This is a genomic window from Paraburkholderia sp. GAS334 (assembly GCF_050436625.1).
Lineage (GTDB): Bacteria > Pseudomonadota > Gammaproteobacteria > Burkholderiales > Burkholderiaceae > Paraburkholderia.
Map to the genome: position 1 here is coordinate 1 of NZ_JBNDMO010000031.1, position 50,154 is coordinate 50,154.

At 56.9% G+C, this 50,154-nt stretch carries 35 protein-coding genes and 2 pseudogenes; 12 read left to right on the forward strand and 25 right to left on the reverse strand.

Going from position 1 to position 50,154, the window contains the following annotated elements:
• Positions 1-215 precede the first annotated feature (215 nt).
• The 3 genes from P3T21_RS32515 to P3T21_RS32525 form a co-directional block, all read right to left on the reverse strand.
• Entirely contained in the window at positions 216-551 is a 336-nt protein-coding gene (locus P3T21_RS32515; RefSeq protein WP_429260049.1) for a LysR substrate-binding domain-containing protein, read from the reverse strand.
• Complete coding sequence (locus tag P3T21_RS32520; protein WP_429260076.1) at positions 548-1,066, reverse strand: LysR substrate-binding domain-containing protein; 519 nt, start codon at positions 1,064-1,066, stop codon at positions 548-550. The genes P3T21_RS32515 and P3T21_RS32520 overlap by 4 nt, the downstream gene beginning before the upstream one ends.
• A 721-nt stretch (positions 1,067-1,787) precedes the next feature.
• Entirely contained in the window at positions 1,788-1,967 is a 180-nt protein-coding gene (locus tag P3T21_RS32525) for a hypothetical protein (protein WP_429260050.1), read from the reverse strand.
• Positions 1,968-2,093: 126 nt separating this feature from the next.
• Between P3T21_RS32525 and P3T21_RS32530 the strand changes: the two genes are divergently transcribed.
• The 3 genes from P3T21_RS32530 to P3T21_RS32540 all read left to right on the forward strand — a co-directional run bounded on the left by P3T21_RS32530 (position 2,094) and on the right by P3T21_RS32540 (position 6,344).
• Entirely contained in the window at positions 2,094-2,699 is a 606-nt protein-coding gene (locus tag P3T21_RS32530; protein WP_429260077.1) for an amidohydrolase family protein, read from the forward strand.
• A gap of 243 nt (positions 2,700-2,942) precedes the next feature.
• On the forward strand, positions 2,943-4,043 hold the full coding sequence (locus tag P3T21_RS32535; RefSeq protein WP_429260051.1) for an NAD(P)/FAD-dependent oxidoreductase: 1,101 nt from the start codon (positions 2,943-2,945) through the stop codon (positions 4,041-4,043).
• 978 nt (positions 4,044-5,021) lie between these two features.
• Positions 5,022-6,344, forward strand: a complete 1,323-nt coding sequence (locus P3T21_RS32540) for an IS5 family transposase (protein WP_429260078.1) — start codon at positions 5,022-5,024, stop codon at positions 6,342-6,344.
• Positions 6,345-6,689: 345 nt separating this feature from the next.
• On the opposite strand, the pseudogene P3T21_RS32545 reads toward P3T21_RS32540, so the two are convergent.
• A pseudogene (locus tag P3T21_RS32545) lies at positions 6,690-7,833 on the reverse strand (IS110 family transposase).
• 377 nt (positions 7,834-8,210) lie between these two features.
• On the opposite strand from P3T21_RS32545, the gene P3T21_RS32550 reads away from it, so the two are divergent.
• Complete coding sequence (locus P3T21_RS32550; RefSeq protein WP_429260079.1) at positions 8,211-8,402, forward strand: DUF3331 domain-containing protein; 192 nt, start codon at positions 8,211-8,213, stop codon at positions 8,400-8,402.
• A gap of 907 nt (positions 8,403-9,309) precedes the next feature.
• Here the strand turns inward: P3T21_RS32550 and P3T21_RS32555 are convergent.
• Both P3T21_RS32555 and P3T21_RS32560 read right to left on the reverse strand, forming a co-directional pair.
• The gene (locus P3T21_RS32555; protein WP_429260052.1) at positions 9,310-9,948 is read right to left on the reverse strand and encodes a glutathione S-transferase family protein; all 639 of its coding nucleotides are present in this window, start codon (positions 9,946-9,948) and stop codon (positions 9,310-9,312) included.
• 970 nt (positions 9,949-10,918) lie between these two features.
• Positions 10,919-11,080: a hypothetical protein gene (locus P3T21_RS32560; protein WP_429260053.1), complete on the reverse strand. Its 162-nt coding sequence runs from the start codon at positions 11,078-11,080 to the stop codon at positions 10,919-10,921.
• A gap of 324 nt (positions 11,081-11,404) precedes the next feature.
• On the opposite strand from P3T21_RS32560, the gene P3T21_RS32565 reads away from it, so the two are divergent.
• The 3 genes from P3T21_RS32565 to P3T21_RS32575 all read left to right on the forward strand — a co-directional run bounded on the left by P3T21_RS32565 (position 11,405) and on the right by P3T21_RS32575 (position 13,088).
• The gene (locus tag P3T21_RS32565; RefSeq protein ID WP_429260054.1) at positions 11,405-11,944 is read left to right on the forward strand and encodes a carboxymuconolactone decarboxylase family protein; all 540 of its coding nucleotides are present in this window, start codon (positions 11,405-11,407) and stop codon (positions 11,942-11,944) included.
• Between the two features lie 674 nt (positions 11,945-12,618).
• Positions 12,619-12,909, forward strand: a complete 291-nt coding sequence (locus P3T21_RS32570; RefSeq protein WP_429260055.1) for a carboxymuconolactone decarboxylase family protein — start codon at positions 12,619-12,621, stop codon at positions 12,907-12,909.
• Complete coding sequence (locus tag P3T21_RS32575; protein ID WP_429260083.1) at positions 12,906-13,088, forward strand: hypothetical protein; 183 nt, start codon at positions 12,906-12,908, stop codon at positions 13,086-13,088. The genes P3T21_RS32570 and P3T21_RS32575 overlap by 4 nt, the downstream gene beginning before the upstream one ends.
• 172 nt (positions 13,089-13,260) lie before the next feature.
• Here P3T21_RS32575 and P3T21_RS32580 read toward each other — a convergent pair.
• Positions 13,261-13,868: pseudogene (locus P3T21_RS32580) on the reverse strand (transposase); the annotation flags it as partial.
• A gap of 402 nt (positions 13,869-14,270) precedes the next feature.
• Positions 14,271-15,230 (reverse strand): LysR substrate-binding domain-containing protein, encoded by a 960-nt coding sequence (locus tag P3T21_RS32585; protein WP_429260056.1) that lies wholly within the window; start codon positions 15,228-15,230, stop codon positions 14,271-14,273.
• A 1,240-nt stretch (positions 15,231-16,470) separates the two neighbouring features.
• On the opposite strand from P3T21_RS32585, the gene P3T21_RS32590 reads away from it, so the two are divergent.
• Positions 16,471-17,640 carry a dihydrolipoyl dehydrogenase family protein gene (locus P3T21_RS32590; RefSeq protein ID WP_429260057.1) on the forward strand — a complete coding sequence of 390 codons (1,170 nt, stop codon included), beginning with the start codon at positions 16,471-16,473 and terminating at the stop codon, positions 17,638-17,640.
• Between the two features lie 1,065 nt (positions 17,641-18,705).
• Here the strand turns inward: P3T21_RS32590 and P3T21_RS32595 are convergent.
• A complete protein-coding gene (locus P3T21_RS32595) occupies positions 18,706-19,368 on the reverse strand; it encodes a response regulator transcription factor (protein WP_429260058.1) in 663 nt (220 codons plus the stop codon).
• A gap of 457 nt (positions 19,369-19,825) precedes the next feature.
• A complete protein-coding gene (locus P3T21_RS32600; RefSeq protein WP_429260059.1) occupies positions 19,826-25,339 on the reverse strand; it encodes a trifunctional serine/threonine-protein kinase/ATP-binding protein/sensor histidine kinase in 5,514 nt (1,837 codons plus the stop codon).
• Between the two features lie 564 nt (positions 25,340-25,903).
• Here P3T21_RS32600 and gcvH point away from each other — a divergent pair.
• Genes gcvH through P3T21_RS32615 form a run of 3 tightly spaced genes read left to right on the forward strand, consistent with a single transcriptional unit; the run spans position 25,904 to position 27,505 of the window.
• Entirely contained in the window at positions 25,904-26,284 is a 381-nt protein-coding gene (gene gcvH / locus P3T21_RS32605) for a glycine cleavage system protein GcvH (RefSeq protein ID WP_429260060.1), read from the forward strand.
• Positions 26,285-26,328: 44 nt separating this feature from the next.
• Entirely contained in the window at positions 26,329-27,291 is a 963-nt protein-coding gene (locus P3T21_RS32610) for a LysR substrate-binding domain-containing protein (RefSeq protein WP_429260061.1), read from the forward strand.
• A 55-nt stretch (positions 27,292-27,346) separates the two neighbouring features.
• The gene (locus P3T21_RS32615) at positions 27,347-27,505 is read left to right on the forward strand and encodes a hypothetical protein (RefSeq protein ID WP_429260080.1); all 159 of its coding nucleotides are present in this window, start codon (positions 27,347-27,349) and stop codon (positions 27,503-27,505) included.
• A 114-nt stretch (positions 27,506-27,619) separates the two neighbouring features.
• Here P3T21_RS32615 and P3T21_RS32620 read toward each other — a convergent pair whose 3' ends face one another.
• The 4 genes from P3T21_RS32620 to P3T21_RS32635 form a co-directional block, all read right to left on the reverse strand.
• Positions 27,620-28,369, reverse strand: a complete 750-nt coding sequence (locus tag P3T21_RS32620) for an SDR family NAD(P)-dependent oxidoreductase (RefSeq protein ID WP_429260062.1) — start codon at positions 28,367-28,369, stop codon at positions 27,620-27,622.
• A gap of 312 nt (positions 28,370-28,681) precedes the next feature.
• A complete protein-coding gene (locus P3T21_RS32625; protein ID WP_429260081.1) occupies positions 28,682-29,398 on the reverse strand; it encodes an SDR family oxidoreductase in 717 nt (238 codons plus the stop codon).
• Positions 29,399-29,458: 60 nt separating this feature from the next.
• Positions 29,459-30,127, reverse strand: a complete 669-nt coding sequence (locus tag P3T21_RS32630; RefSeq protein WP_429260063.1) for a peroxiredoxin-like family protein — start codon at positions 30,125-30,127, stop codon at positions 29,459-29,461.
• 286 nt (positions 30,128-30,413) lie between these two features.
• Positions 30,414-31,070 (reverse strand): gamma-glutamylcyclotransferase, encoded by a 657-nt coding sequence (locus tag P3T21_RS32635; RefSeq protein WP_429260082.1) that lies wholly within the window; start codon positions 31,068-31,070, stop codon positions 30,414-30,416.
• Between the two features lie 2,617 nt (positions 31,071-33,687).
• Here P3T21_RS32635 and P3T21_RS32640 point away from each other — a divergent pair.
• Complete coding sequence (locus tag P3T21_RS32640) at positions 33,688-34,011, forward strand: DUF4148 domain-containing protein (RefSeq protein WP_429260064.1); 324 nt, start codon at positions 33,688-33,690, stop codon at positions 34,009-34,011.
• Between the two features lie 452 nt (positions 34,012-34,463).
• Here the strand turns inward: P3T21_RS32640 and P3T21_RS32645 are convergent, their stop codons facing one another.
• The 11 genes from P3T21_RS32645 to P3T21_RS32695 form a co-directional block, all read right to left on the reverse strand.
• Positions 34,464-35,162, reverse strand: a complete 699-nt coding sequence (locus P3T21_RS32645) for a fumarylacetoacetate hydrolase family protein (protein WP_429260065.1) — start codon at positions 35,160-35,162, stop codon at positions 34,464-34,466.
• 124 nt (positions 35,163-35,286) lie between these two features.
• Positions 35,287-36,834 (reverse strand): methyl-accepting chemotaxis protein, encoded by a 1,548-nt coding sequence (locus P3T21_RS32650; protein WP_429260066.1) that lies wholly within the window; start codon positions 36,832-36,834, stop codon positions 35,287-35,289.
• Between the two features lie 284 nt (positions 36,835-37,118).
• A complete protein-coding gene (locus P3T21_RS32655; RefSeq protein WP_429260067.1) occupies positions 37,119-37,541 on the reverse strand; it encodes a GlcG/HbpS family heme-binding protein in 423 nt (140 codons plus the stop codon).
• A gap of 30 nt (positions 37,542-37,571) precedes the next feature.
• Complete coding sequence (locus P3T21_RS32660; RefSeq protein ID WP_429260068.1) at positions 37,572-38,591, reverse strand: porin; 1,020 nt, start codon at positions 38,589-38,591, stop codon at positions 37,572-37,574.
• A 62-nt stretch (positions 38,592-38,653) separates the two neighbouring features.
• The gene (locus P3T21_RS32665) at positions 38,654-39,643 is read right to left on the reverse strand and encodes a Gfo/Idh/MocA family protein (RefSeq protein ID WP_429260069.1); all 990 of its coding nucleotides are present in this window, start codon (positions 39,641-39,643) and stop codon (positions 38,654-38,656) included.
• Entirely contained in the window at positions 39,634-40,803 is a 1,170-nt protein-coding gene (locus P3T21_RS32670; protein WP_429260070.1) for an LVIVD repeat-containing protein, read from the reverse strand. The genes P3T21_RS32665 and P3T21_RS32670 overlap by 10 nt, the downstream gene beginning before the upstream one ends.
• Before the next feature lie 156 nt (positions 40,804-40,959).
• Positions 40,960-42,204, reverse strand: coding sequence for an FAD binding domain-containing protein (locus P3T21_RS32675; protein ID WP_429260071.1), 1,245 nt, complete (start codon positions 42,202-42,204; stop codon positions 40,960-40,962).
• 117 nt (positions 42,205-42,321) lie between these two features.
• Positions 42,322-43,569, reverse strand: a complete 1,248-nt coding sequence (locus P3T21_RS32680; RefSeq protein ID WP_429260072.1) for an MFS transporter — start codon at positions 43,567-43,569, stop codon at positions 42,322-42,324.
• Between the two features lie 161 nt (positions 43,570-43,730).
• Positions 43,731-44,678, reverse strand: a complete 948-nt coding sequence (locus tag P3T21_RS32685) for a dihydrodipicolinate synthase family protein (RefSeq protein WP_429260073.1) — start codon at positions 44,676-44,678, stop codon at positions 43,731-43,733.
• 45 nt (positions 44,679-44,723) lie between these two features.
• The gene (locus P3T21_RS32690; RefSeq protein WP_429260074.1) at positions 44,724-47,741 is read right to left on the reverse strand and encodes an FAD-binding and (Fe-S)-binding domain-containing protein; all 3,018 of its coding nucleotides are present in this window, start codon (positions 47,739-47,741) and stop codon (positions 44,724-44,726) included.
• A 28-nt stretch (positions 47,742-47,769) separates the two neighbouring features.
• A complete protein-coding gene (locus P3T21_RS32695) occupies positions 47,770-48,687 on the reverse strand; it encodes a haloalkane dehalogenase (RefSeq protein WP_429260075.1) in 918 nt (305 codons plus the stop codon).
• Positions 48,688-50,154 lie beyond the last annotated feature (1,467 nt).

Here is a 50,154-nt window from a genome sequence, read left to right on the forward strand (position 1 = left end):
GCTGACGGTGTTCACCAACACGTTCAACCGCATCAACGATACCGATCTGGATTTCCCTCCGGTGCGCTAAGCCACCGATGCGCGGATGCGTTTCGTCCGGCGTCCGCGCTTTCAGTAAAACGGTAAAACGGGCAATGAAGCACGTATGCATAGTGCCGCTCCTTCTTCAACGAGTTCCTAATATTCGCCCAGAGCGCGACGCGCTGACAGAGGTATCACAGACGCTGAACTTGCGGGATTTGGGTGGCGAGGAGGTGAGCCGAAGGCCAGATCTCGCAGGTGCTTGCCGGTATCGGAAGGAGCGGGTGGCGCTCGAAGAGTTCGGCGATCCATTCTGCGAATGCTTGTACTTGTGGCGAAAGGTGCCGGTGATACGGACAAACGATGGATGTCGTCGTGGCGGCCGGGCGGTAGCTCTCGATGATCTCGACGAGCTTGACAGTCCTAAGATAAGAAAGCGCGAGGATTCGTGGCACCTGGACGATGCCAAAACCTTTGAGTCCACCGCTGAGATTGGCGTCTGCGTTATTTGCTGCGAGCCCCGACTTCATCCCCACTGAGATGTTTTTGCTGCCGACGGCGAAATTAATCTTGGGGTCTGGCCACGGATTGCGGAGAGGAGTTTGACCGCGAAGTGATTGGACAGATCGTCGGTCGTCCGCAGTTCTCCGTAAGCTCGAAGATAGAGCTGGCTGGCTGCAGCGAGAAATTCAAAGAATCCGGTACGTCGAACGACCACGGAGGAGTCTTCGACCATGCCAATCTTGATCGCGCAATCGACCCCTTCCCCTACGGGGCTGACGGCGTTGTCGTTATCCCCGAGCATTAGTTGTATGTCTGAATATCGATTGTAAAATACGCCGAGTACGGGGACAACAAACAGGCGTCCGGCAGCGGTTGGTATTTCGACGCGTAGCTTGCCTCGTGGCGAAGCCGCGACACTCGACAGGGAGTGCTCTATATTTTCGATTTCGGCGGGTACGCGAGAACTACTTTCGTAGTATGCAGCACCCTCCGCCGTTAGTGAAAGCTTGCGTGTCGTGCGATTCAGTAGCTTGGTCTTCAGGCTCTTCTTGAGGCTTTAAACGATGGTAGTCACGGAGGCGCGAGACAGATCGACTTCGTTTGCCGTCCGGGAAAAGCTCTGGGTATCGACGACCTGGATGAACACCCTCGTTCAAGGAAACAGACATCGGTCCTGGAGTTCTCGACCCTCGACCGGCGCACCCTATCTATTAGACGCGGGGATCCGACGACAAAAACTATGGCAAGAACATATACGCTGACGTAAGTATTCGCAACGATACGCTCGTATATCGGTTCACGGACCATGCGGCAATATCAGCAAAGATGCTGCGCACAGCTATCCCGAGTCGGTTTTACCGATCGCCTCACGGCGGCGGGGCTTCCACCCTGCACACGCTCTTATCGGCGCGGTCGGAACTAATGCCTGACCGGAATTATTGTTATTCTCGTGACCTGCCAACTGAGCCCGATGATGCGTATGAAGTTTTCAGATAACATCAAGCTCATGGGATGTGGTCAACGAGTCAACACGTAAGCTAGGTTGTGATCCGTTAGCTGATAGAGTGGTAGTGCACACGCAAGTCTTCATCGGCGGCTTTTTCGGCGGCGACGTAGGAGCGTTACAACGCTAACTTACCGCATTGTCTGAGTCTGCGAATCCGCCAGTTTCAAAACGCGCCTCTGCTTGCGCATGATTGCCTTCTCGCATCTGCTGCACGCCACCGCACGGTCGAATCGTATCCTGATGAGGCGGCGCGTCATTACTGGCGAAAGTCCGCCAACACCGTGCTGAGAGAGACGATATCGCCTTCCCATTTGCTCGACGCCGCCGGAATCCGGGCAACGTGCTTTGACGAGAACGTAACGCCCACATCGCATGCTGTTTGCTTGATGCTGGCATTGCTCTTTCCACATGCTTCGAGGAGGCGTGATGTCATCATGTGCTAGTTCCTGTTCTCACCGTTGTGCGCCGCTCCGTTGCCCGGATTGACGCCGCGGTTTTAGTCGTTCCGAACGGTGTCGTCGATACGCACGCGCACGTAGTCGCAGCAAGCGCTGAATATTCGATGGTTCCCGAGTGCAGTCACATGCCCCCGCCAGCGCCCGAACAAGGGTATCTGGCGATACATGACAACACGAACATGTCTTTCGGCGTGCTCGTACAGATCGGCGTCTGTGGAACCGACAACCGGTACATGCTAAAAGTACTCCAGCGAGATCTACAAGGGCTGCGAGGCGTCAGAGTGGTTGCCTCAGATACTACTGATCGAAAACTTGAGGCGATGCTCGCGGCCGGTGTACGCGGTCTGCGCATCAACGTGCTATTCGGCGGAGGCATAGGCTTTGCTACGATGGAAACGCTCGCGCCCCGTATCAAGGACTTCGGCGGTCATATGCAGTTCCTGATGGGCGTGAAGACGTTGCTGGATTTGATGCTGCGCAGGACAAAGCCTGCCCTCACGCGCTTCGTCGATCGCATGGGCCATACGCCCGTTGATTCGGGGCTGACGTCTCCAGGGTTTGCCGCACTACCCGAACAGGTGATCGGGCGAGGCTACTTGGTCAAGTTGTCGGTTGCGTGCCGCATCAGTGAGCAAGGGGGAAGCCTGAGCCTGAGTGAACACACTGGTACCAGTCAGGAGTGGTCAGTTGCAACGTCAAATCCCGGGTGAAGTTGGGGGCGAGCGTCGATATTGCGAATGCAAAAATGTCGATAGAGCGGTTCGACGTAGCCTGCTTCGAGAGAAGGTATTTATGAGCGACGCGAGCGTGGCGACCGAAAAGGATCCGGGAGCAGCGACTTTTCAGAATCGTAGATTTAGCGTCACGCCGCATCTGCTCAACGGGCTGGACTGAGCGCGGCTACGCGCTCAAATCAGATTTGTACGACAAGGTTGGAAACAGGCGAGGAAGCGATGGAGCGGGTCGATTGCGTCGTAGTCGGCGCAGGTGTGGTGGGGCTAGCTGTGGCGCGAGCACTTGCGCTCAGTGGACGCGAAGTTGTCATCCTCGAGTCGGAGCGGGCTGTAGGAACAGGTACGAGTTCGCGCAACAGCGAGGTTGTCCACGCAGGAATCTACTATCGACCGGGCTCTGAAAAGGCGCGGCTCTGTGTGGAAGGAAAGCGCTTGCTGTACGAGTACTGCGCGTTGCATGGAGTCGAGCATCGTTGCAGCGGCAAGCTCATCGTAGCAGCCGACTCAAGCCAGGTCGCGGAGCTCGAGGCGATCCATCAGAATGCCACGGCGTGCGGTGTCGACGACCTGCAATGGCTCGACAAGAGCAGTGTCGCGCAGATTGAACCGGCGCTTAACGCGCACGCCGCGTTGTTATCACCGTCGACTGGCATTGTGGATAGCCACGGACTCATGCTCGCGTTGCAGGGAGACGCGGAAGACGCGGGCGCAATGATCGCGTTCGACGCGCGTGTAGTTCGCGGCGCCGTCGCAAACGACGGGCTTGAACTTGAAGTGATGACCGATGGACAGCCAATGTTGTTGCGCGCGAAGACCGTCGTCAATAGTGCCGGGCTCTTTGCTGCGGATGTGGCAGCTGGAATTGAGGGGCTGCTCCCTGAGCATGTGCCGCCGCGCTACTTTGCGAAAGGCAGCTATTTCACTTGCACAAGTCGGGTGCCTTTTTCCCATCTTGTCTATCCGGTACCGGAGCCAGGCGGCCTCGGCCTGCACCTGACGCTTGATCTAGCGGGGCAAGCACGGTTCGGGCCGAACGTCGAATGGATTGAGGCCATTGACTACGCGGTGGATCCGCGCGGCAGCGAGGCGTTCTACTCCGCCGTGCGCCGATACTGGCCGGGTTTGCCCGAAAATGCTCTGCAACCGGGCTATGCAGGGATCCGCCCCAAGATCGTAGGGCGAGGTGAGCCAGCGGCCGACTTTCGCATCGACGGAACGTCCACACACGGTGTACAGGGGCTAGTTAACCTGTTCGGCATCGAGTCGCCGGGACTGACCGCGTCGCTGGCTATCGCCGCGCGTGTGGTGGCGCTCGTTTAGCGCAGTTGGGGGGATCGTTTCGAAGCGCCCTTCACGCAAAGCGTAGCCCTTGACGGAATGCTTGTCGTTGGTGCTTTGGAGTACGCGCAGAACGGCTTTTGGTGCCCTCTTATGCATCGCCTTGTTGTCAATGGCGCGGCACATCAGTTTGCGGCTGCGGCAGACTCTGTCATTAACCAAACAAGTGTCGGGCGTCAGGTTGACTAGCGTGATCGTAAGAGACGATGAACGATACGGGGGGCATCTGGTCTCGCTGCTGCGGATTTTTTGGTTCACGCGAGAAAGTACCTGAAAACTGCAAGTATCCTTAATCACACGAGCTCGTTATCCGACACTCTGGCTCTGCTTTTCGTCTGCTCCTACCTCTGATGATCAACGTCGATTTAATTCACAAGGTCAGGCTAGCTCGGTCAGGCGAAACATCCTTCGTTGGCTGCGAGAGCCATCTATCTATTTCTCCATTCGGGATTCTCTACCTTCCCATGGCGTGTCAATCGGCATGATTCACGCCTGCACCGGGTTATCACTATCGACCGCGTCGACGCATCTGACGACTTTGCGACAGGACAGACTCGCGACAGCGAGGTATTTTGGTCAATGGAATTTGTTTGTGCAATGAGGACGTTATTCGCTCATTTGTGACATCTATCAACGAAGACCTCGGACAGACCGTCAGTTCGTTGCTGCTATCTATCCGAAATGCGAGTATTTAGCTAGCCTAATAGAGAGCGGAGGTGAGAATCTGTTTTCGTTCCGTTCTCGAACGAATGAGCCTGAGGCAGGGTTCCAGCACGGAAAGTCTTATAAGGAGTCGTTCGCGCATGTTGTTATGGTCTGTAGTTCCGAGATCTAAGTCGTCGCCCCTGAACAATCGGCGGAGGCTTGTACGGTGTGGCTTTGAGGCCGGAATGGTGTTGTGGGAATTGCAGGGACCTGGCATATTGATGCGTGAATCCTGCAATTCATGGTGAGGTGCAGATGGGTCCGAAGACACCTGTAACTGAGCAAGATTTCTTCCGACAACCGCTGCGCGAGCAGATCAATCTGAAGCATCCATTGGTGCGCCTGGCCGACCTGATCAACTGGGATCGGTTGGGTGTGTCGATGAGCGAGAGCTTCGCTTCGGACAAGGGGCGACCGGCAACGTCACCGCGCCTGATTGCCGGGCTGCTGTATTTGCAGCACGCGTTCGATCTGTCGGACGAAGAGGTCGTCTGGCAATGGGTGGAGAACCCGTATTGGCAAGTGTTCACGGGCGAAACCTATTTGCAGACCGAGCCACCGATCGATCCGTCGAGCCTGACGCGCTGGCGCAAGCGGCTGGGCGAAGCCGGCGTAGAAGAGTTGCTGGCCGAGACGATCGAAGCGGCCAAACGTGCCGGCGTGATCAAGGCCTCGAGCGTGAAGCGCGTGATTGTAGACACGACGGTCATGGAGAAGGCGGTTGCCCATCCAACCGATTCGCGATTGCTCGAGCGGTGTCGCGAACATTTGGTGAAGGCGGCCGCGCGGCATGGCCTGAAGCTGCGGCAGAACTACAACCGCGAGGCGCCGCGTCTGGGGCTTCAGATTGGCCGCTACGCTCACGCGAAGCAGTACAAGCGTATGAGAAAGGCACTGCGCACGCTGCGTTCGCGCGTTGGACGGGTGATGCGAGATGTGGAGCGACAGGTCGCCCACGTGGCTGACTCAGGTCGTGCTGCCCTGCTGGAGCTGATTGGCCGCACGAAGCGCATCCTGTCGCAGAAGCCGAAGGACAAGAACAAGCTTTATGCGCTGCATGCACCGGAAGTCGAGTGTCTGGCCAAGGGCAAGGCGCGCAAGCCGTACGAGTTCGGCGTGAAAGTGTCGATCACGACGACGCACAAGGAAGGACTGGTAGTTGGCATGCGCTCAATGCCGGGCAATCCGTACGATGGTCACACGCTGGCCGAAGCGCTGGAGCAGGCGGCGATTCTGAGCGACATGAAGCCGGAAGTCGCCGTCGTGGATCGCGGCTACAAGGGTATCGCCATCCACGGCGTGAAGATCTACCACCCGGGCTTGCGGCGCGGCATTACACGCGGACTACGCGCGATGATCAGGCGGCGAAGTGCAATCGAGCCGGCCATCGGTCACATGAAAGCAGACGGAAAACTCGATCGAAATTGGCTCAAAGGCACGCTCGGTGACGCGATGCACGCGGTGCTATGCGGCGCCGGCCACAACCTGCGGATGATCCTCAGAAAGCTGAGGCTTTTTTACGCCCTGGCCCTTATCGCTTTGCTCAACCGTACCGTGGCTGCCCTGCCAACAGCATGAGCTAGGCGGCCGACAAAACGAATTGTTCAGGGGCGACTTCTATGAGCAGTGAGTTGTCAAGCGCTGGTCAGCCATGTGTGGATGTTCAGGTCATAAATGACTCCTCGAGTCTGGGTCGGCACGATTCACGGGTTGGAGTTGACTGATGCGCACGTGAGACCCCAACGTCTCACCAACTTCTATCCGCCGGTGTTGTACCGGCCACATCCTTTATGCGCGTTGCGCCGGGCACTACGATCCGGGAGATGTGCCCCATCTAAGGATCGGTCGCGTTGAGCAACCCGTCGACCCTGCGGGCACATCGCACTCCAATCTTCAGAACGTCGGGCTATGTGGCAGATGGTTTCATGCCGGCTTGAACCGCGCGCCGTCGGGCATGATGCCGTCTTTCAGATAGCGCCACAATGCGATCGCGAGGCGCCGGGCGAGCGCGACGATCGCGATGCGTCGTGCGCGGCGATTCGGTCCGGTTCCTTGCGTGCGCTCGTTGAACCACTGCGCCAGCGCACTGCCGGGCTGGTATCGCAACCAGCACCAGGCCATCTCGACAAGCTGGGCCCGCACCCGTCGGTTTCCCTGCTTGCTGATGCCCTGATCGACACGGCTCTGGCCGCTGTCATACGGCTGCGGCACCAGTCCCACGCATGCACCAAGCTGGCGGCGGTTGTTGAACTGGCGCCAGAACAGTTCGAGCACGAGGCGTGTTGCGCCGATGTGACCGACACCCCTGAGGCGATTGAGATAAGTGATCCGCTCACGCACGGGGGCGGGCAGACGCTCCTGAAGCGTGCGCTCAAGCTCCGTGAGCTGCTGTTCGGCGAGCTCGAGGCGTGCGGTCTCGCGCAGTAGCCGTTCGCGCAACTCGTCGGGCAGAGGCGTGCCGTCATGACAGGCGAGTTCACCGCGTGCGAGTCGCCCGGCGAACGAGCGGTGGTCGACCTTGTCCCAGCAACCGAGCGTGACGAGCAGCTTGCGCATGCGGTTGCGGTGTTGCAGCACTTCCTTCTGTAGCTGTCCGCGATCGCGAATCAGGTGGCGCAAGGCTTCGTCCTGCGCGGAGGGCGCGCGGACCACGCGCATGCGGTCGCGCTCGCCATGAAGCCAGGCGCGCAGGTTGGTGACCAGCCTGATGGCATCAAGTCTGTCTGTCTTCGCGCGCCGCTTGTGGCGCTCCACAGGAATCGACCATATAACAATCGATGCCGCGGGAGCACAGCGCCCGAAGGATCCAGAATCCATCCTGCCCGGCCTCATAGCTGACGACCACGCGCACGTGCGAAGGCAGTGACCACTTATGCTTTTGCTGCTCGATCAGATCGAGAACCGCCTGCAGTCGCACGTCCGCCTGTGGTGCGCTGACCGTATGGACCGCCGGCTTCTCCCTGAATCCGTCGTGAAGCGCGACCTTCCACTGGGCGGCAGACAGTTCGAGCGACACCGCCAGGATGACCTCCTCAGCATAGGGTCCCGTAACGTGATTTGCGTCCATGACGCCCTCCATTGAGCAAGCGTTGACCCCGTCAATCTTACGACTCGGGCCTTGGCGACTCTCACGCTACATAGGATCTAAGTCCATTCAAGTAGGAGGCGGATAACGAACGCGATACAGGGACGGCGATGGCTCATGGCAGAAAACTGTAGAAGGACTGTTGGCCTTTTGGATAGTTCGCTTTGGCAGATTGTCGGCCGAGAAGATGGAGCGATAGACGTCGGGAGCGATTCAATTCGCAAGGTCCATAGCGAAGAATCAATTCGCTTGCGAGAAAGTGGCCGTCTTGGCGATGTGACGCAAACCGCGACGATACGGATAGTCGAACGCCCCGCGAATTCTATTGTAGTGATCTATTGGTGCGATGCTGGTAGGGCCTGTATGGCTACCAACCGTGGCGCCTCACCCATGCGTCTGTTGCGGGGCGATGCACCTTAAAGGGTGGGTCGATTCGTCGGGGCGATGAAATATATCAACCGTCCCGAGCACAGCCGAAGCAAACAAATCTCAATGCGGTGATTTTGGCGCCGACCATGTACTGGGAGCGCAAGTTTATAAGTTGGCAGTAGCGTCCGGAAACAGGACGGCAAACTACCTGCGATCGCAGCGCTGCGTGCGAGCCGAGATCGCTCGGAGGGACTTTGAGGTTCGTCGTGCGACCGCCGAGGATGATGGCGAACCGAAGTTCGCACCGAATCGTCGTCAGTCACACGAGTTGGCTTATTGCTGGGCTTGCGAGGTCGATATTACTTGTGCGACTTTCGGCCGGGAGTCCTCGGTTGCCTTTGCCGTACGCGTTTGCGCTTGCGCGGCCTGTTCGGCGACTACCGTTTGTGCACTTACACCACGTTGCGACGCGGGGGATCCTTCAAGTGGATGGTAAAAAGGCGCGGGGCCGTAACCACTAGCGAAAGCGGACGTGGAAAGTGCGGAAATCGTAGCAATCGTCAGAGTCAAAACACGGGTTCTAGTCATGGTAGTACTCCAGAAATAAATAAAGAAATACCTTCTCGGATCGTTGAGCGTCGTCATCCATTTGCAGCTCGTGACATCGAAGCGTTAGGAAAGCGAATATGGATATCGCTAGTCATTCGAAAGATTGCCGTACCGTACATCAGAATTTATTGTGCGTGTCGATATACGACAAGTTGCGCCGGCGGCCACTTGCTCAACCGCGCTAGGACGACCGACCAGTGTGATTTTGGTGAAGGCCGGTGAACCGGATCAGCGGGTGGCATCTGCTAGGGAGTCGATGTTGGTGGACGCCAGTCTACAAATGCCTTGGCTGATGGGCATGTTAGGCAGAGACGCGATCGCATCAGCGCTTTCGACCCCAACACCCACTGTAGATGGATAGCGAATCGATATCGCATCGGACTTGATGACCGACAGATGATGAGAGAGTTTCAGGGTATGCGAACGCCTGGTCAATGCCGCTCGTGACACATGCGATCAGAACTCCGGCACTGGAGACGGTTAGGCTACAGGCACCAGCGCGGTGACCCGTGCGATTGCCCTCTCGACAGTTGGGCGTGCTGCAACCGCGTCATACCACCGCTGGACGTTAGGGAACGCATCCAATTCGATGTCCGCAAACTGCCGTCTCCACAACCAACCGAAGTGAGAGACGTCGGCAATCGTGAATTCATTTCCAGCCGCAAACTCAGAACGCTCCAAAACCCCGTCAAATACCTTCATCACGCGTTGCGCTTCCGCGCCGAAGCGAGCGATGGCGGGTGGTACGGGCTCAGGCGCTTGCTTTAAGAAGTAGCCTAATTGGCCAAGAGCTGGACCAATTCCGGTGATTTGAAACGAGATCTGTTCAAACACCCTCGCACGAGCGCTGCCCTTGGCGGGGAGCAGCTTTCCCGACTTTTCCGCAAGATAGATCAGGATAGCAGTCGACTCGCTTAAGACAAAGCGAGTTCCGTCAGGGCCTTCGGTGTCGACGAGTACCGGAACCTTACCGTTTGGGTTGAGCGACAGGAAGCTCGCGTCCTTCTGCTCGCCTTTGCGTACGTTGACGGGTTTCAGTTCGTATGCGATGCCCATCTCTTCTAGGGCAACCGGAACTCGTACGCTGTTTGGGGTGGAAAATGCATACACTTCGATCATGACTGTTTGGCAACGAAAAGATAACTGTAGTTAGTTGGCGAGCTGCTGGATGTTGAGGCTTCGCTGCTCGAGTTGCTTCGTGACGACCTCGAAGCGCCTATGACTTTCTGGTGCAGTGACGTCACAAAGATGACGGCCAGCGTGCCACGCAATCGTCGCGTGGAGACCTGTCGATCATGCTTGCAATGCCGGGTTGCAGGTAGAGCCTGCAGACGCATAACTGAAATTCCGAAGGGGCATAAATGACATGGCATTAGGCCGCCCATTCGAATGTGAGCGGACTCAATCGCGCCGAATTGGAGGCTCCGGGGCAACCACGTTGTTGGCCGGAGTACGCATTGTGGGATAGGTTCAAAGTGCCTTCTGGGAGCAGGCCGAAGGCTTTGGAATTTGCTGTGGAGAGAGGTGAAAGGTCTCGAATCGCAAAAATTGCGTCAACCTGCTACTTTGCGTGGATCCAGAATTTGGTCATTAGTTTGCCCCTCCGCTCGAAGGATCTCGCGGAATGGTTCCGATCAGTCCACACTCCCAACGTGAAATTTGTGCTTCGGCATCGAGGGGGCAAAGGTGCGATGTGTGGCTCAGCGAGCGCGCATAACTTCGATGAATACTTTCATTAGACTAGACACATAGCTTGCCGCGCCGTCGTTTCTTGCATTGAGCAGGGAAGGACCAGTAGTACTTCTTGGCGGTATATCTGACCCGGATGCAAATAGTCGCAATGGAAGCGGGGAAATGAAGCCGAAAATGGACGATAGGGGTTGATAGCTGACAAAAAGATGGTTGACCCTTGGCATCAAACCGTGGGGATTCTGTCGTCGCTCTCCGATGAGGAGTGTCCTCGCGGCAGGAGATGTTCACAGGGCCCGTCTAGTCCGCACCAGGCACAGCTTCGGGCTGCAGATCAGGAGCATGCAGAAAGCGCCTGGGAATCCACGGAGATGGCTTCGTCAAGCATAGGCGTCCGGATTCACTTGACGACTTGACGCAGGTAGCTGTTTCTACAGGCATCAGTCGTTGCGTTCGGTCGGGCGACGCGGCCGGGGAGCTGTGCTCTGAGCGGCGGCGTTATACGCTCGGCCTGTTTCAACACCCCCACAATCTGCTCGACACTGAAGCGTTTTCGTTTCATCGCGCGGCTTCTTTCTCGTCGAAAAGCGCGCCGAAAACTCGCTTACATCATGGCACTGTTTGCCGGGGGCCGCTCAAGGCCGACGCCGACGCCACCCGACGTCGAAACCGAGACGTGTGCTGGACAGCTTCGTGAACCAAAGGACATGATCATGCACTTAAGCGCTCGTAGGGTTGGCCCTGCATGGATCGCTATATTCCCTGTTGGAATGCGAACTATGTCCCTCAACTACCTTCACCATCAGCTTGAAGTCAGCCAAACTCCATTCACCGCTTGAGCCATAGCTAAAGACGGCCAACCAATTTTTTAGTATGGAGAACTGGCATGACCACGATTAATGTTCCGACGCGCGAAGAAGTATCCTCGGCCAACCAGGCCATTTTCGATAATCTGAAGAAGAACCTCGGTGTTGTCCCGAATTTGTACGCGACGCTTGCGCATTCGGAACACGCGCTTGGCAACTACCTTGCATTTCAGAATGGCAAGAGCAGCATCACTGGCAAGGCCCGTGAGGTGGTCAACCTTGTCGTGAGTGAGGTTAATAGCTGCGAATACTGTCTCGCCGCACACACGATGATCGGCAAGAACAGCGGTTTCACGGATGCACAAATTCTCGAAATTCGTAGCGGCAAAGCTAGCTTTGACCCGAAACTTGACGCACTTGCACGTCTGGCACGCAACATCGCGGTTAATCGCGGCCACGCGGACACGACACTCGTCGACACATTTTTTGCGGCCGGCTGGACGAAGGAGAATCTCGTCGACGTGATTGTCGTAATCGGTGACAAGACGGTGACCAACTATTTGCACGCGACGACACGAGTCCCGGTCGATTTCCCCGCCGCGCCGAAGCTGGCTGCCTAAACGCACAGCGGCGCGGCCCCACGGAGGGTGTCGCGCCGCTCTGGCGGCTACCTAGTCAAAGCTATTACCGACAATAAATTTGCGCAGGCGCAACGACACCCTCTTTTGCAGGCGGTGACGTAGTCATCTTGGACTGCGTGCATGAATGTGCGCGGGTTGTTGACGCCATCGATCATTCTGGCGCTCCGATGGTAGAGCACCAGTCTCCCCCACGGATAGTTCGAAGCCGACCTGTCCTTAACGTGAGGCCGCTCTTCGGGCCGTCAGCTGCGACGTATTGCGGCGTCAAGCGCTTTATGCCTGTCGGGAATGATTGTTATGTACGCGCGCGGTCTTCCTCCGGTGTGACGAGGCGCGCATCCTGTTCTCACCGTCAATTTCCCAGTTGGAGAAACGTATGAGCACGTTTCCATCGTACACGATCGAAACCGCACCACCCGCATCGAAGTTGGGTTTGGAAGCGGCGAAACGGGCGTTCGGTTTCGTGCCTAACCTCCAGTCGCACATGGCCGAATCGCCCGAGCTGCTTGCCGGATATTCTGCGCTCTGGGACATTTTCTCGAAGAGCACGCTCACCTCACATGAGCAACAGGTCGTCTACTTGACCTCGAACTTTGAGAATAACTGCCATTACTGTATGGCCGGACACTCTGCGCTCGCGCAGATGATCAAAAATGGATCCCGCTATAATTGCTGCACTGCGCGAAGGAACTCCGCTTCCTGACTCGAAGCTTGAGGCTCTTCATCGCTTCACGACGATTGTCGTACGCGAACGCGGCTTTGCGTCGGACACGGATGTCGCAGGATTTCTCGCCTCCGGTTACACACGCAGGAACGTACTCGAAGTGATTCTGGGTGTAGCAACGAAGGTAATGAGCAATTATACGAACCACATTGTTCATACCAAATACGATCCGTTCATGGCCGGCAACGAGTGGAAGAAGTCGGTGACGTCTGCCTCATGAACTTCGAATACGGCCAAGAATTGCTGATGCACTGGCGATTCCCTACCGGTTGCCGCAGCCCGCTGACATTTCACGCGACCCGTGCATCCGGGTTCCTCGACAAGTGGCTTGAGGACGGCAACGTGTGGACCGTGGGTGTCGGCGGCCAGCGCGATGTCGTTCAAACCACTGCTGCTTAGCGGAGGCCAAGGCTACTACGTCAATCTCCTCAGGATTCGGCAACCCGGTGTTCTTTCGCCTCTCCGCCAAACCGGGCCCGAACCCGCGATTGTATTTAGGGGTGGATGGTATTACCTCGAGCATGACTGGTTGGAAAATGAGCGCGCCCCTACGTGATTCGTCACGCAATAGGGCGGATTTCGCTCGAGAGAGGATACCGTCACCAGCATGGCGAATAGCACGTCGCACCGTCGTCCGGCAAGAGCGACGAGCGCCCGATTGTGGCACTTGCCCTGCTGGGGCTTACAAGCGTGGTCGTGCTTCGGGACGGAGTCCAGCAAGGCGGCGAAGGCGGAGAGGATGAGTGCTCTGTTGAGTACCTCGTTGCCACCTCCGTGGGGTGTTAGCCATCGCTAGACAAGCCTACTCGTGGGGTGACCGGGGCGAGGCCGGCGTAGGCGGCGAGATGCGCAGCTAAGGCCAAGGCTTTGTGGACGACATCCGTGAGGAGTCGGACGGCGATCCTGGCGCCGGCTCCCAGCGTGCTAGTCAGGACTGTCCATGGAGGGTGTGCGAGCACCTGGCGTTTAACTTCACTGGCAACCTCGTCGCGTTGTTTACGCGAAAGATGGGAGCTGTTGGGCCAGGGTCGGCATGGCGATGACTACTGCCTGCGTACCGGGTACGACCACAGCCTGTTTGCTGAGCGCCTGAACGATCTCGGCGGCAAGGCTTTTGCCCACGCGCGGTGCAAGTATGGCGAGGCGGTCGGCGCGTGGTTTCTCGCTGCCCGTCGTAAGTCCCTGCTCACGGCTTCGGCCAGGGCGGCAAGAGAAAGTGAAGTGAAGGAGTATCTTGATCTGTGGACCGATCTGCGCATTGCCCGGTCGTGGCCTGCTCTTGCCAGAGCGGCGGACAGTTGTCACACGACGGATCTGTTGCCGTGCCTTCGAGCGTCCGAACCGCCCGAGCTACTTGTGTGGGGTGAAGACGACAGCGTCCAGTTCGTCACGGAGATACCGAATACACAACTCGTGCGGATTCCAAGCGCTGAGCGCATTCCAGTGGAAAATGACGCGGCTACAGTGACCGGTGCGTTGACCATATTCTCCGCCTGAGGCGGCACGGCCGACGGAGACGGGACGGAGGTCGCCTGCTGGCTCTTGTGCGCCTTCTTGCCGAAGTTGATCTCGTCAGTCGCCTCACGAAGCCAGTGCCTCCTGAACAGAAGGTGAAAAGTAGTTGCTGCACGACTGTGTCGCCGTTACCGCCTTATCGGCATGACCCAGCGTCTCCTGCACAAAACTGATGAAAGCGCGCGCCTTTCTACTTGTCATGCGACCAGCGGGGATGACTGCCCATAGGTCACACGGGGGAAGGCGCCAGTTCGTCAGTACGGCCTTGACCTGACCGCTCTTCAATTCGGGCGAAAACATCCACTCTGACGCGATTGCTATACCCACGCCTGCGAGAACTGCTTCCCGTACTCCTTCAATCGCACTCACCGACAGCCGGCCATTAAGTGAAACGGTCGACTCGTTGTCGCTTTGTCGAAACGTCCACACGCGCCCGCCGCCTTGCTGGCTATAGTTGATGAACTGATGAGCGGTCAGTTCACTTGGCGTACAAGGGACGCCGGCGCATTCAAAGTAGGCTGCCGAACCGACGACATACCGAGGTGCTTCTGCAAGTTTGCGTGCGGGCATATTCAAAATATCGAGCGTTCCGGTTTGCAGCCCGACGTCAACGCCCTCTTCAAGCAGGGCCACATTGCGATCGCCCAGAACAATATCAAGTGCTAGGTCCGGGTACTTGTCGAGAAATCCTTTGAGCGCGGGTATGAGGTGCAACCGCGCAAACGTAACGTTCGCGCTCACACGCACTCGCCCAGATAGGCGGGTGCTGGCTCCTCGCGCCACATGCTCGGCTTGTTCGACTTCCAGCATCACGCGCTTCGCCTGCTCGTAGAATGCCTCGCCTGCGTCGGTGGGCGTCAGACCGCGTGTCGACCGCAGCAAGAGTCGGACTGCAAGACGCTTTTCCAACGTTGCGATTGCTTTGGATACGGCGGGCTGGCCCACGCCGAGCGAACGTGCAGCGGTCGAGAAGGAACCGGTTTCGATTACGCGCACAAATGTTCCTAGTGCCATCAGTTGATCCACTATCTTTTCTCCTTCGAGCCAGAAAACAGCAGGTGCCCGAGACGGTGGCTACCCGAAAAAGCAGGTGAGAACAGCGGGGCGATATCGACATTGAGGGCATGACGGACATGTCACTCAACAGACGTACTGGCAGCCATGGACCATTAAAATCAGAACGTCGATTGCACAGGAATACCGATAGCGTCTGGGCAATATTAAGTTCTTGTCAGCGTTGAGTTTCCCGGACCGTCCACCGGGTGAGCGCTCCCCAGGTTCGCCTGCGAGGATCGAGGGAATCATTTCCCGCAAATAAGCCCAATGCAATGCTTTACGGTCGCAGTCTGTTGTCACATTCGATTCACCTGGAGATCCTGTAAAGAGGATATAAGCCGCGCAGTTTGCCGACAACATACATAGGTATCGTCTGTATGTCGTCATGTGTAACGATCAGGCGGGTGTCGGAGGTGCGGCATAGGTGCGCTGGCGAGGCGGAACGGTGCGCGCCCCAAGGTACATCCACTCGATACCTATGTATGTTGTCTGCCCCAGGTCCAGTCACTAACATGTGATCGAGTCGGCCAGATACGCAATTGACTGAAGCCGACGAGTTATCTGGCCATAAAGAGGAGTTGTCTACATACGCCAGAAATGCTGCTTTCATGTCGACGGGTTACGGCGCGATTTATCTGAGCAGTGTGTACGCGCGCGGAACGTCGATCTTTCGGGGTGCGCAATGGCACCCCCGAGCAACGCAGCCATGAAAGCTATGCGTATGAAACTACCAAGACGCTCGCGGTCGTGGAGCGCCAATGGGTGGGCGGTTCCGGTGGAAACTATCGGCAATTTGGCTGCCGGGATGTGCGTTGCGGCATCGCGTGCGCCCGGGAAAGTTGGCCTGACGTAAAGCCCCGGGGAACTCATGTTCCGGGTGAACGCACTTCTTGCCGGACTTCGCCAGATTCCACGCAAGAAGCACACGGAGTGAGATATGTCTAAGGTCGAGCATTTCGAAGTAGTGATTCTTGGTAGTGGGCAGGGAGGATTTCAATGAGCAGGACGAACGCATGAGTTTCCCGCCAAACGATGCCAAGGCGTCAACTACCGATCGGGCAAACACCAAAGTGCCAGCGGGTCTCAATTTCAATGGTGTGCAACAACATCTTCGATACAGCACTCGCCATTTGATGCCTTCACCGAAGCCAGCGCACGGGTGGCCCATCTCGTGCGGAATGCGAGTCAGTTCGGCATAAAGACTGCAGACGTGACGATCGACGTCTGCGCGGTACTTGCGCGCAAACGCGGCATGATCGAACGTGAGGTGTCGTTTCATCTAGGTGCGTACAAATCGAGCGGCGCGAGCCTGGTCATGGGCGATGGGCGTTTTGTTGGCCCCCGGACGATTGAAGTGCAACTGAATGAAGGCGGATTGCGTACGCTGAATGCTGACGAGATGATCGTGAACGTTGGCTCGCATGCAGCGATGCCAGTCATCCCGGGGCTCGAAGCTGCGAATCCCTTGACACATATCGGCGCGCTCAATCTCGACTATGCGCCAGCGCACCTGATCGTACTGGGCGGCGGGTATGTGGGGGTGGAGCTGGCTCAGGCATATCGCCGTTTTGGCAGCCGCGTGACGATAGTTCAGCGTGCGCCGCATCTCGTTCCGCTTGAGGACGTCGATGCCGCGGACGAATTGCAGGGGCTTCTGCGCGATGAAGGCATTGACGTGTTGACGTCGGCGGAAACGATTAGTGTGGAAGGATTGTCGGGAGCGTCGGTTCGGATAGTGATGCGGACGCCAGACGGGGAGCGCAAGATCGAAGGCAGCGACCTACTTGTTGCGACGGGCCGCATCCCCAATACGGCCGGGATCGGACTTGACAAGGCGGGGGTAGAACTAGACGAGCAAGGCTACATCCGAGTGAATGAATACTTGCAGACGACCGCACCAGGTACATGGGTTATTGGCGAGGCTGCAGGAAGTCCACACTTTACGCACGTATCCGTAGACGACTTCCGGGTAGTGCGTGACAACCTTTCAGGTGGCAAACACAGTAAGCGTGACCGTCTCGTGCCTCATACAGTATTTACGGATCCACCTCTTGCTCGAGTTGGAATAAACGAGCGCGAGGCAGAACAAAAAGGAGTTGCCTTTCGCGTTGCAACACTTCCGCTGAGCAATGTTCTGAGGACCGAAGCCACAGACGAGACGCGAGGTTTTATGAAGGTGCTGGTGAGCGCGGAAGACGATAATATCTTAGGTTTTTCGAAGATCGGCTCAGAAGCAGGCGAGGTCGTGGCCGTGGTTCAGGCCGCGATGCTGGCGAAGCTCCCCTATACGCAACTGCGTGACGCGATATTTTCACACTTGACGATGGCAGAAGGCCTCGGGCCGCTGTTCGCAAATGTACCGCAACGGCAGGTGAACTAGAAGTGCCGAGTCAGGAGGCGTGCTATACCCGGACACAGCGACAGTGGATGCGTAAACGCGGTACGTTGTCATTCGACAATGTCGTCATCCATTCCCGGGAGCGCTGCGCCTGCGGCGGACTTTTGCTTGTGACGCGGGCGACGACAACGATAGTGCCATGACAGATGCGTCGAAGGTCTTTCGACGACACATCATCTTGGGTCGCATGTGGGTCCTATCGGACATAGTGCCGTAAGAGTCGCTCGGCGAGAGACGGACCGCCACGTGAAATGCACGCGTCTCTGGCACAGACGGCGACGGCGACACGCTTTCAGCCGTTGGAATGCCCTAGACAAAGATACCTGGCGGACCTGGGCATCGCGTGCATCTCCCGCATACGGCGAGTTTGCCTTCGTCGACGCACCTGCCGACGTTCGCTTGCAAACGAACTCCCTACAATCACGGGACCCACGTGCCTCATTGTTCGGGCCCGTGACCGAATACGACATGCGTGATTAGAACGCTGAATGATACGAAGATATCATCACGGAAAACGTACCCGCGATCTATCTACACGATCCAATACAGACCGCGGCCCGGCTGCCGTGATTGATGCGAGACGTTGGGGATCTGAGCTTGCACAATAGTCCTATCGTGTCGGTCGTCGATAACGACGAAGCGGATTGTCTCGCGCTGAGTAGCCTTATTCGTTCGATGGGGATGCTAGTGTCTCTGTACGAGTCGGCATCCGCGTTTCTTGATCCGGGACGGACGAACGAGACTGCCTGTCTCATTTCGGATATTCGCATTTCAGAACTGTTAGGGATCGAATTGCGCGCACGTCTGGTCGAACACCTATCGACTTGCCGACGATTTTCACTACCCCGTACTCGACGCCGGTTCTGCGGGCTGGCGGGGCGCGAAGCGGTGCTCTCGCGTTGATCGGAAAGCCCTATTCGGCGGCGACTATGATGTACTGGATTATGGTCGCCTTGGACCGCAAGTAACGGCGTAGGATTCCGGTAGCATACGATCGACCTTTGCCGGCGCCGCCCTTTCTTTCGGTTGTAAGACGCAGTCCGCGTATCAGAGCGTCTTTTCGTGACTCGACTCTATTCGGAGCGCCTCCGCCTTGCGAACGAGGTCCGCGACCGACCTTGCCATCATTTTCCTCATTAACTGACCGCGATAGACTTTCACGGTGATCTCGCTGAGACGCATTTCAGCGGCGATTTGCTTGTTCATCAAGCCGGCGCTGACGAGAGCCATGACCTGCTGCTCGCGCTCCGTCAGCGATGCATAGGCAGTACGCAGTGAGGCAATCGATTCCTCGGCTGCGAGACGCTGACTATCGCGCGCAAGGGCTTGGGTGACGGCGTCCAGCATGTCCTGATCGCGAAAGGGTTTTGGAAAGAAATCTAGTGCCCCAGCTTTCATTGCCCTGACGCACATCTGCATGTCGCCGTAACCGGTCATGAAGAGGATGGGCATGTGCAGCCCATGTGTGATCATTTCCTGTTGAAACGAGAGCCCGTTCTCGCCTGGCAATCTGACATCTAGAATCAGGCAACTCGGGACGTTGGATTTCTTGAACTCGATGAAGGCTTGGGGCGAGGCAAACGTCTCGACCCGCAATCCGACCGAACGAAGCAAATTGCTCAAGGAAGCCTGCATTGATTCATCGTCGTCGATCACGTATACGACGGTGGTATTCGTCGTGCCGCCTCGTTGAGCGAAGTTGGGAGCCATGGAGAAGCCTCTTGAACCGGTTGACCAATACAGCGGAAGGAACAAGCGTCCGGAAGATTGTTTTCGATTTTAATGTCCGGCCGCGGGCGCGCGGCGAGTACCCATTCGAAATCACGAGAATTGTAGCGATCCCATCACGTCGGCGCACGTGGCGGTTCGTTTGGTCCAGAGGTGCTTCGCGTCCAGGGTCGATCGCCCGCGAATAGGCCGCTCTCGTAGAGGTTAAACGGGACGGGAGATGGCTGATCAGGACGTCCAGCGCTGCCGTTTTCTACGGGTCATCTGTTCTGGAGAATGCTCGTCTAGCCGGCTCCACATAAGATTGTTGCCTTTGAGTCAGCACAGTAATGTGTTCAGTAGTGAGCTAGGCGCCCAACTACCCGGTTCCACATCAGACTCGTGCTATGTGACGCAATTCGTGAAAGGTATTTCGACAGTCGATAGTCTTTTTTGTCCGTTATAGGCTATTGCATATGTCTTTCGCGTCTACGGGCAAATTGAATCGAAAGACTGAACCGAAGGGTGAATTCGCTGTTGCGCGCAACTTGCCCTGATGTGCTTCGACGATAGATCGGCAGATCGACAATCCCATTCCCAAGCCACTTGTCTTAGTTGTGTAGAACGGTTCAAAGAGACGCTGGACATCCTCTGGGGAAAATCCGAGTCCGGAATCGCAGACTGTGACAACCAGGTCGCCCAATTCGTCCAGATCAGAACGGATAGTGAGGGTCCTTTCGCGGTCGACGGTATGCATCGCCTCGATCGCATTGATGGTTAGGTTCATCACGACTTGTTGTAGTTGGACACGGTCGCCGTGGATCGCCGGCATTGATTCCGACAATCGTGTTTGCACCGAAATGCCCTGATTCTCAGCTTCGCCGCGCGTCAGAGCAACGACTTCAAGAATGACATCGTTCATCTGTAGCCATTCTATGTACGTCGGCGTATTTTTGACGAATCCGTGTATTCGGCTCATGATTGCGTCGGCGCGCATTGCGTCACGGGTGATCTGCTCCAGAATCTGGCGCGCTTCATCAAGCCTCGGTGACGGCGCGTTCAGCCAGCGCAGACCGGCCGACGCATTGGTCGCAATCGAGCTGATTGGTTGCCGTATCTCGTGGCTGATCGACGCGGTCAGTTGGCCCATCGTGGCAACACGGCAGGCATGAGCGAACGCAGTTTGCACTTCGCGATTCCGGCGTTCGCTCTCACGGATTTCGGCCTCGGCTCGTTTTCTGTCAGTAAGATCCAGGACGAAAGCGACACCCTGCTTTCCGTCGTCCTCAAGCGTGGCGGCGCCGACCAGAACCGGTACGAGATTGCCGTTAGCCTTGAAAAACTCCTTTTCGTACAGCGGGAGCGTGCCGGTCGCATCGAGCTCGGTAAGTCCTCGCTTGTCCTGCGCAAGCCATCGGGAAGGCGTGAGTTCCGTCCAACACAACTGGCCTGTAGAGAGCTCTTCGCGGGTTCGCCCCACGATACTGAGAAATGCGTCGTTGGCGTCGAGAATTTTCCCCTGGTAATCCCAGATGAAGATCCCCACGATGTTTGCATCGACGAGACGGCGAATTTTTGCTTCCCGCTGCGCGAGTTCTCGATACAGGCGGGCATTCTCGAACGTGATTGCTGCCAGCGAAGTCAACAATTTCAGGGCGGCAATCCGGTTTGAGACAAAGACACCCGGAGCGAGACTGTTCTCGAGATAAAGCACACCGACGAGCTTCGTATGGGCGATCAGTGGGAGAAACAGCATCGAACGTGTGTGGTTGGCAACCACGTATGGATCGATGGCGTAGGTCGATTGCGCAATCGCGTCGTCGACAATGACGTTTTCCCCGGTTCGCCACGCGTAGCGGAGCCCGGCTTCAGGCAGCGCAGTCGACGAAAGCGGCTCGTCACATAGTCGTACTGAAACGGTGTCAAAGGTCGTCGACGCCTCGGCGAGAATGCGTGCCGCCTCGCCGCTCGATAAAACCAGCAGGCCGCGCTCCGCGCCGGCCTGTTCGAGCGCCATGCGCATAATCGTATCGACGAGCTTCTCCTGTATGATCTCGCCCGCGATTGCTTGCGATACCTTGATCACAGTGCCGAGATCGAGGCGTTCGACGGATGTGCGAATCGTGCGCGCTGGAGCGATGGTAGTGTCCTGGGCAATCAGCTCCTTATATTTCGCTTCGAGTTGACGCACCTTGCCGCCCGCTCCCCAGCTTAGGTAGCAGTATCGAGCGTTGCGCAAATACGCGTGGGCAATAATCTCGAAACCCCGTGCAGCGTAGAACTGCGCCGCCAGCTCGCTGGCAAGCCCTTCATTGTGTACGAACCCGTTCTCGCGGGCGAGGCGGATTGAACGTTCGTAGAGTTGCTCTGCTTCGAGCAAGCGCCCTTCGATACAGGCGATTTCGGCCTCCACGAGCGCGAGGCGATTCTCGAAATTGTGTGGGCAGTTCGTTGCCCAAGTGGCGAGCTTGCCGAGTAGCATAGTCGCACGCTCCAGACATTGCTGCTTTTCGTTGTCTGGTGCGACGCCGCGGCGGGCAATCCAGGCCAGCGCACCGTAGAAATGATATTCGGCCTCTTCGAGAAACGACTCCGATGTCCAGAGCAGCGAGTGTGCTTTAGACGCGGCGTCAGTAGCCGCGAGATAGTCGCCCGTCAGATAGCGTGCCTGCAATTTTCGGATCCAGTACCAGCACTCTGCAATGGCCAACTCGGGCGTTCCTGATAGATGTTGCTCAAAACATTGTTCGACTAGGTGTTGACCGTCGAGTCGACCGAACGTTGAAACGGAACCGCTCAGCATCTGAATGAATGCGAGCTGTGTGTTGATAATGTCGACGACGAGTACGTGTCGTGCGTTTCGGGCGAACGTGAGCCCTCGCTCAGCTTCGATCTGCACATCGGAGAGATGATCGCCGGAAAAGAGGAGATCGGAATTCAGATTGTTGCAGCTGTAAGCCGCATATTGCAGATCGCCAATGTGATTCGCTGCGTCAAACGCGCTTTTCAGAACGGGGCGGCTCTCTCGGACGGGTTGCGTCCAGCGCATCACGAATACGGCGAAGCACAGGTAGGTGCTGGCTTTATATCGTAAGAGTCCACGTTGTTCGACAAGTGCATAGCCAAGCTGGCCGAATCGGAGTCCGATTTCGTAATGCCCGAACTTGATGTTGGCTATGCGGGCAAGCCCAACGAATGCGAGACAGGATGCATCGCAAATACCGTGTTTGAGGCTGATGCTGGCGGCTTTGCAGATGCAGAGGCATGTGAGATTCGAGTCGGTGAAGATTGCCGCGGGCTGCAGCTTTGTCAAAACTTCGACGGCTGCGAGCGATTCGGGGTCACCCATGGTCGGCAGGTCGATCATGTCTTCAATGGAACGGCTGCCAACGTACAGAAGAATCCGTTCGTACTCGCGCTGAACTTCCGACGCAGATGGATGATGCGACCATACGATGCCGATATGGCGCAAATAGTCGAGCGCAACTGCGATGGCCCGGTCGCTGCGGCCAAGTGTTGTGCAAACATCCATCAAAAGACATACGACAGACAAACGTTCGCGAGTATTCAATGCATGCGTGGCCAAAGCTGTCAGCCGACGGTCGGCGGCGGCGGTCTCTCCGCTAAGGAACTCGCATTCGGCACGCTCCTGTTCGAGCGAGAAGATCAGATCGTGGTGTCGATTCCAACAGGCTTCGTCGAGCAAGTCCATCCCGGCACTGAGATATGCGAGTGCGGACGTGTAGGCAGTCGAGGCCTTTGCGCGCCGCGCTGCGGTCAGATTCAATCCGGCTATCTTGTCACGTTCCTCTTGGAACAGCACCAGAGAGCTGCCGTGGTTGTATTGATTGACAATTGCGAATATCTCTTCCTCGAGTCTCTCTGCCGCCGTGCACTCGACCAGGATTCGGGCGATGAGGAGATGGGTGCGTGCCCGATCCGAAATCGTTGAATACGCCGCTTCGCGAACACGGTCGTGAACGAACCGATACGCGTCGGCGCGGCGCTCGACGAGCTGAGACGCGACTGCACCCGAAAGCTCCATTTCGATTTGTCTCTCGGATGTGCGACGGATACTCGCAAGGATACCAATCTTGGCAGCACTTCCAAGGCACGCGAGTTCCTGTAGTACTTGCCTGCTTTCGGATGGAAGACGACCTAACTTTTCGCTCATCAACTCGACGATATTGTCGGTGTGGCGATTCGATTGCATGCTTTGGAGATTCCAGGTCCAGCAGGCGGTGTCGTGGTCAAAGGTGAGCGACCCCTCCTCGGCAAGTGCGGTCAGGAACTGCACGACGAAGAAGGGACTTCCGCCGGTCTTCTGCGAGACGACATCGGTGAGTGACTCCACACATTCCCTGCTACGTCGAAGCGCGTCGGCGATCAATTGTGCGAGATGTTCACGTGCAAGGGGACGCAGATTGATCTCTTGTACTGCGGTGCCGTTGTCCCTGAACGCGTTTAGGGTAAGTCGCAGCAGGTGCCTCGCGTCGATCTCATTGTCCCGATAGGCGCCGATCAGCATCAGATGGCGGACATCGGGTGTCGTCACGAGATCAGCGAGCAGATCGAGCGTTGCATCGTCGGCCCAATGCAGGTCATCGAGAAAGAGCACCAGGGGATGAGCATCGTTCGCAAAGACACCGACAAACCGTCGAAATATGAGCCGGAAGCGCATTTGTGCCTGCTGCGGCGGAAGGTCGGGTACCGGAGGTTGGTCGCCGACGATTAGCCTCAATCCTGGGATTAGATCCGTCATAAGCTTCCCGTTCGGTCCAACCGCGCTCAAGAGCGCGTCGCGCCAGGCCACCAATTCGGTCTCGCTCTTTGCGAGCAGCAGATTCACCAGGCCTTGGAATGCGTGCGCGAGTGTCGAATAGGGAATGTCGGGTTTGGATTGATCGAACTTGCCCGATGCGAAAAGCCCTCGTGATGGCAACGTGACGCTGTGCAGTTCGTTGACGAGGGAGGACTTGCCTATCCCCGAATGGCCCGAAACGAGTACCACTTCTGGCCGTTGGTTGACGGCGACACGGCAAAATGTTTCAAGCAGCGTCGTGATTTCCTGCTCCCGTCCGTAAAGCTTTTCTGGAATCAGAAGCCGATTGGGGAGATCGTGATCAGCCAGCGGAAAATGGGAGATCTGGCCGGTTGCGTTCCACTCGGTAAGACAACGAGATAAGTCGTTCTCGACGCTAGAGGCAGTCTGGTATCGATCGTCGGACGTCTTCGCAAGCAGCTTCATGATGATTGCGCAGATCTGGAGAGGTATGCCGGGAACTCGTTCGCTCGGTGAGAGCGGAATTCTCGCGATGTGACAATGTATCCATTCCATTGGGTCTGCTGCCGAGAAAGGCAATGAGCCCGTAAGCAGTTGGTAGAGCGTGACGCCGAGGGAGTAGAGGTCGCTGCGCGCGTCGATAGACCGATTTGTGCGGCCGGTTTGCTCGGGTGCCATATAAGCAAGCGTACCGGCGATAAACTCGAGTGGCTCGGGCGTCTGACGCTCACGCGATAATCGTGTCGCAATGCCAAAGCCGGTGAGACGTACCGATCCCGATGACTCGTCTACGAGTATGTGGGCAGGCTTGAGGTCTTTATGAACCAGGCCGTGCCGATGCATATGGCTGACCGCCGCTGAAATGCGAGAGGCGAGTCGAAGAAATCGAACGACACCGAACGGTTCACCAAGTGTGCGCGCAAGTGGTACGCCGTCGAAGTTTTCGAATTTCAGAACGAATTGATCGCCACGACGTACGAGTTCCACGGGGCGGATCGACCACGCTCCGTCAAGTTGATCCTTAAGTCCGTATTCGTGTAAAAGGCGTTCCCGGCTCGCAGCGCTCGGCGGGAATCCCTTCGCTCGGGCGGCTAGCGTCGAAATTTGCTCGTCGTTGGCATTTACGCTCTGAGTTCGGTAGAAGGTTATATCTCCATCTTCCCACAGTATTTCGGCGGCACGGTCTAACACTGTGCGGGCTCCTTCACTTGAATTCGACAACTGGTACTCCCAACAAGGGTGCGAGTGTGAGGCGGGGGCACGACGGTATGCGTTGTGGGCGCTCGGATCACGCAAGACAATCTTGATTCAGCGCGATAAAAGCGATTCACGTGCCCTCCGCTTCTCGATAGTCAGGTCGGCATCGATGGTCTGAGTTTATCGCCTGGGCGTCAGTGATACGATTTCCGTACCGGATGTTCAATTTGAAGCAATGTGGTAAGTAATAGTGCCGACTCAAGCCCACGGTCAAAGTAACCTCATGGATTTCGCCAGCGTCACTCGGGGCTGCAAAGCCGCTATGCGTGCGACGTCCCGTAGGCCACTAGCTCTTTCCGGCCTGCTGCGCGCGGGACTGGCAGCTGCGTTGTGAGGAAAGGCGCGTGACTGTGCAGACGATTCTGGGAAACTACATGTCGTGACGTCTATTGACTGTCAGTCACCGCAGAATTGAATATTCGTGGCGACTGTTGCGCGGTGTGCGTTGTCGATACAATGGGCCGACATTCAACCGGCCTGCCAACCAGGAGACACTCCATGAGCTTGCCTGACGATCTTAAGTACGCTGAAACGCATGAATGGGTTCGCGTCGAATCCGACGGGACTCTGACAGTCGGAATTACCGAACATGCGCAGGAATCGCTCGGCGATATTGTGAGCTTCGAATTGCCCGGAGCAGGAAAGGTTGTCGCAGCTGGTGAGGTTGTGGCAACTGTCGAGTCGGTCAAAGCGGCATCGGAGATTCACGCACCGGTGTCGGGGCAGATTGTCGAGTCCAATGCGCTGGCGCAGGACGACCCGGGCAGCGTCAATACCGATCCGTACGGAACTTGGCTGTTCAGGCTGGCGCCGCAGGACCTGGGTGAGGTGGACGGATTGATGTCGGCCATGGCCTACAGCGAATCGGTTGGAGAGTGACGCGCCACGTCGAGCGCTGCGCTGGCAAACAGTAGGAGTAGCGAGTGGATCTTTCCGCTGTTGAGGCATTCGTGCGGGTTGCGGAATCGAGGAGCTTTACGGAAGCCGCCCGGGTCATGGGCCTGACCGGTTCGGGCATTAGCCGGGCCATCAGCCGGCTGGAGGCGCAGACGGGGGTGATACTGCTGAACCGGACGACGCGAAACGTCGGGTTGACCGCGGAAGGCGCGATGTTCTACGAACGGTGCCGCGACATCCTGGCCGAATTGAAGCTGGCGGAGACAGAGTTACTGGACGCGGCGAGCGCCCCGTCGGGGCGGTTGAGGATTACGGCGCCCATCGGGTATGCCCGTTCGGTCCTGGTGCCGATGCTGCCGAAGTTTCGCCAGCTCCATTCGAACGTCGTGGTGGAGATGAGTCTGTCGGACGCGATCGTCGATCTGATCGACGACGGTTTCGATCTGGCGATCCGGATCGGCGAGCTCATTCCGCCGAAGCTGACGTCACGCAGAATTGGTGTCGCAAGATGGGTTGCGTGCGCGAGTCGGGAATACCTGGAAGAACACGGGTATCCGGCCACACCGGACGATCTTGCACTTCATGACTGCGTCGCCTTTCAGTCGGCCGATTCGCGGCGGCACCGTGACTGGCAGTTCTGGCACGGAAGCAGAAGCTGGACGGTCAGGATAGGAGACATGGCGCAGCAGACCATCGACCACTGCGACGTGATTGTCGACGCGGCACTGGCGGGAGCGGGCATCGTCTACATGCATGATTACGTTGTTGAGCCACATCTGCGTCAAGGCACGCTCGTGAGGGTATTGGAAGATTACTCGACACCCGAGCGTTCGATTCATCTGCTATATCCGGCGATGCGTGCGTTGACGCCGAAGGTCCAGGCATTCATCGAATACTCGATGCATGAATTTGGGATTGTCGACGTTTCGGGTCACCGTACCGCTTTGTCGCGTCGTACGTCGAATCAGCTGATGTCCGGAACGAGCTAATCGATCTTCTGATCACGCACTGGGAAGTTGACTGTCAAAGCCGCGCGAGCCACATCTGCGTCAAGGCACGCTCGTGAGGGTATTGGAAGATTACTCGACACCCGAGCGTTCGATTCATCTGCTATATCCGGCGATGCGTGCGTTGGCGCCGAAGGTCCAGGCATTCATCGAATACTCGATGAACGAATTCGGAATTGCAGACGATTCAAGATAGCGCAACGCAGCATGACGCCGCGCGTCCGGATGCATGACACGTAGCTATCCGCGCGATGCCGGTTCCGGACGCGGTGTTGCTCACCTGTGCGTCAACATCGTTATACGACGTCGATCAAACCTGCGCGAGGCCGCCATCCACGAATAGTTCGATCCCCGCAACGTAGCTGCTGTCCTCTGACGCAAGGAACAATACTGCGGCCGCCAGTTCCTCCGGTCGCCCAACGCGGCCCAAAGGCGTGGCGGCGGCGAATTTTGCGCGTAATTCGTCTGCTTCTGACGCCGTCGTTACCTGGCTTTCGATGATCGGCGTATCGATCGCGCCCGGGCTGATCGCGTTGACCCGAATATTGCGCCCCTTCAACTCTATCGTCCAGGTTCGGGCAAGAGAGCGAACGGCGGCTTTGGCTGCACTATACGTATCGTGCGCATCGATTCCCATGATACCCGCGATGGAACTCGTGAGAATGATGCTGCTGCCGTCGCGCAATAGCGGGAGCGCCTTCTGCACGGTGAAGATCAGACCACGGACGTTGACGTCGAACGTTTTGTCATAGTGCTCGGGCGTGATCTCTTCGAGTGTTTTGTGTTCGATCGATCCGGAGTTGGCGAAGAGCACGTCGATATTTTCGCGTTCATTCCGGACGATGGAATACAGATGATCGAGTTCGTCGAGATTCGTAACGTCCGCCTTCACGGCAGTCACGTTCCGGCCGATGAGGGTGGCCGCGCGGTCGAGTTCCGCCTGACGTCGGCCGACGATAAAGACGTATGCGCCTTCTTCGACGAACCGCTGGGCAGTTGCTAGGCCGATACCGCTGTTTCCGCCGGTGATGACCGCCGTCTTGTTAAGAAGCCTGTTCATAATACGTACCTCAATGTTGGGTTGTCACGGTAAAAGAAGCCCCACGCGCAACGTGCGGGTGGAACACGTTACGTCGAGAAAGGCTGGGTCGAGCTGGCCGATTGGACGCCGCCACGGTCCACCCGCGGGGGGCTCTCGCCCTCCGGGCTCCTAGTGACTGCCAGGGCCCGCGAAATTGCTGCATTCGTGGAAAGAGCGGGAAGCTTGGATCGGAAAGCGGAAAAAGAGGATTCGTTTGCTACTGAACACCATGAGGTCTCGTCGCTTCGACTCGAATATCGCTGCGTCACCGACCCGAAGCGGCGCCGTGGATCAAAACGGGGCCTTGCCGATTGATGCCCCGCCGTCCACATACAGCGTCTGACCAGTGATGAAACCAGCGTCCTCCGAGAGCAGGAATGAAATTGCTGCCGCAATTTCGTCGGGCTTTCCGACGCGTCCCATTGGCACGGCGGCGAGGTAACGTCGCTCGCTCTCGCTTCCCGGCGGGTTGTTGGCTCGAAACAGTTCGGTTTCTGTTGGCCCCGGTGCCACTGCGTTGACAGTGATGCCTGTATCAGCCAATTCCAAAGCCCACGAGCGCGCGAAGCTTACGAGTGCGGCCTTTGCCGCTGCATACGCGGTGCGCTGGGCTACGCCGAGTACGGTCAAGCTGGAGATGTTGACAATACGTCCCCAGCGACGTTCGCGCATACCAGGTAGCAGCGCCTGGACGGTCTGTACGGTCGGGTGCAGGTTGAGCGTAAGGACATCGTTCAGATCGTCGAGGTTGATGTTCCCGAGGTTCTGGGGGCGCACGAGGCCGACGTTGTTGATCACGCCGTCGATCGTGTGGCGGCGCGTCAAATCGTGCAGTGCTGCTTCGGTCGCGTCGCGATTTGCGAGGTCGACCCGGACTAGCTCGCCCGGAAATTCCGCATCTTCGCGCGCGAGACCGATGACGCGGTTACCGCTTCGCACAAGGCGTTCGGAGAGCGCTTGTCCAATACCCTTGGTTGCGCCGGTGATCAGGAAAGTGCGTGTAGTCATGGGATGCTCCGGAATGAAGGTCAAAGCCGCGCCGCGTGGCGGCGCGGACGGGGGCATGGGTCAAGCGCTGGTGGCCTTCCCGAGGACCGGCAGCATTTCCGACGGGTCGGGGCGATGCGTGTAGTCCGGATTGATTTCGGAGTACAGCACGAGGCCGTCCTGACCGATGACATAGCGCGCCGGCATCGGCAGGGTCCAGCTCGGATCGTCGTTGAACGCCGGCAGATCGTTCTTGAGCTTCTTGTACAGTTCGATCAGATAGTCGGGCAGATTGAAACGCAGGCCGAAGGCCGCCGCGGTCTCGTTCCTGACATCGCTCAGTACCGGGAAACGCAGCTCGTTGGTGCGCACGGACTTGCGGCTGTTGACGGCGGTCTGCGGCGAGATGGCGACTACGTTGGCGCCGAGCGCCTGAATCTGCGGCAGGACTTCGTTCATCGCCTGCAGTTCGAGGTTGCAGTACGGACACCAGACGCCGCGGTAGAACGTGACGATGAGCGGTCCTTTGGCAAGCAGTTCGGCGGAGGACACCTTATTGCCGTCCTGATCCAACAGGCGGAATCGCGGTGCGCGGTCGCCGGCCTTGACGGCGCGGCTTGCCTGTCCGCTGGCGATGAGTTCGGTGGTCGCGCGTTCCATAATCGGATGGATTTCGGGCGGCGCGTGGTACGGCGGCTTGCCTGACTTGAAGTCAGCCTTGAATGCGTCGAGCTTGTCCTGTAGCGACATGATAGGTTTCCGGTTTGGTTGATCGGGGACGTCGGTTCTGGGTAGATGCACCGTCGGTTCATCCTGATGTCATCTTCAGGGAATCCGCGTCGCGCTGGTAGAGAGCCAGGGGAATAACTCCCATTCTCCACAGGCATGTCTGACCCGGCACCCACAGTCCCGCACGGGCCTGCGTGCCCGTAGTGCGCCTCATCGTCCGTCGGTGCGCCGCGGACCGGTTTGGCGATGGCATTCGCGAGCTAGCATCGAGCCATTCAGACCGTTTGTCAGTAATTGCTTCAACCGATCACGGGCAATCTAACTCGGATTGACGTCGGATGACAGCGTCAACCAGGTCGTCTATATAGCTATCCGCGATGTTCCAGGCTGCTAGCGATTCCTTGAGTTTAAAAAGATACTCAGCGTTCGTTCCGAGGGGACCGTAGGCTGACGCGATGAACGCCGCTACTGAAGCAACGGACGCGTTGGGCTCATAGAGATGGTGATTTTGATTGGCAACAAATATCAATGCCGTTGGGCAGGTGCCATCCTCCATCGCTATCGGCGCCCAGATCGGTTGATATGCGCCCGTCGGCATTTCCCGGACCCATAAGAGGGGTAATTCCTCTTCAAGTGCGTACACTGGTAAGCGCAACGCGATTCCTTCGGTCTTTCCGACAGACTCTAGGGACAGCATTCTGCCCGGCGACCGCGGGCTGGAGCGTCCGGCGATCGTTCTAAGGCAAAAACTCCGATGCCACCCGTCGAGAGTGGCTTTGCGGCGTGTCTCGAACCGGCAGACAGGGTTCCATATTAGCGACCCATAGGCGAACACCCAAAGGTCACCCGCGCCCGGACGGGCATTTATGGTGTCGCGCATAGATCGTTCGATCTGTGCGGCAGTCCAGCGTACGTGTTTTGGAATGGACGCGAAATGCTCAAGATATCGGCCTGAGCTGAACATCGTTCGGTCTGTCACGGCGCACTCAATTTGATGGAACGGCAAGTGTCAAAGTTAGGGAAGCGTTGATCAACTAGTACGTTGTCGGCATTGCCGACGACTCAGCCCGCAATTGTCGGAATGACAAGGAAATTCAGTCTCGACCAAGGCCAGCTTTGTTCGTACCCGGATCCCTCTTATTGCATTTCTCGCACACGTGGCGGAACTCCTCTATGGCACGACCGCAACAAGCGTTTCGCGATCGTCAGGTTTCGCCAAAGCGAACTGGCTAATTCCTGAAGATATGAAGCGGATGCTCGCCCCGCGCTCGAATTTGCGAAATACGCCATCCTTCATCATCGATCCGCGCTCGCACGAGGGCGTGAAGTAGCAGGGTTGGCGGGAAACTGGCCGCCCTCCGCAGCCAGGTCGGGGCCTTGTCACGGGCATCTATTCGAGCTCGCGCACGCGCCGCTGGAGTAGATCGCCTGCGACACGGACTACTACCCACCCACGCATGCTCCTGGTAGCATCGCTTTGCGCACGCCTGCCTCATTCAACTCAGACGTTCTTCGCAGTGGCGCGAACCCGTTTGACACCCTGCTCCAGCAAGTCGACCGATGCGGCGAAAAGCACGACGTCCTTCATCATCAACGGGACATTGCCCGCCATCGCCGGAAATAGTTAGCTTCCTTGTTCGACATGGGCGTTCGTCGAACGCGTTTTTGCCCAAAGCCGATTGCGCAGGCGGTTAGTCAACGAATTAGACGCGTTGGCGCTCGACGGCCCATACCCACCATGGACCGCAGCTTTATATGACGCCTACATCGCTGCGCGATTGGGTGCCGCTTCCGGATGCCGCGCTTTACTCGCCGGAAACTGGGCGGACAACTCCGCGACAATATGCTCGTTTCACATTTGCTGACGCGTTACGGGCGTCGTGTCGTCTGCATGGCTGGCCAGCGGCGTGGCAAGAAGCGCTGTAACGATGAGAGTTCGATAAAGGCGTAGCATGATGACTTACCTAAGGTAAAGTTGACATGGCGAGATGGTGCATGCTTGCTTCGCCGCGCAGAAGTATGTAGACACACATATCTTTCATTCCCGTCGGGAATGGTCCGCTCAATCTCGTAGACACAATGTCGAATAGATATGTCCGCATGCGCTTGCTGCGCTATTAATTCAAATCGCAATATTTGATAGACAGTCCAGGGCGCCCGAATATTCCAGTACCTTGGTCCGCTGTGCGTGAGGATCCATCTTGATTCGCTCGAGCGACGTAGGGTATGGTCAAGCGGTTTGCTCCGTATCTCCGAACAGCGTCGCGCTTGTAGCACTCCATCGCTCAATTCCGGCGGCAAGCGACAACTTAGCGTGCTCAGAGCTCGCAGGACGCTCCGTCGGTCGGGATTGTCGTGCGTCGTTCGCAATTGAAGGGAACCCGTCACTTGCTCGCGAGACGGAAACGTTCGTGGATGGCGACGCAACGAGATCCCGCCTCGCGGCAGGCCGCCGAGTTGCACGGCTTGCTTTATTCGGTCATACGTTGATTTCGCTCCGCAAGAATTCTGTTCCGCGCGGCCGGATGCACCGCGTGCACGATGCGAGATCCAACGGCGCGGATGCCGACGCCATCCCCGTGTTAAAGCAAGTCGGGCGGGCTACACGCGTTAGCCAGAAACTCCCATGACATTGACGCCGGGGACCATCGTCGTGATTATTCACGATGCGCAATCAGTCATTTTATACTCTTGTTGTTTACCCTTGTACGACGGTTTCCTAGAATCGACCAACTGCTGCAGACGTTGCTTGCGTCCAGCCCTTCACAATCGTATTCAGGAGTCCATCACCATGAAATCCATCATCAAGAAAGCTGGGTGCATCGATAAGCAGTTTTAAAGATGAAGACTTTGCATACGATGCACCGTTGGATCATTTTTAATTTACTCGCAGGTTAGTTTGCCGACTGTCTGATCCGAAAAACGCGGCGAAGGCATGCAATTAGGTCCCGCCGGATTGTGTTGGGTGTTGCAAAACGAAACTGGTGTCCCCAATTCCGAAAATACGTCGCGCGTTTCAGGATGGCGGGTTGTCAGTTGCGCAACTCTGAATTCATCCTGGGGTCACCGACGCGAAAGGGAGCTAAGCCGGCGCCTGTTGGGCGAGCTGGGGCGAACGAAAAACCGCGCGTGATGCACGGCGAAACTAAAAAACCTCGTGATCAAACTACATCGATTGTGATCTGTTGAGCCGATCAGCTCTGTTGATCACTAGCTTAGTGCGCGTATTGTCGAATTGAAATGCCGAATTTTCGCAAAAACAATGCTCAATAGTATCTCCCTCCCATAGAGTTAGCTACGCGACAAAGTTAAATGTATTGTATTGCAATCTGCATAAGTGAATTCAATCGGAAGCGTTTTCTTTTGCTCCAGCATAAAGTTATAGTCACATTGCAGGCATCGATTCATCGCTTGATTTTGTACGTCGACTAATAGTTACGTTTTGATTGTCGATATTTAAGTATCAATGCTTCGTAGCGTATCGAAATAATCAATGCGTAAAAGAATGCATGCGTGAACTCGATGTAGAGGTGCCGTTCATTCGCGCTGCGACCTTCATTAACTTCTATAGGTGAACAATCATGAATCACGTTAGCAAGCTCGTAGTCATCTCCGCACTTATCGGTTCGCCGATCGCCAGCCATGCAATCGATGTGGCGTCGAAGACGCGCTCCAAAGTTCGAGAAGAACTTATCGCGGCAGAGATCTCCGGTCAGATTCCATTCAGCAAGACGTACTACCCGGACAGCCAGCCAGATCGCGCGTTGATCTACGCAGCACGCAAGGGAGAAAGCGCGTCATCGTTCGGACCGCCGGCAGCTGGCGTATCCGAAACTGGTGTCAGGACTGGTGCGACGGGGGCGGGAAAGCCTGGCATTGGCGACAATCTGTATCACGGGCACTGAAGATTGTGTCAGTTGGTGCACGAGGTGCAAGTTCGAGGCATCCGGCAAGGAAGCCGCGCAAGCGTCATCAGGGATGACGCTTGCCTGCGTAGTACCGGCTATCCGGAGCCAGAAGTCATCGCCATCCGATCAGGTTCGAGACGTTCAGGCCTGGCGAAGGACGGCTTGTCGATTTTTCTCAAATTTCCCGCGCGGCCGGTCGGCCGTCGGATGGCCGTAGTAATGTATTAGAGTTATCGGCATCCAATGGCGCGTTCCGTGTACAGAGGGCGCCTGCCCCTATGTGGTATCTGGCGTACAACTGGCCAATGGCGGCGAGACACTTCTCTCGCTAATCTGCGGGAGGCGTGATACTGCCCGGGCACGCATTGTTGCGCAGGCAGGTATCCGTGTGATCATGGGTGATGCTTCGAAAGCAGAGTACGTCTCGCTGCCCGAAGCATCCTCTGAATTTATGCTTCGTGTGCTATATCGAACGAGATCTCGCCAACACCGTCAACACCTGCTTTGACGACGTCGCCAGGCAATAGCGCTGAAACGCCGGCTGGCGTGCCCGTGAAAATCAGATCACCCGGAGCCAGTGAGATACCTGTTGAGATTGCCGCAATGATCTCCGCGACAGACCAGATCATCTCGTTCAGGTCACCTTCCTGGCAAATCGTCCCGTTCACACTCAACCAGATTTTTCCCTGTGACGGATGCCCTATTGCGCTCGCGCGCACCAACGGGCCGCAAGGACCACTGGAGTCGAAGCCCTTTGCCCAATCCCATGGGCGGCTCATTTTCTTGGCAATGTCCTGGATATCGCGGCGAGTGAGGTCGATGCCCACGCCATAACCCCATACATGGTCAAGCGCTCTTTCAACACTCACATTGAAGCCGGCGCGACCAATTGCAACAACCATCTCGACTTCATGGTGAAGGCTTGAAGTCAACGGCGGGTAAGGAATCGTGCCGTCGGCAGGCACGACCGCATCGGCAGGCTTCGTGAAGAAAAACGGCGGTTCGCGGTCTGGGTCATTTCCCATCTCACGCGCATGCGCAGCGTAGTTCCGACCCACGCAGAAAACCCTCCGGACAGGAAAGCGCGCTGAACTCCCTGCGACCGCAACGCATGGATGAGTTGGCGGTGTGATTACGAAATTGATCATGGCTGCTCCATCGGTCTGATTATCGGTATACCGTGCATGCTAAGTCTGCAACGGGTGTCGGCTCTTGCCCCTGCACAATCTTGCGCACCGCGTATTCGGGTGCCCGTTGTCAACAACACATTTCTCAAGCTATCCGGAAGATCGCTACAGAAGCCCGCAATTCGTCCGCCTGTAACTCGAGGGAACTTGCCGCCGCCGCGGCCTCCTCGACGAGAGCTGCGTTCTGTTGCGTCACTGAATCCATCTGAATAACCGCCTGGCTTATCTGGCCTATGCCTTTTCCTTGTTCTATGGATGCAGCAGCAATCTCAGCCATGATGTCGGTTACGCGCTGTACCGATCGGCTAATCTCATTCATCGTCTCGCCGGCCGCACGAACAGACTCTGTGCCGTCCCGCACGCGCTCTACGGAATCCACAATGAGGTCTTTGATATCCTTTGATGCCGTGGAGGAGCGTTGCGCCAGTGAACGAACTTCCGATGCTACGACTGCGAAGCCACGCCCCTGTTCGCCCGCTCGCGCTGCCTCGACGGCTGCGTTCAATGCCAGGATATTTGTCTGGAACGCAATACCCTCAATCATGCCAACGATGTCTGCGATTTTATCGGCGCTCGCGTTTATACCCGCCATTGTTTCTGCGACTTGCGAGAAAACCAGACTGCCGCGCTCGGCAACATCCACGGCCTGCGCCGCAACATGACTTGCTTGCCGGGCATTGTCGACATTGTGGCTGACGGTTGACGTGAGCTCTTCCATGCTGGCAGCCGTCTCCTCCAGCGAGGCGGCCTGTTCCTCGGTGCGCTGCGAGAGGTCCTGATTGCCCGTTGCGATCTGGCTCGTCGCAGAAGCGATGGACTCTGCGGAGATCTTGATCGTGCCAATCGTCCGAACCAGTTGCTCCTGCATTCGCTTCATCGAGTAGAGCAAACTGACACGGTCATCAGGCTCCGTATGAACGACGACCGCAAGATCGTTATTGGCAATGCGTGTTGCGATCTCCGCAGCATAAGCTGGTTCGCCGCCAAGGGAGCGCAAGATGCCGCGGTTCAGGGCGACGACCACCATGCTCAACAAAACGGACGCGACTGCCAGAAGGCCTAGACTACGATAGAGAGTGGCACGAAACGCAGTGTCGATATCGTCGATATAAACGCCTGAGATAAAGATCCAATTCCATCGCTGATAGCTGTCGACGTAAGAGAGTTTCGGAAAGACTCCGTTGGAGTTCGGCTTGGCGAATGAGTAGCGCGTGAATCCTCTGCCTTCGCGCTTGACGATGTCGACCATGTTTTGATAGAGGCGAACGCCGTTCGCGTCCTCGTATCCGAGCAAGTTCTTTCCCTCTCGTTCTGGAGTGATCGGGTACATGAGAAGCACGCCGTCCGAATTCATAATTGTGAAGAATCCTCCTGATCCGCCGTAGCGCATTTTCCGCATGACGGCCATGGCCTTTCTCTTGGCCTCATCGACCGGCATCGTTCCCGCTTCCGCTTGCTCAGCATAGGCCTTTACCACTGTCAGCGCGATTTCGGTGGTATGCACAAGATCGGCTTTCCTTTCCTCAAGACGCACATCGCGCGTACTATAAGCGTCAGTAACTGAGAGCGCTGCGAGACAAAGAAGATTGAGGACCAGCGGCAACCAGAGTTTTTGCGAAAACGATAACTTCATGGTCTGGATATCTGCGATTTAATTTATTGGAATAACTGAGGGGCGACAGTCAGACGCGTGGTTGAAGAGTTTGATATCGCGCACTGGTCGTGAGAGATCAGGGAACACTACCTGCGGACACACTCCCTAACTGTTTAGAAAAACGTCATCCATCGATATAGGCACCTCATTGACCACGCAAGGTCTCGGCTGGACCTGCGTGGATGGCTACTCGTCGTGTATGGGTGCACGTCGCTTGCTGCTTCGAAGTGCACCATCACGTCATGCTGATACGCGATTTCAGATTAACTGTCGGTTGGTGATCGTCTCAACGCGGTTGAGACGCCTGCCGCAGCGATTTGCGCGTCCTGATCAGATTTAACCCCTGAAACGCCAACCGCTCCGACGCACTGACCATCGAACATAATAGGCAATCCGCCTTCCAGAGTAGCTAGCAGCGGAGTACTCAGGAAAGCAAATCGACCACCATTGATCATGTCTTCAAACGCCTTGGACTCCCGGCGCCCAATCGCTGATGTGCGCGCCTTTTCGGTCGCAATGGACGCGCTAGCGGGTGATGCACCGTCCAGTCGGGAGAGTCCAAGCAGATGTCCACCATCATCAACCACAGCTATCGTGACTGGCCAATTGTTTTTGGCCGCCTCATTCCGCGCGGCGATCAAAATTCCATCAACCTCGGGGAGGGTGAGAATACATTTCATTTTCATAGCGCTATCTCAAAGCGAAATTAGAACTTCCTAAAATACCTGTCTGATCCCGACACCGAAGCTGTTCGCGGTTCCGGCGTTGCTCAGCTTGTCGAAAAGATAGCTCGCGTATAAATCCGTTCGTTTGGACAAGTGGTAGTCAAACGTCACACCTGCTGTATCGCGGGAGTGGTCCGGTGCGCCACCTCCTACGGTCGTATTCGTCCTCGAATAGGCCATCTGCAATGCGAGGTTGCCGAATGGTACCGCCACGCCTCCCTGGTAGGTATTGTCGATCGCGCCGTTTTTAGACTCAGCGTTGTGAGCGTATGACGCGTACAAGTGAACATATTGAAAATTGTAGGCGCCTCCTAGAAAATAGGTGTCCTGATGATTAATACCCGGAGTAAAACCGAGTCCGTATTTCACTCGTTGCACGAGACCCGCTAGGTAGAGCGGTCCGCGGTCATATACCAAGGCCGCCGACTGATTATGTGCGCCAGTGCCAGGAGCAGTTTCCATTACAGAAAACTTTACGCCGTGGATTGATGGGGATTCGTAGAGGATAGCGCTGTCCCAACCCGTGTCACCCAGAACATTACGGCCGTAGGCGGCGATCCAGGTCTGGGTTTGGAGCGGACTGAATCTATAGGAACTAGGTATCGGGTTCGTCCTCGCGGTGATATAGAACAACGTGGTCACCATGCGCCCAAAACGGAGCGTTCCATAGGGGCCGGCGAGATCAACATAGGCGTTTCTGGAATACGTCGTATCGCCGGTAAAGCGGCCGGCCTGCCCCGTATTGACGAGAAAGTACCCCTCTATTTCGAAATCGGCCTTGTAGCCACCGCCGAGATCTTCAGTTCCTCGTATCCCATAGAACGAGGTTGTTTGCCCCCCGTTCAGCAGGCCGACCGTTGCGGCCGAATCACCACTAGCTTTAAAACTGCCGACTACAGCGTCCACTATCCCATATACCTGAACCGACGACTGCGCGTTTGCCGCGACGGGAGAGAGGGTGGCGAATGCCAATGCAATTGCAGCATACCGGGAAGAACCTGGCATGTTCATCAACTAGTCTCCAAATGGATTTATCTTTAGTTTGACAACATATCGATTGTCGTTTTCTCGAACTACACCTGAATGGGCCGAGCGCTCCGTAGTGATTTGGAGGCGGCCGCGGTGATGGCGACGTTCCGAATCATCTGGTCGACAGAAATTTGGTAGGGTTCGCCGTTGACAACGGCGCGGCAGAAGCCTTCCAGATTTGCCTTCACGGAATCGTTCCAGCCATGCACGATTGTTGTCTCGGCTCCGTTCGTCATGCGAATGGTCGTGATGCTTGACCCTCCGGCATCCGGATGGGCCAAGTTTCGGATCTCGGCCCAACCAGCGGTTCCGAAGACAGCGAATCGCATGTAAAGCGGAGTCTCGAGCACGGAGCTGACGTAACCTGTTGCTCCGCTGGAGAAACGCAGATGCAGCGAGAGAGTCTTGCTAACCTTGGCGGCTTCGCGGCGAGGTGAAACAGCGTACACCTCGGAAACGTCACCGAGCATATCGAGCATGAGATCTGTCAGGTGAACACCCGTGGCGGTCATCGGCAGGGGAGCGAGATGCGTGTCCGTAAATCGCCAGCTTTCGGTTGGCACATTCGCCAGCTTGTCATGGCTGAAACTGCCCTCGGCGTGTAGAACGGTCCCCAACTCGCCGCGTTCGATGAGCCCGCGCATATTTACCATTGCGGTCTCAAAGCGACGCTCGTGCCCGAGTCCGAGTCGAACACCTGCCTTCTCACATGCGGTAGCACACTTAATCGCGTCGTCAACGGTGAGCGACAGCGGCTTTTCGCAGAAAATGTGCTTTCCCCGGGCGGCAGCTTTCATGACCTGTTCCGCATGCAGGGCATGTGGCGTAGTCAGCACCACCATCTGAATGGTGCTGTCGTTTAACATGCTCTCGAAGTCTGTGGTGAATGGCACGCCATAGGCATCGGCCACTTCCCGATGGGCGTCTCGACTACCAACCGCAGTGGCGAATTGGAGCGCATCGGACCCCGCCATTTGGTGCATTAGATGCCTTCCCCACCAACCGAGCCCCACAATCGCCGCCTTTATTGCCACGGATCCACCTCCAGGATGTAGAGGCCGCCGTTGTAGTCGGTCGAGTAGACAATGCCTTCCGAGTCCACGAATACATCAGCAGACTGGATGACCCGCGGACGGTCTGGACGCTGGTCCATCAATCGCTTCGGCTCCGGCGGCACCCACGCTGCGACCTCGACGGGTCGGTAGGGATCGCGTACATCAAACGCGCGTATTCCAGCGTTCTGATACGTTGCGAAGATAATGTCGGAGCTGACCAACGAACCCGGACGATTTTCGTGCAGGTTATGTGGCCCGAAATGTCCAGCCTTCGCTTTGTATTCGGACTCCGCAGGCGACGGAAATGTCGAGATGCTTACCGGATTGCGCTTATCGCGGACATCGAACATCCAGATAAACTTCTCACCGTCTTCTTGATGGTCGAGAACCGCTTCGTCTAGTACGACCAACAGATCACGATCCGGAAGTGGCAAGCAATTGTGCGTGCCGCCGCCGAATGGCGGTGACCACTTTCTATGACTGGTCAATTTCGGCGCTGATCGATCCGCCACGTCCAGGATGACCATCCCGGCATCACGCCAAGCACAATATGCTGTATCACCGTGAACGATGGGGTGGTGCAGGCCATTTCGTCTGGAACCGTCCCACAAAGGTACCTCTCCGCCGGCGACATGCATGCCAGGCAACCAGAATCTGCCGGCTTCCATCGGCTTCCGGGGATCGGACATGTCGATGGTGATGAAAATATAGTCCGTATATCCATCGAGCAGAGCCGATGCGTAGGCCCAGCGGCCCCCGGTGTACCACACTCGGTGGATTCCACCGCCCTCCACGGGCATAAAGCCGATCTCTCGGGGAGAGTCGCCCTTTGAAATGTCGTAAACAGCTAGTCCTGCCCGCCAATGACGTCCGGTGCTGGGTTTACTGGCGGTGCCGACCTTCTGACCTAGCGCACCGCTATAGTACGCGCGCTCGTCCTGAAATTCGGTCGCGGCGAACATGTCTTTGGCGTTAATCACAAGCAGCAGATCGTCATGTGTCTGCAGGTGAATATTCCAGGTGTCGGGCGATGCCGGTATATAGTTCACCGGCTTCGGATTCTTCGGATCCCGTACATCGATGACGCTGAATCCCTTTGAAAACATGTGACCCACGTATGCATAGCCGTGATGAACCATGAGCTGTACTCCGTCGGGGCGGCCGCCCTGGTCCGAGTGGCCAATGATGCGCATGTTCCTCGAAAATTCAGGGACTGGAAGGTCGGAAGTGGGCATCTCAATCTCTCTAGTTGCGTTGCATGTCCGGCGTCGCCGGGATCTATGTGCAGCCTACAATCAGTGCGTCTTAAGGAACTCGGACGATGCCGTATTCTTAAGAATGCCGTTGACACTGTGGAATTCCTTCCAATGCGCGTCGTGCGGCGCGCTATCGGAGTGATGTGGCAACAGCAGATACTCACCGAGCATACGGCCACGTTCGACCGCCTTAAGGCCGACTTCGAGGCGGTCCTTTTCGAACTTTGCCAATGACTGTTCGATCGGCACAGAAGCGTCGCGCAAAACAGCAGCGAGTGCTTGAGCGTCGGATGCGCCTTTGGCAACGCCCATGCCAATGTGGGGCCGGCCAACAGAGGCGGCGTCGCCTATCAGGACGACACGGCCAAACACCATCTTCGGCGACATATGGTCGTAAATGGGTGTGAAGAAGGGGCGAGCAATGGCCGCCAGGGTGTCACTAAATGACGGGGGAAGCTGGGCTTTGGCCGCCCGCTTGATCTCGTCGATAAGATCCTGGCGAACTTTCGCCGGCGAGATCGAGACCGGATGGTAAGCACCACTTTCGTCCACGAGCATCGTCTCGAGCGCTTCCTTGTCGACCGGGCGGTACCAGACCCAGTTGTATCGCCGATGACCGGGCTCGAGTGCGTGGTCCTGACCCGGAATGGGGTATCCGATGATCTTGTTGTTCGGCGGCAAAAAGAACGCGAACTTGTCGAAGATTGTGTCTTTCGCAGACTTCGGCATGGCGTTCTCGTCCGCAACGCCGCGCCAGATTACGTAGCCGGCGTATATCGGTTGGATCTCCGGCATGTATATTTCGCGCACCGTCGAGCGATAACCGTCCGCCGCGATGAGCAGATCAGCTCTCTCTACGCGCCCGTTTGCAAAATAGGCCGTTACGCCAAATGACGATTGCTCGACGGATTGCAAGTTGCAACCGAGATGGTGATTCTCGCTCGGGATCATCGTCCGCATCAAATGATGGAGCTTGTCCCAGGATGTCACGATCTGAGGATAGATCACCCGGTCGATAACGCGGTCCTTCTGATCGATAGCGATGCGGTCGGTGATCTCAACACCGAGGCGGCTAACGTCCACGCCGCTTTCTACGAGCGCCTCGTGAAGCTCAGGTTGGACGGTGATGCCCGCCCCGCGCCCGAACAGTTCCACATCGGAACGTTCGAAAACCTCGACAGACCAGCCGGCCTTGCGCAGCAACGCGGTCGCAGAGAGTCCGGCCAAGGAGGCGCCGATGACCAGCGCGCGTCGCCGGGACGACGGAGTGTGATGTTGATTCATTGCTTTACCTCACAACAAAGCGGATTCAATAGAGACGTTCTACGGCCTTTTTTCGGAGTTTCCGATCGAAGGGAAGTGACTGCGGGGGGTACACTAACAACTACGATTTCTCAACACTCATCGAAGGCGGGAGAAATCAAAGAAGCTCATGAGCACAATGGCAACACACGGTGGCGCGAACACCATCACGTTGGCGGCAACGGACCACCCCCACATTTCCGCGAGCTTCCCGAACAGAAATCCTGCGAACGGTCCGCTTATATAGAATCCAGCCATCGCCGCCGATACTGCGTATCCAATTTGTGAGGGGTGAGCGCTGCGCTGAATGATGGAAACGAAGCGGGCATAGAAAAAGCCGCTGACCATTAGTCCGAAAACAAAGGAAAGAGCGGCGTGCGTAAGCGGGCGCGACGCACCATTGAAGAGCGTGAAACTCACTGCTGCAAGGATGGCAAGACCAGCAAAGACGCCCATTTTCCCGAGACGATCGCCGGCCCAACCTCCAACTACCGCGCCCATTGCGCCAAGTCCGTACATCCCCAACGCCGAGCCCGCCGCGATCGGCGAAAAATGCAAAGTCTCGTGAAGGAATGTTGCGTACAGACTGGAATATGAAAAGAAGGCGAGGCCGACTAGCGCAAATGAGATTGAACCAAGGATGACATTTCGACTGAGCAGTCGGGGAATTTCTTCGGGCTTTCCGTGAATTGTGCCGGTGGCGTCGCTGCCCGGCTCTACGGCCTCGATAAAACCGGAAGGAATGAGGATGAAGACCGCGATGGCGATAAGAATCCCAGCGACGCCAAAGATGTACAACGGCATCTGCCACGATCCGAACCATGCACCGAGACGTGTGCCGGCGATCGGACCTATAAGCGCCCCAAAGCCGAAAAACGCCTGCATGACCCCCATTGCCGCACCGCGGCTCCGACCGAAATAACTGCCTACGCAGCTAAAGATCGTTGCAATCTGCAGCGCCTCCCCGACCCCCGTGAGAGCACGATATACCGACAGACTGACGAAACCCTCGGCTAAGGGTGTAACAAGTGTAAAGAGCGAGTAGCCAATCAGACCGCCGACGAGAATCGAACGGCGCTTGAAGCGTGCGAGAAACCATCCGCAGATGGCCCCGAAAACGGCGACGTTGATCGTAAAAACGGTGCTGGCGAATCCTGACTGAGCCAAGGTTAGTCCGTAGGTTGCCCGAATTCCGCCGAGTAACGCGGGGAACACCTGACGGTCCATCGCGTTAAACATGTACGAGACGCCGAGCAGAATCATGACGAATACGAGGGAGGTATTCGATAACTTTCTGGCCGGACCCACTGCGGCGGCCTGCACGGCATAGCTTTCTAAACTGTTCATGCGTGTCTCCTCTTCGAATCCTGGTGCAGATCCAGATGCCTTCGTCTTTCTTGTCGTCGCGCCCGCCTATGTTTATAGGGCGCAACGCAGGTTTCCTGTTATCACGAGGCGGCAATGGTGATCTGTGGTCCCTGTCCCACGCAGGTGGGCGGGGTTGGTTGCTACGGGTTTAGGCCTAGGCCATGCATGACAAATCGGACGTCGCTTAGCCGCTTCATCAGGTCCAGGCCGACCTCGTCCACGAGGGACGTCAGCGGCGGGCGAACGATCGACCATGCGTCCGCGTGGGTGACCTTCGAGATAACGTATTTCATCGCCGGAATCATTGGCACCGAGGTGAAGATTTCTCGAATTGCCAATGCGGCAGTCAATGTATTTGTCGGCTTACCTAAAACCAGCGCGCTGTACAGATCGGCAAGGCCGTGCGGATTCATATTTGCCGTTGCGCTGATACATCCGGCACCGCCGAGTTCTACCGCTCGAGCCAGGAGCGCTTCGCTCGCGGGGAAAACGTCGAATCCTTCAGCCCCGAAGCTGCGAATCATCGCCTCGGTGTTTGCCCAGTCTCCTGAGGAATCCTTTGCGCCACAAACAACGTCGGGGTAGCGCTTGATCAGGCGTTCGATGAGAGGCAGGGTGATGGGAACCTGGGTGAATTGCGGGATGTGGTAGAGATAAATCCTCAAGCGCGAGTCCGAAACCGAGTCGATGATCCGGGAAAAATAGTCGAAGAGACCGTTCTCCGATGGATTCTTGAAATAGTACGGTGGCAGCATGAGAACACCGGCCGCCCCCATGCTGACGGCATGACGAGTTAGCTCGATCGTCTCCTTCAGCGAAGACGTGCCCGTGCCGGGCATCATCCTTCTGGCCGGCAGCCCGGCGTCGATCAATGTGTCGAGCAACGACATACGTTCGGAAAGCGAAAGCGATGCTGCCTCCGAATTTGTTCCAAACACGGCGAGACCTACGCCGGCATCCACCAGCCACCGGCAGTGATCGACGAATGCCCGGGTGTCCACTTCCAGGTCGTATCCGAATGGAGTCACGACGGGCGCAAGTACGCCCCGGATAGGCTGGGGAGTGTCGGGAGTTAGAGAGGTTGTCACAGTGCACTCCTTGAATAAACGGTATGTATGTTTGCAGGCGCAGTTCTATGCGCTTATCGTTGAGGCTACCGAACTCACGGCATTGCCCTCACCCAAGGGGGCCTCGGCGAGCGCGTGCGCGATCTTCAGAAGCTCGGCGAAATGCACGACTTTGCGTCCGGTTTTTTGCTGGATTTGCTCCCGGCAGCTGAAGCCGTTTGTCAGGATGAATGCCTGCATCGGCGCCTCCCTCACAGCAGGCAACAGAACCAGTTCGCCCACGTTCGTAGAGATCTCTTCATGCTTCGGATCAAAGCCAAATGAACCGGCCATGCCACAACACCCGCTGTCGAGCCACGTCGCCTTTACGCCCATCGCCGCGAGAATGGCTTTTTCGCCCGTCACACCGAACAGGGACTTCTGGTGGCAGTGCGCATGGACGATCACTTCGGCGTGAAGCTCGGGCGGTTGGTACCCGCTCACGTTGAGAAAATCGCCAAGCAGGAAAGCGTTGTCGGAGAGGATTTTTGCCCGTGGATCATCGGGGAACATTTTCAGCAGCTCGTCCTTGAACACGGACATGCATCCGGGTTCCAGTCCGACGAGAGCGACGGCGGCATTGTCTCCGTCAAACATGGGAGACAACGTGTCGAGAATCGTCTGCAAACGGTCGCGGGCCGCGTCGAGGTAACCAAAGTCATAGAGCGGACGGCCGCAGCATAGGCGACGCGATGGTAAGTGTGCGTCGAAGCCGGCGATCTCGAGTATGTCTACCGCGGCGTCAGCGATTTCGGGATGAAAGTGTTCACAAAAGGTGTCCACCCAAAGAACCACCTTCTTTAGTGATCGAGAGGGATTTGTGGCGCGGCGTTTGTGAATGCTGCTATGCGTTTTCGGGGCAAATCGGGGCAGCTTTCTTCCCGAAGCAACACCGGCGATTCGCTTTGCAATGGACGAAATCACCGGTGTTTGTGTCAGTGCGTTCGCGAGACCCGGCAAGCGACCGGCGAGGGGCGCCCAGTCTCCAATACGACCCATAGATAACGCCTGGCGGGGACGTCTGCGGCCTTCGTAGTAGTGAGAGAGAAATTCGGCTTTGTAAGAGGCCATGTCCGTGTGGGTCGGACAGTCACTTCGGCAACCTTTGCAGGCGAGGCAAGTGTCCAACGCTTCCTTAACGGATTCGCTTTGCCAGCCGTCCTCGATCAGGTCTCCCTGCAACATCTCCCATAGAACTCGCGCTCGACCTCGAGTCGAGAAGCGCTCGTCGCGCGTCGCCCGATAGCTGGGGCACATCGTGTTTCCCTTCTCGGTGCGACAACGCCCCATTCCAACGCAGCGCTCCACCGCACGCTGGAAGCCGTTTCCTTCCGCGCTCCTAAACTGAAGCTTGGTGGCGAAGTTCACGACCTTGTAAGCCGGACCCATGCGCAGGTCTTCGTCAAGACCGCGTGCGTCCACGACTTTTCCGGGGTTCATACGACCTTGGGGATCCCAGATCTTCTTGAAGGTGCGCATCGCTTCCATCAGTTCGTTGCCGAACATGATTGGCAGCAATTCGCCCTTGGCCTGACCATCGCCGTGTTCGCCCGACAACGATCCGCCGTAATCGACGACGAGCCCGGCGGCTTCCCTTGCGAACTGCCGATAGCCAAGTACCCCTTTTGCGTCGCGCAAGTCAAAGGTGATACGGGCGTGGACGCACCCATCGCCGAAATGGCCGAACAGCGAGGTCCTGTAGCCGTAACGATCTACCAACGCCTGGAAGGCGCGCAGGTAATCCCCGAGCCGAAGCGGGTCGACCGCTGCATCTTCCCAGCCAACTTTGGGATCCGGCTCTCCGGGAGTAATCGACAATTGCGTACTGGAGGCGCCGTTCTCGCGAATGGACCAGATCCGTTTTTGGTCCTCGCGGCTTGCGAGAAGTTTGACGGTGGGAACGGGTCCGCTGTTGCGATTTAGGATCTTCGCGGCGGCTCGCTCCGCATTGGCAACCGCTTCTTCGGGATTGTCGCCACCGAATTCGATGAGCACCCACGCATCACCCTCCGGCAGCATCGCAATCTCGGCGGCTGCCAGTTTTCGCGCTTCGAGTCCTCGAATGATTTGGCGGTCGAGGCCCTCGATCGCAAGCGGGGAGCACTGCAGAAAGTCGGGGACCGCGTCGGCGGCGGCATATATGTCGGGAAATCCCAGGGCGAGGACCACGCGATGCGCGGGGCTATGAACCAGGCGAACACGGGCGCGAAGCGTCAGCGCACAGGTGCCCTCGGTTCCTACAAGTGCGCGGGCGACGTTGAATCCGTTTTCGGGTAGCAACTGGTCCAGGTTATAGCCCGAGACGCGACGCTTGATATTCGGAAACCGGCTGCGGATAAGATCGGCATACCTGTCGCGAAGCGCCCGCAGGCCTGCGTAGATTTCTCCCTTTCGTCCGCCCTCGGCGATGATGCGCTCGAGTTCCTCCTCACTCGTCGGACCGACCCAGAACCGGGCGCCGTCGTAGGTCAGAACCTCGAGTTCTTCAACGTTCTCAAGCGTCTTTCCCGCCATCACGGAATGTGGACCACAGGAATTGTTCGCGATCATTCCACCTAGCGTGCATCGGCTATGGGTCGATGGGTCCGGCGCAAAAGTAAGCCCGTGCAGTTCGGCTGCATCGCGGAGCTGATCGCATATCACGCCCGGTTCAAGAAGCGCGGTGCGTGAGACTAGGTCAACATCGAGAATGCTGGAACAGTGGGCGGATACGTCGAATACGACCGCCGTATTTACAGTTTGCCCGCTCATCGAAGTACCGGCGCCCCGCATCAGAACAGGTGCATCGTGGTGTCGGCATACCTCGATTCCTTTGATCAGTTCGTCGATCGACCGTGGGATAACTACCGCCAGCGGCACCTGCCGGTAATTGGAAGCATCGGCCGCATACACAGCCAGGTGACCCGCACCGAAGTGCACTGACGTGCCGAGAGTGCCGACCAGTTCGAGACGGAGCTCGGTCCATGGGTCTCGTACCCCATTCGCCCCGACAGGCGATTCATCGCCACGAGTCAAATTCGGTTGCGCGGATTCTATTGTCGACATGATGAGCCGTTTTGCATTGGATTCGACGTTACGATGCGGTAGGAGCGGTCCACGTCCCACTACGAACTGCCGTCACGAATTGGGCAGTCGCTTCTCCAATTTGATGCGGGCAGTCTTCGGGCAAATAGTGTTTTGCGCGCAGAGAGATCTCGCGTTGATTGGGCCACGCGCGGCAAAACTCACGCGCCGCACCGGCCGTTCCGTGTCCTTCTTCTGCGTTGATGAAGAGCTTGGGCAAATGAACGCTTTGCGTCAGCCAATCGCTGTATCGTTTGACGCGCGCATACATGTCGGGCGGATCCCCGTCAAACGGGATTTGGCGCGGCCACACAAGGGTCGGTAGACGCGAGACGCCAGGTTCGCGGAATGGCTTCAAGTAGACGTCCTTTTCCGCGGCGGTAAGCTGGCGAATTACGCCGTATTCGAACAACATCTTCTCTATGAAGAAGTTATCGTGGAGGCACATCCTTTCTCCTTCTTCGCCGCGCAGCCGCTTGAACATCTTCTGGCGCTCTGGAGCCATGTCGGTCCACAGCCGCGGGCGAACCATTGCCTCCATGTAGACGATGCCGGATACCGAGTCTGGAAAACGGACTGCACGGTCAAAGCCAAGCGCTGCCCCCCAGTCCTGGACGACGAGGATCACGTTCTCGCGCAGGTTGAGCTGGTCGAACCACGCATCGAGGTAGTTCGCATGGTCAGAAAATTTGTAGGAATACGTCGGGGACGGACTTGAAGAACCCATTCCGATCAAATCGGGGGCAAGGCATCGTCCGAGGTGCTGGACGTGTGGAATGACATTTCGCCACGTATAGGACGATGTGGGGTTGCCATGCAGGAAAACGATCGGATTGCCTTTGCCGACATCGACGTACGCCATATCTGCGTCGTGCACGCGGGTTGTCTTGAGATCAAACGGGAAGTCGGCAGATATCTCTCTTTGCATTTCAAGTCTCCTTGCCGACGGAGGTCAAAACCCATCGTCGGCCGTGTCATACATGTTTCGTAATACAACGACTTGTCGCGCTCTCTTCGGCTACCTGAGCTTTGTTTTCAGGTACCACCGACGATGTTTTTCACGAAACGCATGTGTATTCTTTGAGTGGTCCGTAGGTCGGGTCGGCCCCACGGAGTGCTGGCACTACACCGAGGAATCCAGCGCTCCGAACTGGTTCCGCACTGCCTGTATCCGAAGTCTGCGCGGGACTCAGAGCGACATCAAACGCATTTTGGTCGGCTTTTGCATGAAGTTTATGAATGATCGAACCTCGCCTTGAATGCGGGACCTCGTTTCCTTCGTCGACCGGTGATCGCGCTGTAACGGGAGTCTTTTCTTCGCCACGGCGCTATTTCGAATCCCGACGACGTGTATTGGGTGCGCATACAACTGTTCGCTGCCTCATCTGGAGTCGATGAAAGAACTGAGGCGACACTTTGCTGGCCGAGTTGAGTGGCGTATGGGTAATGCATGAAGCGAGTCCTTAGCCGGATCGCCCCTCGCACACGGCAGTACGTCTTTCGCCGGGAAAACGGGTTTGAAAACGCGATCAACGCGAATTGATGCTATTCATAGGCGTAACCCGGGGGTAGGTTTGCGTAAGGAATAGCTGTTATGTCGATTCGGAATGAGATTTCACCCTACCAATCACAAGCAGGTACAAGTGGCGGTACGGGCATGGCGCAAGTGATGCGAGGAAATGGCAGCCGCGTGCGCGGGTCTCGTCAGGCGTTCTATTTCTCGTTCGCCGACCGATAACCGTGAGTGAAGAACGTCTTAAACGGTAGGCCGCGTTAGAGAATAACTTCCATTCCTGCAAGGCATGGGGAGTTCTTCCAGTCCGGTGGCGTACGATTAAGCAACACCTGCGGTCGTGCGCGCCGTTGCTAAGGGGAAAACCGTCTCATGTGCGGTTCGCGGCACCATTGGCGCGTTATGCGGCTACAGTCAGGACCGGTTGAAAACGCAGTGACGGTTCGCGCGGCTCGTTTCGGCGAGGCCGTGCCCGTCCACGCAAAGTTGCCGCGTTAGTTACTATCGCGCACGAATACCTGTCAACGCGAGTGCGTCATACTTGACATGTTTTCGGTGCCGAAGTTAATTCGGGCTCGCGCGATAGTAGACGCCCCTGCTGTGTCGAGGGAAGAGGCAAAAGATCTTGAGTGATACGAATGGGCACTTTATTGATCCTCGAGAGACTGATCAAGATCACGTTGGCGGCGTAAAGTGCAGACTCCTAATTTACCTGAAAAGGAGTATCACCATGAGCCGTATTAACGTTCCCGCTGCTGAGTTGGCCACCGGCGCAATCGCAGAAGTGTATGCCGAGGTCAAGAAGGTTGCAGGCGGTGTGCCGAACCTGTTTGTAGCGCTGGGAGCGCTGGCGCCGCAGGTGCTGAAATCGGTGCTCAATGC

Bases quoted from the DNA above. Each gene is read 5' to 3' on its own strand.
- P3T21_RS32680 (WP_429260072.1), bottom strand. From the start codon at position 43,569: ATGAACAGTTTAGAAAGCTATGCCGTGCAGGCCGCCGCAGTGGGTCCG.
- P3T21_RS32690 (WP_429260074.1), bottom strand. From the start codon at position 47,741: ATGTCGACAATAGAATCCGCGCAACCGAATTTGACTCGTGGCGATGAA.
- P3T21_RS32655 (WP_429260067.1), bottom strand. From the start codon at position 37,541: ATGAAAATGAAATGTATTCTCACCCTCCCCGAGGTTGATGGAATTTTG.
- P3T21_RS32595 (WP_429260058.1), bottom strand. From the start codon at position 19,368: ATGGCTCCCAACTTCGCTCAACGAGGCGGCACGACGAATACCACCGTC.
- P3T21_RS32625 (WP_429260081.1), bottom strand. From the start codon at position 29,398: ATGACTACACGCACTTTCCTGATCACCGGCGCAACCAAGGGTATTGGA.
- P3T21_RS32535 (WP_429260051.1), top strand. From the start codon at position 2,943: ATGGAGCGGGTCGATTGCGTCGTAGTCGGCGCAGGTGTGGTGGGGCTA.
- P3T21_RS32560 (WP_429260053.1), bottom strand. From the start codon at position 11,080: ATGAAACGAAAACGCTTCAGTGTCGAGCAGATTGTGGGGGTGTTGAAA.
- P3T21_RS32670 (WP_429260070.1), bottom strand. From the start codon at position 40,803: ATGGTTCATCACGGCTATGCATACGTGGGTCACATGTTTTCAAAGGGA.
- P3T21_RS32660 (WP_429260068.1), bottom strand. From the start codon at position 38,591: ATGAACATGCCAGGTTCTTCCCGGTATGCTGCAATTGCATTGGCATTC.
- P3T21_RS32555 (WP_429260052.1), bottom strand. From the start codon at position 9,948: ATGATCGAAGTGTATGCATTTTCCACCCCAAACAGCGTACGAGTTCCG.
- P3T21_RS32570 (WP_429260055.1), top strand. From the start codon at position 12,619: ATGGATCCCGCTATAATTGCTGCACTGCGCGAAGGAACTCCGCTTCCT.
- P3T21_RS32650 (WP_429260066.1), bottom strand. From the start codon at position 36,834: ATGAAGTTATCGTTTTCGCAAAAACTCTGGTTGCCGCTGGTCCTCAAT.
- P3T21_RS32565 (WP_429260054.1), top strand. From the start codon at position 11,405: ATGACCACGATTAATGTTCCGACGCGCGAAGAAGTATCCTCGGCCAAC.
- P3T21_RS32540 (WP_429260078.1), top strand. From the start codon at position 5,022: ATGGGTCCGAAGACACCTGTAACTGAGCAAGATTTCTTCCGACAACCG.
- gcvH (WP_429260060.1), top strand. From the start codon at position 25,904: ATGAGCTTGCCTGACGATCTTAAGTACGCTGAAACGCATGAATGGGTT.
- P3T21_RS32695 (WP_429260075.1), bottom strand. From the start codon at position 48,687: ATGCAAAGAGAGATATCTGCCGACTTCCCGTTTGATCTCAAGACAACC.
- P3T21_RS32525 (WP_429260050.1), bottom strand. From the start codon at position 1,967: ATGATGACATCACGCCTCCTCGAAGCATGTGGAAAGAGCAATGCCAGC.
- P3T21_RS32640 (WP_429260064.1), top strand. From the start codon at position 33,688: ATGAATCACGTTAGCAAGCTCGTAGTCATCTCCGCACTTATCGGTTCG.
- P3T21_RS32530 (WP_429260077.1), top strand. From the start codon at position 2,094: ATGGTTCCCGAGTGCAGTCACATGCCCCCGCCAGCGCCCGAACAAGGG.
- P3T21_RS32620 (WP_429260062.1), bottom strand. From the start codon at position 28,369: ATGAACAGGCTTCTTAACAAGACGGCGGTCATCACCGGCGGAAACAGC.
- P3T21_RS32645 (WP_429260065.1), bottom strand. From the start codon at position 35,162: ATGATCAATTTCGTAATCACACCGCCAACTCATCCATGCGTTGCGGTC.
- P3T21_RS32635 (WP_429260082.1), bottom strand. From the start codon at position 31,070: ATGTTCAGCTCAGGCCGATATCTTGAGCATTTCGCGTCCATTCCAAAA.
- P3T21_RS32630 (WP_429260063.1), bottom strand. From the start codon at position 30,127: ATGTCGCTACAGGACAAGCTCGACGCATTCAAGGCTGACTTCAAGTCA.
- P3T21_RS32575 (WP_429260083.1), top strand. From the start codon at position 12,906: ATGAACTTCGAATACGGCCAAGAATTGCTGATGCACTGGCGATTCCCT.
- P3T21_RS32515 (WP_429260049.1), bottom strand. From the start codon at position 551: ATGAAGTCGGGGCTCGCAGCAAATAACGCAGACGCCAATCTCAGCGGT.
- P3T21_RS32675 (WP_429260071.1), bottom strand. From the start codon at position 42,204: ATGAATCAACATCACACTCCGTCGTCCCGGCGACGCGCGCTGGTCATC.